This is a genomic window from Micromonospora haikouensis (genome assembly GCF_000876225.1).
GTDB classification, from domain to species: Bacteria; Actinomycetota; Actinomycetes; order Mycobacteriales; family Micromonosporaceae; genus Micromonospora; species Micromonospora haikouensis.
The window spans coordinates 977,593-1,035,263 of the sequence record NZ_JXSX01000003.1; the positions used below are offsets into that span (position 1 = coordinate 977,593).

Genomic DNA, 57,671 nt, shown 5'->3' on the forward strand with positions numbered 1-57,671 from the left:
GTCGGGATCGTACAGCGCGTCGAGGTCCCAGCCCCGGTCGGTCGGGAACTCGGTGATCGCGTCGCGGCCGTCGGCCACCAGCTGCCACAGGTCCTCCGGGGACCGGACGCCACCGGGGTAGCGGCAGCCCATCCCGACGATCACGATCGGCTCGTCGTCCACCGGCTTCGCCGACAGCGGTACGGCCGTGACGTCCTGCGTGCCGAGCAGTTCGGACCGCAGGTGCGCGGCCATGGCGGTGGCGGTCGGGTAGTCGAACAGCAGCGTCGCGGGCAGCGTGAGCTGCGTCGCCTCCTGCAGGCGGTTGCGCAGTCCGACCGCGGTGAGCGAGTCGAAGCCCAGCTCCTGCAGCGGCCGGGTGGGGGCGATCGAGCCCGGGTTCTCGTGGCCGAGAACGGCGGCGATCTGGGTCAGGACCAGGTCGAGGACGATCCGCGTCTGCTCCGGCTCCGGCCTGCCGCGCAGCTGGCGGCCCAGCGCGGGGCCGCCGACGCCGGTGGGGGCGGCCGGGGCCGGTACGAGGTCCCGAAACACCGTCGGCAGAGTCATCGACCGGGCATGTCGGCGCAGCTCGGCCTGGTCGAGGGCGACGGGGAGCAGCCCGGCGTGCCGGCTGTCCGTCAGGCCGAGCTCCACCACGGCGAGCAGGTGTGCGACGGGCACCGCCCGGAGGCCGTGGCGGGACTCGCGTACCGGATCGGTGTCGTCGGGTCCGCGCCACGGTCCCCAGCCGATGCTGAGCGCGGCGAGCCCACGGGCGCGCCGGTGCCGGGCGAGGGCCTCGAGGAACGCGCCGGTGGCCGCCCGGTCGCCGCCGCCGGGCGTGCCGAGGATCCCCCCGGCGGGGCCGAGGAGCACGAACGCGCGCAGGTCGGTGCCCTCGGCGAGGTCGTGCAGGTGCCAGGCGAGGGCGGGCTGGAGGTGCGAGGCCGCCCCGGCGCGGTCCGCAGCGCCGCCGGCCGGCGGGCCGTCGCCCGCGTCGCCGATGAACACCACGGCGGTCGGCGGGTGCTCCGGCGCGACGGCGGCGAGCAGGGCCGCGACTCCGGCCCGGTCGCTGATCTCATCCGGTACGACCGTCACGGTCACGCCCGAGGCGGTCAGCTCGGCGGTGTCCGGGGCGGCGACACCCGGGGCCCGGCCCAGCACGAGCCGACGGATCCCGTGGCCGGCGGTGAGCTGTTGGACGATGGGGCCGGCGGGACCGTCGCCGCCGACCAGGACGACCACCGAGCCCGCGGGGTCGAGCGGCGGCCCGGCCGGGGACCCAGCGGTGTCGACCGGCACCCGGGAGAGCCGGGCGGCGAACAGCGTGCTGCCCCGGACGGCGAGCTGGTCCTCCCTGGCGGCGAGCGCGGCCCGTAGCGAGCTGACGGTGAGTTCGTCCTCGGTGTCGACCAGCGCCAGCCGTCCCGGGTGCTCGCCCTGCAGCGAACGGAGCATCCCCCACAGGGCGGCCTGCCCGAGGTCACCGACGTCCTCCCCGTCGGTCGTGGCGACCGCGCCCCGGGTCACGACGACCAGCCGGGACGCGCCGAACCGTTCCTCGGCCAGCCAGCGCCGCGCGCTGTCGGCGAGCGCGGTGACCTGCCCGCCCACGCTCGGGTACGGTTCCGGCCCGCCCTGCGGCGCCGCGACGACCACCGCCCCGGGGACCACGACCTCCTCGCCGACGGCGCGCGTCCACGCGGCGAGGTCCGGGTGCCGGTCACCCGGCAGCCCATCGAGCGCGTCGTCGTCGCCGACGAGCGCCCACCGGGTCTCGTCCGTCGCCGGGGCCGCCGCCAGCGACACCCAGCCGAGCCGGTACGCGACGTCGGCCGGGCGCAGCTCGTCGGCCGTCAGCGGGCGGAGGACGACCGCGCCGATCGTGGACACCACCGCGCCGGAGGCGTCGCTGACCAGCACCGAGGCCCTGTCCGGCGCGGTGCGGGTGAGCGCGACCCGAAGCTCGCGTACCCCGGGCCGGACGACGGTGACGTCCTCCCAGCCGGCGGCCGTCCACAGCTGCTCCGCCGGCTCACCGGCCGCGACCAGGGCGACCTGCATGAGCCGGGGGTCGAGCAGATAGCCGCCCGGGGCGTCGTCGGGCAGGCGTACCTCGGCGTATCCGGTGTCGCCGGACCGCCACGCCGCGACCAGGCCGGCGAGGAACCCGTCGCCGTCGCGCCCGAGGCCGGTGAGCCGGTCCGCCAGGTCGCCGACGTCCACGGGGGTCGCGTCGGCCGGCGGCCACGGGGTCGCCGTACCCGGATCCGCGTCGGCCCCGACGGCCAGGACCGCCGTGGCGCACCGGGTCCAGGGCTGGTCGGCATGGTCGCCGACGCGGGAATGGACGGTGACCCGGGCGCGCGCCGGGTCCTCGTGCGGGGCCACCGTGACGTGCAGCCGGGTGGGCGCGTCGCCGGGCAGCGGGAGCAGCCGCTCGACGGTGAGCTGCTCGATCCGGTCGAAGCCGGCTTCCGCGCCCGCCGCCAGCACCAGATCCGGGAAGGCCGTGTCGGGCAGCACGGTGACGTCGTGCACGCGGTGCGCGGCGAGCCAGGGATGGGCGGCGGCCGTGATCTCACCGGTGACGATGCGGCCGGCGTCGTCCGGCAGCTCCATGGCGTTGCCGACGAGCGGATGCCGGCGGTGGTCACCGCGTGCGCCCGAGCCGCCGACGGGGTGCAGCCAGTACGTCCGGCGCTGGAACGGATAGGTGGGCAGCTCGACCCGCCGGGCGGGCCCGAAGAACGCCGCCCAGTCGACCCGCACCCCGTGGCTGTGCAGCCGCCCGAGGCCGGTGACCAGCTCGGTGACCTCCGGCCGGTCCCGGCGCATCAGCGGTACGAACGCGGCGTCGGCCGTGGTTTCCGGCCCCGCCGTGGACAGCACCGCGTCGGGTCCCAGCTCGACGAACGTGGTGACCCCACGGGTACGCAGGGCGCGTACCGCGTCCGCGAAGCGCACCGTCGCCATGACGTGGCCCACCCAGTACTCCGCCGTTGCCCAGTCCGTGGACGGCTCCCCGGTGACGGTGGAGACGACCGGGATGGTGGGCGCGCCGTACGAGAGCCCCTCGGCCACCGCGCGGAACCGGTCCAGCATGGGCTCCATCAGGGGCGAGTGGAACGCGTGCGACACGCGCAGCCCGGTGGTCCTGCGCCCGAGCGCGGAGAAGTGCGCGACGACGGCGGCGACGGCGTCGTGGTCCCCGGACACCACCACCGACTGCGGGCCGTTGACCGCGGCGAGCCCCACGGCCCCGGACAGCACGGGCCGCACCTCGTCGGGGGTGGCCCGCACGGCGGCCATCGCGCCGCCCTCGGGCAGGGCCTGCATCAGCTGCCCCCGGGCGGCCACCAGTGCCGCCGCGTCGGCCAGGGAGAACACCCCGGCGACGTGGGCGGCCGCGATCTCGCCGACGGAGTGCCCGGCCACGAAGTCCGGCCGGACGCCCCACGACTCGGCCAGGCGGAACAGCGCCACCTCGATCGCGAAGAGCAGGGCCTGCGCGTGCTCGGTGCGCTGCACCGCGTCCGCGTCGGAGCCCCACACGACGTCCCGCAGCGGGACGTCGTAGTGGCCGTCCAGCTCGGCGAGGACGGCGTCGAGACACCGGGCGAAGGACGGGAAACGCTCGTACAGCTCACGGCCCATGCCGAGCCGCTGGGCACCCTGCCCGGTGAACAGGAACGCGACCTTGCCCTCGACGGCGCGTACGGGTGGCGTCGCGGCGCTCGCCACCGCCTCCAGAGCGGCGGCGAGTTCGGCGCGCTCACCGCCGACGACGACGGCCCGGTAGGTCAGCGCGGCGCGGTCGGTCGCCAGCGCCCGCCCGGCGGCGGCGAGGTCCCCGTCCGGCAGCGTGTCGAGAAGGGCCCGCAGCGCGGCGGCGTGTGCGTGCAGCGCCTCCGGGCTGCGACCGGACAGCGCCCATGGCACCGGCGTCGTGGCCCCGTCGCCGGCAGGGGCTTCCTCGGTTACGGCGGGTGCCTGTTCGAGGATGACGTGGGCGTTGGTGCCGCTGATGCCGAAGGAGGAGATGGCGGCGCGGCGGGGCCGCCCCTGGTCGGGCCATTGCTGGGGTTCGGTGAGGAGTTGGATGTTGCCGGTGGTCCAGTCGACGTGGGGGGTGGGTGCGTCGACGTGGAGGGTCTTCGGCAGGACCCCGTGGTGCATGGCCTGGATCATCTTGATGATGCCGGCGACGCCGGCGGCGGCTTGGGTGTGGCCGATGTTGGATTTGATGCTGCCGAGCCAGAGGGGTTGTTTCCGGTCCTGGCCGTAGGTGGCCAGGAGTGCCTCGGCCTCGATCGGGTCGCCCAGCGTCGTGCCGGTGCCGTGCGCCTCCATGACGTCGACGTCCGCCGGGGCGAGGCGGGCCTCGGCCAACACCTGGCGGATCAGCCGCTCCTGGGACGGGCCGTTGGGCGCGGTGAGGCCGTTCGAGGCGCCGTCCTGGTTCACGGCGGAGCCGCGGACGACGGCGAGGATGCGGTGGCCGTTGCGTTGGGCGTCGGAGAGCCGTTCGACAAGCAGCAGTCCCACGCCCTCGCTCCACGCCGCACCGTCGGCGCTCGCGGCGAACGACTTCGACCGCCCGTCGGGGGCCAGGCCGCGCTGGCGGCTGAACTCGGTGAAGGCGGCCGGGGTGGCCATGACGGTGACGCCGCCGGCCAGGGCGAGGTCGCATTCGCCGTTGCGCAGGGCCTGGACGGCCAGGTGCAACGCCACCAGCGACGACGAGCACGCCGTGTCGACCGAGATGGCCGGGCCCTCGAACCCGAACGCGTAGGACACCCGGCCCGAGGCGAGGCTGCCCGCGCTGCCGGTGCCCAGATACCCCTCGAAGCCGTCGGGCGAGGTCTCCGCCAGGCGGTTGCCGTAGTCGTCGTACATGACGCCGGTGAAGACGCCGGTGTGGGTGCCGCGCAGGGTGGTGGGGTCGATGCCGGCGTGTTCGAGGGTTTCCCAGGTGGTTTCGAGGAGGAGGCGTTGTTGGGGGTCGGTGGCGAGGGCTTCGCGGGGGCTCATGCCGAAGAAGTCGGGGTCGAAGTCGGCGGCGTCGTAGAGGAAGCCGCCGTGGCGGGTGTAGCTGGTGCCGGGGTGGTCGGGGTCGGGGTGGTAGAGGGTGTCGAGGTTCCAGCCGCGGTCGGTGGGGAACTCGCCGATGGCGTCGGTGCCGTTGAGGACGAGTTGCCACAGGTCGTGGGGGGAGCGGATGCCGCCGGGGTAGCGGCAGCCCATCCCCACGATCGCCACCGGCTCGCTGCCCCGGGACTCCAGCTCCTGCAGACGGGCCCGCGTCGTCTGAAGGTCTGCGGTCACGCGCTTGAGGTACTCCCGCAGCTTCTCTTCGATGTTCATCGCATCCGATCCCATGTCAGGCCGTGCCCAGCTGGTTGTCGATCAGGTCGAAGATCTCGTCGTCGGTCGCCGAGGCGATCTGGGCGTGCGCGCCCGTGCCGCCGTGCGCGGTGAGCAGCCGGCGCAACCGGGCGGTGATCTCCTCCCGGGCCTCCTCCGGCGACGTGCGCAGCGCCTCCTCGATCCGGTCGAGCTCGTCGTGCACGGTGGCGTCCGCCGGTTCCTGCGGCTCGGCCCGGTCCGGCTCGCTCTCCGACATGCGTTCACCGAGATAGCCCGTGAGCGCCCGGAGGCTGGGATAGTTGAACGCCAGCGTCGCCGGCAGGCGGAGCCCGATGGCCGCGCCGAGGCGGTTGCGGAACTCGACGGCGATCAGCGAGTCGAACCCCAGGTCCTTGAGCGCGCCGTCCGGGTCGATCTCCCCGGGCGCCTCGTGCCGCAACGCCGCCGCCGCGTGGGTGCGGACCAGGTCGAGCAGCAGGGTGTCACGCTCGTGCGCCGGGGCCGCGGCGAAGCGGCTCCGCCAGTCGTACGCGCCGTCCGCGGCCGCCCGGGGCGGCGCCCCCGGGACGAGCTCGCGGAACAGGGGCGGCAGATCGCCCTGCACGGCACGCCGGCGCAGCGCCGCCCGGTCCACCGGAGCGAGCACGAGGTGGGCGTGGCCGGTGTCGTGCAGGGCGGCGTCGAAGAGGGCCAGCGCCTCCTGCGTGGACATCGGCTGGAAGCCGCTGGTGTGCAGCCGGTCGAGGTCTGCCGCGGCGAGGCCGCTGGTGAGCTCGCTCGTGTCGGTCCACAACCCCCACCCGAGGCTCGCGGCGGGGAGGCCACGCGTACGCCGGTGGTGGGCGAGAGCGTCGAGGAAGCCGTTCGCGGCGGCGTAGTTGGCCTGTCCCGGTGCGCCGACCGTCGCCGCGGCAGAGGAGAACAGCACGAACGCGGCGAGGTCGAGCCCGGTGGTCAGCTCGTGCAGGTGCCACGCGGCGTCGACCTTGGCGGCCAGCACGGTGCCGAGCTGCTCCCCGGTCAGCTGGGTGACGGTGGCGTCCGCGAGGACGCCGGCGGTGTGCACCACGGCCGTGAGCGGATGCCCGGCGGGAACGGTCCCCAGGGTGGCGACGAGGCCGGCGCGGTCGGTGACGTCGCAGGCCGCGATGTCGATCTCGGCGCCGAGGCCGGTCAACTCCTGACGCAGTTGCTCCGCACCCGGGGCGTCGATACCACGGCGGCTGACCAGCAGCAGCCGGCGCGCGCCGTGGTGGGTGACCAGCCGACGGGCGACGTGGGCGCCGAGGGTGCCGGTGCCCCCCGTGATCAGGACGGTCCCGTCCGGATCGAGGGCGGTGCCGGAGCCGGAGGACGAGCCGGGCGCGAGCCGGGGCGTCAGCCGTCGGCCGTCCCGGAGGGCGAGCTGCGGCTCCCCGGTGGCGGCGGCGTCGAGGTCCTCCCGACCGGGACGGGCGTCGTCGTGGTCGACGAGCACGAAGCGGTCGGGATGCTCGGTCTGTGCGGAGCGCACGAAGCCCCAGACGGCGGCGCCGGGCAGATCGGTGACCGGGTCATCGGGCCCGGTGGAGACGGCGCCCCGGGTCAGGAAGATCAGCCGCGTGTCGGCCAGCCGGTCGGCTTCGAGCCACCGTCGCACCAGTACGCGGGCACGCTCGACCAGCCCGTGGGCCGACGGCACCGGATCGTCGCCCTCGGCGGAGCCGAAGCTCACCACCGCCCAGCCCGGAACGTCGGCGGCCGGCGTGCGCGCCAGCTCGTCGACCCCCGAGGCGGCCGGCAGTGACAGCGCCTCGGCGAGGTCTCCGGCCTCGCCGAGCACGACTGCGGGCGCTGCGGCGGCGACGTCCGCCTCGGCGCGGGGCTGCTCGGCCCAGCGCACCGTCAGCATCGCGGCACCGTGCCCCGTCAGCTTCCCGGCGTCGACCGGGCGGGTGGCCATCGCGTCGACGGTGAGCACCGGCCGGCCTTCGAGGTCGGCCACGGCCACGGCGATCGTCGAGTCGTCCACGGGCGTCACCCGGGCGCGGAGCGTCCGCGCGCCCGAGGCGTGCAGGCTGATGCCGGACCAGGAGAACGGCAGCCGCAGGTCGCCGGGGTCACCGGCGGAGTCCTCGCCGAGCCCGGCGAGAAGGCGCACGTGGAGCACGGCGTCGAGCAGCGCGGGATGGATGCCGAAGCCGGCCTCGTGGAGCTCGCCCGCCAGTTCCACCTCCGCGTACAGCGCGTCGCCGTCGCGCCACGCGCCTCGCAGCCCCTGGAAGGCCGGGCCGTAGTCGTATCCCTGCTCGGCGAGCCGCCGGTACAGGTCCGTGACGGGCAGCGCGGCAGCCGTGGCCGGCACCGCCAGCGGGCCGGGTACGGCCGCGGCCTCCGGCGAGAGGAGGCCGGTCGCGTTGCGGACCCAGTCCTCGTCGTGCCGGGAGTGGATCGTGAAGGCCCGCCGGCCGGCGTCGTCGGGCGCGTTCACCTGGATCTGCACGTCGACCGCGCGGTTCGCGGGCAGCAGGAGCGGCTGGTCCAGGACCAGGTCCTCGGCCCGGGCGCAGTCCACCTCCGCCCCGGCGCGCAGGGCCATGTCGAGCAGGCCCGTGGCGGGCAGCAGGACGGTGCCGAAGACGGCGTGGTCGGCAAGCCACGGCTGGGCGTTGACCGAGATCTGCCCGGTCAGCAGCGTGGCGTCGCTGCCGGGGAGGTCGAGAGCGCCGCCGAGCAACGGATGCCCGGTGGCCGCGCGGCCGAAGCCGGTGGTGTCGGGTGTCGGGTGCAGCCAGTAGTGGTGGTGTTGGAAGGGGTAGGTGGGGAGGTGGGGGGTGGTGTGTGGGGTGGGGGTGGGTTGGTGGGGGGTGAGTCCGGTGGTGTGGGCGTGGGCGAGGGCGTGTGCGAGTTGGGTGGGGGCGGGTTGGTTGCGGTGGAGGGTTGCGATGGTGGTGGCTTTGGTGGTGGTGGTGTCGATGGTGTGTTGGATGGGTGTGGTGAGGACGGGGTGGGGGCTGGTTTCGATGTAGTGGGTGTGTCCGGTGTTTAGGAGGTGGGTGATGGTGGTGTGGAGTTGGACGGGTTGGCGGAGGTTGTCGTACCAGTAGTGGTTGTTGAGGGTGGGTGTGGTGTGGGGGTGGGTGGTGGAGTGGAAGGGGATGGTGGGGGTGGTGGGGGTGATGTCGGCGAGTGTGGTGAGGAGGTGGTTGCGGAGTTGTTCGGTGTGGGGGTGGTGGGAGGCGTAGGTGACGGGGAGTTTGCGGGCGTTGATGTTGTGTTGTTGGTAGTGGTTGATGATGGTGTCGATGGTGGTGGGTGTGGCGCTGATGATGGTGTGGTGGGGGCTGTTGTGGGCGGCGATGTGGAGGTCGGGGTGGTGGGGGTGGTCGGTGGTGACGGTGTCGGGGGGTAGGGGGATGGCGGCCATGGCGCCGGTGCCGGTGAGGGTGTGGAGGGCTTTGCTGCGGATGGCGATGATTTTTGCGGCGTCATCAAGGGTGAGTGCGCCGGCGATGTGGGCGGCGGCGATTTCGCCTTGGGAGTGGCCGATGACGGCGTCGGGGTGGATGCCGTGGTGTTGCCAGGTGCGGGCGAGGGCGGTCATGAGGGCGAAGAGGGTGGGTTGGACGACGTCGACGCGGTCGAGTGGTGGGGCGTCGGGTGTCTGGTGGAGGACGTCGAGGAGGGACCAGCCGGTGTGGGGTTGGAGTGCGGTGTCGCAGGCGTGGAGGTGGTGGGCGAAGGTGGGGTTGGTGGTGTAGAGGTCGAGGCCCATGTGGGGGTATTGGCTGCCTTGGCCGGGGAAGACGAAGACGGTTTTGCCGGTGAGGGGGGTGCCTTGGATGAGTCGGTGGTGAGGGGTGCCGGTGGTGAGGGCGGTGAGGGCGTCGGTGAGTTCTTCGCGGGTGGTGCCGACGATGGCGGCGCGGTGCGGCAGGAGAGCGCGGGTGGTCAGGGTGGCTGCGACGTCCGGCGGGGTGAGTTCGGGGTGGGTGGTGAGGTGGTGGAGGAGTTGTCGGGCGTGGGTGCGTAGGGCGGTGGGGGTTTTCGCGGAGAGCATCCAGGTGACGGGCTGGTCGGTGGGGGTGCTCTGTTCCGGTTCGGTGGCTGGTGGTGCTTGTTCGAGGATGATGTGGGCGTTGGTGCCGCTGATGCCGAAGGAGGAGACGGCGGCGCGGCGGGGTCGGTCGTGGTCGGGCCAGGGTTGGGTGTCGGTGAGTAGCGACACGTTGCCGGTGGTCCAGTCGACGTGGGGTGTGGGGGCGTCGACGTGGAGGGTCTTCGGCAGCATGCCGTACCGGATGGCTTGGATCATTTTGATGATGCCGGCGGCTCCGGCGGCGGCTTGGGTGTGGCCGATGTTGGATTTGATGCTGCCGAGCCAGAGGGGTTGGTCGCGGTTCTGGCCGTAGGTGGCGAGCAGTGCTTGGGCCTCGATGGGGTCGCCGAGTTTCGTGCCGGTGCCATGCGCTTCGACCGCGTCGACGTCGGCCGGTGTCAGGCGGGCCTCGGCCAGCGCCCGGCGGATCAGCCGCTCCTGGGAGGGCCCGTTGGGTGCGGTGAGCCCGTTGGAGGCACCATCCTGGTTGACCGCGCTGGCGCGGACGACGGCGAGGACGCGGTGGCCGTGGCGTTGGGCGTCGGAGAGCCGCTCGACCAGCAGCAGACCCACGCCCTCGGACCAGGACGTGCCGTCGGCGGCGGCGGCGAACGACTTGACCCGGGCGTCCGGCGCGAGACCACGCTGACGGCTGAACTCCACGAACGACGCCGGGGTGGCCATGACGGTGACGCCGCCGGCCAGCGCGAGGTCGCATTCGCCGTTGCGTAGGGCCTGGACGGCCAGGTGCAACGCCACCAGTGACGAGGAGCAGGCGGTGTCGATGGTGACGGCGGGGCCCTCCAGGCCGTAGGTGTAGGAGACCCGGCCCGACGCCACGCTGCCCGCGCTCCCGGTGACGAGCTGCCCGTCGAAGCCCGCCGGCTGATGGTGCAGGAAGCGGGAGCCGTAGTCGTCGTACATGACGCCGGTGAAGACGCCGGTGCGGCTGCCGCGCAGCGACTCCGGGTCGATCCCGGCGTTCTCGAACGTCTCCCAACTGGTCTCCAGCAGCAGCCGCTGCTGCGGATCCATCGCCAGCGCCTCACGCGGGCTGATCCCGAAGAAGGCCGCGTCGAACTCCGCCGCGTCCGTCAGGAAACCACCCTCACGCACGTACGACTTCCCCGGCGCGTCCGGATCCGGATCGAACAACCGCTCCACGTCCCACCCACGATCCTCCGGGAACGGCGAGACGGCGTCGATGCCCTCCACCGTCATGCGCCAGAGGTCCTCCGGGGACCGCACGTCACCGGGATAGCGGCACGCCATGCCGACGATCACGACCGGATCCCCGTCCACGGCGGTCGGCGCGGCCGGGGTGGACGGTGCCACCTCCGTCGTCGCGGGCAGCAACTCGCCCCTCAGGTACCGGGCGAGGGCTGCGGCGGTCGGATGGTCGAAGACCAGGGTGGCGGGCAGGCGCAGGCTGGTGGCGGATCCCAGCCGGTTGCGCAGTTCGAGGCCGGTGAGCGAGTCGAACCCGAGCTCGTGGAACGTCCGGTCCGGGTCCACAGCCGACGCCGCCGGCAGCCCGAGCACCGTCGCGATCTGGCGGCTGACGACGTCGCGGAGCGCGTCCTCCTGCTCCTTCTCGGGCAGGGTCCGCAGTCTCTCGGTCAGCGTGGCGCTGCCGGATGCCGGCTCGGCCGGGGTACGCCGTGGTCTGGTACGCACCAGCCCGCTCAGGATCGGCGGCAGAGCACCGGCGGCGGCGTTCGCGTGTAGCGCCGGTAGGTCCCATTCGGCCGTCACGAGCACCGGCTCCGTGGACGCCAGCGCGGCGTCGAAGAGTTCCAGGGCGCGTTCGGCGGCCATGGGCCGGAAGCCCTGTCGCTGCAGCCGCTCCCGGTCGACCTCCGTGAGTTTGTTGGTCATTTTGCTGGTGTGGGCCCAGAGGCCCCAGGCGAGGCTGGTGGCGGGTTGGCCTTGGGTGTGGCGGTGGTGGGCGAGGGCGTCGAGGTAGGTGTTGGCGGCGGCGTAGTTGGCTTGTCCGGGTGTGCCGAGGGTGCCGGCGGCGCTGGAGAAGAGGATGAAGTGGGTGAGGGGGTGGTCGGTGGTGAGGTGGTGGAGGTGCCAGGCGGTGTCGATTTTGGGTTGGAGGACGGTGTGGAGTTGGTGGGGGGTGAGGTTGGTGGTGGTGGCGTCGTCTAGTACGCCGGCGGTGTGGATGATGGCGGTGAGGGGGTGGTTGGGGGGGATGTTGTTGATGGTGGTGGTGAGTTGGTGGGGGTTGGTGGTGTCGCAGGTGGTGATGGTGGGGTGGGCGCCGAGGTTGGTGAGGTGTTGGTGGAGTTGTTGGGCGTGGGGGGTGTGGGGTCCGGTGCGGGTGAGGAGGAGGAGGTGTTTGATGCCGTGGTGGGTGATGAGGTGTTGGGCGATGTGGGTGGCGAGGGTGCCGGTGCCGCCGGTGATGAGGATGGTGCCGTTGGGGTCGAGGGTGGGGTGAGGTTTGCCGGTGGTGGTGGCAGTGGTTGTGGTGGTGGTGGTGGGGGTGAGTTGGGGGGTGTGGAGGTGGTTGTTGCGGATGGCGAGTTGGGGGTGGCCGGTGGTGAGGGCGGTGGTGATGGTGTGGTTGGTGGTGGGGTGGTGGTCGTGGTCGATGAGGGTGATGCGGCCGGGGTTTTCGGTTTGGGTGGTGCGGATGAGTCCCCAGGTGGTGGTGGTGGGGAGGTTGATGGGTTGGTGGGGGGTGGTGGGGATGGCGTGTTGGGTGAGGATGACGAGGTGGGTGTGGGTGAGGTGGGGGTTGGTGAGCCATTGTTGGAGTTGGTGCAGGGTGCGTTCCGCCACCGCATGAGCCGCCGCCAGCGAGTCGTCGTCGTCCCCGTCCGATCCACAGTGGAGGAAGATGATGTCTACCGATGCGTCGTCGGGAATCGCATCCGTGGCGGTGAGACCCTCGAAGCGTTCGCACAACCCCAACGGGTCCGCCCCCACCACGACGCCCTTACGCCAGGGCTGCGCCGGCTGAGCGCTCGGCATCGCCAGGACCGGCCAGTCCACCCGCAGCGGTGAGACGCCACCCCGCAGGCGCGTGACGTCGACCGCGCGCAGAGTCAGCGCGTCGACGGTGGCGACGGGTGCGCCCGAGGCATCGGTCATGGCCACGGTCACGCCGTTCGGTCCGGCGGGGGCCAGCCGGACCCGTACGCTGCTCGCCTCGACCGCGTGCAGGGACACCTCGCTCCAGGTGAAGGGCAGCGCGCCGGCGGCGTGCTCACCGACGAGACCCAGGGCGACGGGGTGCAGCGCGGCGTCGAGCAGCGCGGGATGCAGGCAGAACCGGTGGGCGCCGGGCTGCTCCGACTCGGGCAGGCTCACCTCGGCGAACACCTCGTCGCCCGATCGCCACGCCGCCCGGAGCCCGCGGAAGGCCGGGCCGTAGTCGTATCCCCTGGCGCTGAGCCGCTCGTAGGAGTCCGTGAGGTCGATCGGGGTCGCGCCGGCGGGAGGCCAGGCGATGGCCTGGTCCAGGGCAGCGGGCGCGGGAGCGGCCGAGGCGAGCGCACCGTCCGCGTGTCGCGTCCAGGGGGTCTCGGCGTCGGCGCCGGTGGGCCGGGAGTACACCGCGAAGGTGCGCCGGCCGCTGTCGTCCGGATCGTCGACCACGACCTGCAACTGGACGGCGGCATCCTCCTCGATCGGAAGAGGGGCGTGCAGCGTCAGTTCCTCGACGTGCTCGCAACCGACCTCGACGCCGGCGCGGAACACCATGTCCAGCATCGCGGCGCCGGGCAGCAGGACGGTGCCGAAGACCGCGTGGTCGGCCAGCCACGGATGCGTGCTGGTGGAGACCTGACCGGTGAGGACGTGTCCCCGCTCGTCGGCCAGCTCGATGACGGAGGCGACCAGGGGATGGCCCGTGCTGCTCTGGCCGGAGCCCGACGAGGAGCCGGTCGCCGGGTGCAGCCAGTAGTGGTGGTGTTGGAAGGGGTAGGTGGGGAGGTGGGGGGTGGTGTGTGGGGTGGGGGTGGGGTGGGGGGGGGTGAGTCCGGTGGTGTGGGCGTGGGCGAGGGCGTGTGCGAGTTGGGTGGGGGCGGGTTGGTTGCGGTGGAGGGTTGCGATGGTGGTGGCTTTGGTGGTGGTGGTGTCGATGGTGTGTTGGATGGGTGTGGTGAGGACGGGGTGGGGGCTGGTTTCGATGTAGTGGGTGTGTCCGGTGTTTAGGAGGTGGGTGATGGTGGTGTGGAGTTGGACGGGTTGGCGGAGGTTGTCGTACCAGTAGTGGTTGTTGAGGGTGGGTGTGGTGTGGGGGTGGGTGGTGGAGTGGAAGGGGATGGTGGGGGTGGTGGGGGTGATGTCGGCGAGTGTGGTGAGGAGGTGGTTGCGGAGTTGGTCGATGTGGGGGCTGTGGGAGGCGTATCCGATGGGGATGGGGCGGGCTTGGATGCCTTGTTGGTGGTAGTGGGTGATGAGTGTGTGGAGGGTTTCGAGGTCGCCGGTGATGACGGTGTTGTGGGGGCTGTTGTGGGCGGCGATGGTGAGGGTGGGGTGGTGTTGGAGGTGGGTGGTGACGGTGTCGGGGGGTAGGGGGATGGCGGCCATGCCGCCGGTGCCGGTGAGGGTGTGGGCGGTGAGGCCGCGGTGGGTGATGATTTTGGCGGCTTGGTGGAGGGTGAGTGCGCCGGCGATGTGGGCGGCGGCGATTTCGCCTTGGGAGTGGCCGATGACGGCGTCGGGGTGGATGCCGTGGTGTTGCCAGGTGCGGGCGAGGGCGACGGTGATGGCGAAGATGGCGGGTTGGACGACGTCGACGCGGTCGAGGTCGGGTGCGTGGGGTTTTTGGTGGAGGACGTCGAGGAGTGACCAGCCGGTGTGGGGTTGGAGTGCGGTGTCGCAGGCGTGGAGGTGGTGGGCGAAGGTGGGGTTGGTGGTGTAGAGGTCGAGGCCCATGCGGGGGTATTGGGTGCCGTGACCCGGAAACACGAAAACCGTCTTCCCGGTGATCTCGGTCCCCTCGACTAGGCGGCGGTGGGAATCGCCGGTGGACAGGGCGGTGAGGGCCTCGGTGAGCTCCTCCCGGGTGTCGCCGACCACGGCGGCGCGGTGCGGCAGGGCGGCGCGGGTGGTCAACGCCGCCGCGACGTCCGACGCGCTCAACTCCGGGTGGGTGGCGAGGTGACGCAGCAGCCGCTGGGCGTGCTGGCGTAGCGCCGCGGGGGTCTTCGCGGACAGGGCCCACGTCAGCGGGCCGGACCCGTCGGCGGGCCTGCCCTGTTCCGGCTCGGTGGCGGGTGGTGCCTGTTCGAGGATGACGTGGGCGTTGGTGCCGCTGATGCCGAAGGAGGAGACGGCGGCGCGGCGGGGCCGCCCCTGGTCGGGCCAGGGTTGGGGTTCGGTGAGCAGCGCCACGTCCCCGGTGGTCCAGTCGACGTGGGGGGTGGGGGCATCGACGTGGAGGGTCTTCGGCAGGACCCCGTGGTGCATGGCCTGGATCATCTTGATGATGCCGGCGACGCCGGCGGCGGCTTGGGTGTGGCCGATGTTGGATTTGATGCTGCCGAGCCAGAGGGGTTGGTCGCGGTCCTGGCCGTAGGTGGCCAGCAGTGCCTCGGCCTCGATGGGGTCGCCGAGCGTCGTGCCGGTGCCGTGCGCCTCGACGGCGTCGACGTCGGCGGCGGACAGACCTGCGGTGGCCAGCGCCTGCCGGATCACCCGGCGTTGCGCCGGGGCGCTGGGTGCGGTGAGGCCGTTCGAGGCGCCGTCCTGGTTCACGGCGGAGCCGCGGACGACGGCGAGGATGCGGTGGCCGTTGCGTTGGGCGTCGGAGAGCCGTTCGACAAGCAGCAGTCCCACGCCCTCGCTCCACGCGACACCGTCGGCGCTCGCCGCGAACGACTTCGACCGCCCGTCGGAGGCAAGGCCGCGCTGGCGGCTGAACTCCACGAACGACGCCGGGGTGGCCATGACGGTGACGCCACCGGCCAGGGCCAGGTCGCACTCGCCGTTGCGCAGGGCCTGGACGGCCAGGTGCAACGCCACCAGCGACGACGAGCACGCCGTGTCCACGGTCAGCGCCGGTCCGGCCAGGTCCAGCGCGTAGGCCACCCGGCCGGACGCCACACTCGTCTGGTTCCCGGACAGCAGGAAACCCTCGTACCCGTCGGGCGACGCCTGCATGAGGCGGTTGCCGTAGTCGTCGTACATGACGCCGGTGAAGACGCCGGTGTGGGTGCCGCGCAGGGTGGTGGGGTCGATGCCGGCGTGTTCGAGGGTTTCCCAGGTGGTTTCGAGGAGGAGGCGTTGTTGGGGGTCGGTGGCGAGGGCTTCGCGGGGGCTCATGCCGAAGAAGTCGGGGTCGAAGTCGGCGGCGTCGTAGAGGAAGCCGCCGTGGCGGGTGTAGCTGGTGCCGGGGTGGTCGGGGTCGGGGTGGTAGAGGGTGTCGAGGTTCCAGCCGCGGTCGGTGGGGAACTCGCCGATGGCGTCGGTGCCGTTGAGGACGAGTTGCCACAGGTCGTGGGGGGAGCGGATGCCGCCGGGGTAGCGGCAGCCCATCCCCACGATCGCCACCGGCTCGTCGCTGTCGACCCGGAGCGCCTTCACCTCGTCGACCTGCTGCGTCCCGGTGAGCCGTTCGGCGAGGTACCGGGCCAGCGCGGTCACCGTCGGATGCTCGAACACCACCGTGGCCGGCAGCGGCATCCCGACGGCGGCGCTCATCCGGTTGCGCAGCTCCACCGTGGTCAGGGAGTCCAGGCCCTGTTCCCGCAGGGCCCGGTCCGGCTCGATCGTGTGCGCCCCGTCGTGCCCGAGCACCTCCGCCGCCTTCACCCGGACCAGGGCGGTCAGCGTCTCCTCCCGCTCCTGCGGGGACAGGCCGGCGAGTTGCCGGGCCAGCACGGCCGACGCGGGAGCGGCGGCACGGGTGCCGGACGCGCCCGCCCGGGGCAGGAGTCGGCGGAACAGCGCCGGGACCGCTCCGTGCTCGTGCTCCGCGCGCACCGAGGCGAGATCGAGCTTGGCCGGGACCACGACGGCCCGGTCGGTGGCCAGCGCGGCGTCCAGCAGGGCGAGCGCCTCGCCGCTCGTCATGGCCGCCACGCCGCTGCGGCGCAGGCGCGCCCGGTCGGCCTCGGAGAGCCCGCCGGCCATGCCGTCCGCGTCGCCCCACAGACCCCAGGCGAGGGACACGGCGGGCAGGCCGGCGGCGCGCCGGTGCCCGGCCAGGGCGTCCAGGAAGGCGTTCGCCGCCGCGTAGTTCGCCTGCCCCGCCCCGCCCACCGTGGCGATCACCGACGAGAACAGCACGAACGCGGCGAGCGGCAGGTCGCGGGTCAGCTCGTGCAGGTGCCACGCGCTGTCGGCCTTGGACCTCAGCACCGTGCCGATCCGCTCGGGGGTCAGGGAGACCACGGCGCCGTCGTCGAGGGCGCCGGCGAGGTGCACGACCGCGCGGAGCGGCCGGTCCGCCGGTACGGCCGCGAGGACGCCCGCCAGCGACGCCCGGTCGGCCGCGTCGGCGGCCGCGAACGTCACCTCCGCCCCGAGGGCCCGCAGCTCCGCTTCCAGCGCCTCCGCGCCCGGGGACGCGCCGCCGCGCCGGCTGAGCAGAAGGAGGTGGCGCACCCCGTGGACGCCGACGAGGTGCCGGGCGACCAGGCCACCGAGCCCGCCGGTGCCGCCGGTGACGAGGACCGTGCCGCCGGTGGCGGGACCGGTGCCGTCGAGCCCCGGGACCGTGCCGTCGAGCCCGGGGACCGGCGGGGCGGCCTCCGCGGCGACCGGGACCAGCCGCGGCCGGCGCACCTCGCCCGCGCGTACGGCCAGCTGCGGTTCGCCGCTGGTGGCCGCGGCGGCGACCGACCGCGCGGACGTCTCGTCGTCGTCCAAGTCTAGCAGGACCAGCCGGTCGGGATGTTCGGTCTGCGCCGACCGCAACAGTCCCCACACCGTCGCGGAGGCCGGTGACGGATCGTCCGCGGCACCCACGGCCATCGCCCGCCGGGTGAGGACGACCAGCCGCGCACCCGTGAGGTGCTCGTCGGCGAGCCAGTCCTGCACGAGGGCGAGGACCCGCCCGGCGAACAGGTGCGCCGAGGCGTCCGGGGCGCCGTCGTCGCCCTCGCCGACGGCGTCGGCCACCGGGTCCACGAGAACCAGGTCCGGCCGCGGGTCACCGCCGGCCACCGCCGTGGACAGGGCGGCCAGATCGGGGTACGCCGCGGCGGTCACGCCACCGGCGCGGACCACGCCGAGGGCCGCGTCACCGAGCACCGCCCACCTGGCGCTCTCCGGGACGCCCGTCGGGAGGGGCTCCCAGTCGACCCGGTACAGGTGCCGCACCTGCCGCACCGGCAGCAGCCGGTCGGTGGCCACGGGCCGCAGCGTCAGCGAGCCCGTGGCGAGGACCAGCGCGCCGGTGTCGTCGGTGACCGTGAGGTCGACGCCGCCGGAACCGGCCGGGACGAGCCGCACCCGCACCCGCTCGGCGACGCCCGCATCGCCGGGAAGCCCGGTGACCGTGAAACCGGTCCACCCGAACGGCAGCAGGATCCGCCCGTCGTCCTCGCCGAGCAGCCCGGTCGCCACGAGCGGGTGCAGCGCGGCGTCGAGCAGCGCGGGATGGAAGACGAAGCGACTGCCCTCGGCGAGCAGCTCCGCCGGGACCGCCACCTCGGCGAAGAGGTCGTCGCCGGCCCGCCAGGCCGCCTGGACCTGCCGGAACGACGGACCGTACTGGTAGCCGTGCTCGTCGAGCGCGTCGTACAGCGCCGCGACGTCGAGTGCGGTCGCCCGCCGCGGCGGCCACTGCACGGCGGCCGGCGCGGGCCCCTGGTCCGGAGCCGCCGCCGAGAGGAAGCCGCTGGCGTGGCGGGTCCAGCCGGTCTCGTCGCCGCGGCTGAATAGCCGCAGCGGCCGGCGCCCCGACGCGTCGGCGGCGTCCACGACGATCTGCAGCTGGACCTCGCCGTCCTCGGGCACGGGCAGCGGCGACTCCAGGGTGAGCTCCTCGGCGGACGCGCAGCCCAGCTCGCGCCCGGCGCGCACGGCCAGCTCCAGCAACGCCGTGCCGGGCAGCAGCACGGTGCCCTGTATCGCGTGGTCACCCAGCCAGGGGTGGGCGGCCCGGGACAGCGTGCCGGAGAGCACGTGCCCGTCGCCGACGGCGAGCTCGGTGACGGTGCCGAGGAACGGGTGCCCGAGCGTGTTCGCCCCGCGCCGCCCGGACTCGATCCAGTACCGCTGCCGGCGGAACGCCGAGGTCGGCAGGTCGACGGGCCGCGCCGGCCGGCCGGCGAAGGCGGCGGACCAGTCCACCGGCACCCCGTGGACGTGGGCGCGGCCGAGGGACGACGCGAAGCGGGCCCAGCCGCCGTCGTCGCGGCGCAGCGACTCCGCCACGATGGCGTGCCCGGCGCCCTCGGCCTCCAGGGTCTGCTCCACCGCGGTGGTCAGCACCGGGTGCGGGCTCACCTCGATGAACGTCCCGAACCCCTCGGCCACCAGCTCCCGGATCGTCGGCTCGAACTCGACCCGGTTGCGCATGTTGTGGTACCAGTACTCGGCGTCGGTCCGCAACGGCCCGCCCCGGACGCCCTCCACGGTGGAGCGGAACGGGATCCGCGGCTCGTGCGGCGTGACCGGCGCGAGCACCTCGGCCAGCTCGTCGCGCAGCGGGTCCACGTGCGCCGAGTGCGACGCGTAGTCGATCGGCACCCGCCGCGCCCACACCCCGGCCGCGGCGCACTCCGCGAGCAGCTCGTCGAGGGCGTCGAGGTCCCCGGCGACGATCGTGGAGACGGGGCTGTTCAGCGCGGCGACCGACAGCCGGCCGGGCCAGCGTCCGATCAGCTCGTCCACGTCGGCGCGGGACCGGGCCACCGACACCAGGCCGCCCGTGTGCGCCACCGACAGCAGCGCCCTGCCGCGCAGGGCCACCACCCGGGCGGCGTCCGGCAGGGTCAACGCACCGGCGACGTACGCCGCGGCGATCTCGCCCTGGGAGTGGCCCATGACGGCGTCCGGCTCCACCCCCATCGACCGCCACAGCGCCGCGAGCGCGGCCACCACCGCGAACGTCGCGCACTGCACCACGTCGGAGCGGTCCAGCCGGGGCGCGCCCTCGCGGCCGGTCAGCACGTCGCGCAGGGACCAGTCCAGGTACGGCTGGAGCGCGTCGGCGCAGGCGAGCAGTTCCTCCCGGAACACCGTCGAGGTCCGCATCAGCTCGGCGGCCATCCCGGCCCACTGCGAGCCCTGCCCGGGGAAGACGAACACGATCTTCCCCCGCTCCCGCGCCGTGCCGACCTGGACGTGGGCGGCCGGTTCGCCCTGCGCCAGCGCGTCGAGGCCGGCGCGCAGGGCGGCACGGTCGACGCCGGAGACGACGGCCCGGCGGGCGAACGCGGGCCGGGTGGTGGCCAGCGCCCGGCCCACGTCGGCGATCAGGTCGTCGGGGACGGTGTCCAGGAACCGGCTGAGGCGGTCGGCCTGGGCCCGTAGCCCCTGCTCGTCGTGGCCGGAGACCAGCCAGGGCAGGCCGACCGGCTGGTCGTCGCCCGTCCCGGCCGGCTCCGCAGGGGCGGGGGCCTGTTCGAGCACCAGGTGCGCGTTGGTGCCGCTGATGCCGAACGACGACACCGCCGCCCGCCGCACGGTGGTCCGTGGCCAGGGCCGCTCCTCGGTCAGCAGCCGTACCGTGCCGGCGGACCAGTCGACCTGGCGGGTGGGCCGGTCCACGTGCAGCGTGCGGGGCAGCGACTCGTGCCGCAGCGCCAGCACCATCTTGATCAGGCCGCCGACGCCGGCCGCGGCCTGGGCGTGCCCGATGTTCGACTTGAGCGAGCCCAGCCACAGCGGCGCGTCGTCGGGTCGGCCCTGGCCGTAGGTGTCGAGGATCGCCTGCGCCTCGATCGGGTCGCCGAGCCTCGTGCCGGTGCCGTGCGCCTCCACGACGTCCACGTCGACCGGCCGCAGGCCCGCGTCGGCGAGCGCCTGGCGGATCACCTGCTGCTGCGAGGCGCCGTTGGGCGCGGTCAGCCCGTTGCTCGTCCCGTCGGAGTTGACGGCGGAGCCGCGGACGAGCGCGAGCACCCGGTGGCCGTTGCGGCGCGCGTCCGACAGCCGTTCGAGCACCACCATGCCGGCGCCCTCCGACCAGGCGGTGCCGTCCGCCGCGTCGGCGAACGCCCGGCACCTGCCGGTCGGCGACAGCCCCTGCTGGCGGCTGAACTCGACGAAGATGCCGGGCGCGGACATCACCGTCACCCCGCCGGCGATCGCCAGCCCGCAGTCGCCCGCGCGCAGGGCGCGCGCGGCGAGGTGCAGCGCCACCAACGACGACGAGCAGGCGGTGTCCACCGTCAGCGTGGGGCCCTGCAGGCCGAGCGTGTACGCGATGCGGCCGGACGCGACACTCGCCGTCGTGCCGGTGAGCAGGAATCCCTCCAGCTCCCCGGCGCCCTCGGCCAGGCGCGGGCCGTACTCCTGGGACATGGCGCCGACGAACACGCCGGTCCGGCTGTTGCGCAGCGACAGCGGGTCGAGACCCGCCCGCTCCAGCGCCTCCCAGGACACCTCCAGCAGCACCCGTTGCTGCGGATCCATCGCCTGTGCCTCGCGGGGACTGATGCCGAAGAAGGCCGGGTCGAACAGGTCCGCGTCGAGCAGGAAGCCACCACGGCGCACCGAGGACGTGCCGCTGGCCGCCTCCGGGTCGAACAGCGTGTCGAGGTCCCACCCGCGGTTGTCCGGGAAGTCGGAGATCGCGTCCGTGCCGGTCTCCACCAGCCGCCACAGGTGCTCCGGGGACCGCACCCCGCCGGGGAAGCGGCAGGCCATGCCGACGATCGCGATCGGGTCGTCGATGGCGTCGTCGTCGGCCCGGGTGTCCGTCGCCGCCGTCGCGGCCGATGCGGACGACGCGGCGAGCCGGTCGCACAGGTGCTCGGCGAGGGCCTCCGGGGTCGGGTGGCTGAACAGCGCCGCCACCGGGAGCGTCAGCCCCGTCGAGGCGACCACCCGGTCGCGCAGCTCCACCATGAGCGGGGAGTCGAAGCCCAGATCCTTGAACGGCCTGCTCACGTCGAGGTCCGCCGCGCTGGAGTGGCCGAGGACGACGGCGACGTCGGCGCGTACCCGCTCCAGGACCGCGCGCCTGCGCGCGGCCGGCGAGGCGGAGTCCGGCACGCCCGCCGCGGCCGGTGACGCCGGAGGCTCTGGGGTCTGCGGGCCGGCGGCCTCGGGCCCGGGGAGCTGCCGCTGCGGCGTCCCGGACGCCAGCCAGTGGCGGCTCCGCTGGAACCGGTAGGTCGGCAGCGGCACCCGGCGCGGCTGCTGGTCCGCGAAGATCGGCGCCCAGTCGACGCTCCCGCCGTCGGCGTGCACGGCGGCGAGGTTTGCGAGGAATGACGACCAGCCGGGCCGGTTGCGGTGGAGGGTGGGGATGGTGGTGGCTTTGGTGGTGGTGGTGGTGTCGATGGTGTGTTGGATGGGTGTGGTGAGGACGGGGTGGGGGCTGGTTTCGATGTAGTGGGTGTGTCCGGTGTTTAGGAGGTGGGTGATGGTGGTGTGGAGTTGGACGGGTTGGCGGAGGTTGTCGTACCAGTAGTGGTTGTTGAGGGTGGGTGTGGTGTGGGGGTGGGTGGTGGAGTGGAAGGGGATGGTGGGGGTGGTGGGGGTGATGTCGGCGAGTGTGGTGAGGAGGTGGTTGCGGAGTTGGTCGATGTGGGGGCTGTGGGAGGCGTATCCGATGGGGATGGGGCGGGCTTGGATGCCTTGTTGGTGGTAGTGGGTGATGAGTGTGTGGAGGGTTTCGAGGTCGCCGGTGATGACGGTGTTGTGGGGGCTGTTGTGGGCGGCGATGGTGAGGGTGGGGTGGTGTTGGAGGTGGGTGGTGACGGTGTCGGGGGGTAGGGGGATGGCGGCCATGCCGCCGGTGCCGGTGAGGGTGTGGGCGGTGATGCCGCGGTGGGTGATGATTTTGGCGGCGTCGTTGAGGGTGAGGGCGCCGGCGATGTGGGCGGCGGCGATTTCGCCTTGGGAGTGGCCGATGACGGCGTCGGGTGTGATGCCGTGGTGTTGCCAGGTGCGGGCGAGGGCGACGGTGATGGCGAAGATGGCGGGTTGGACGACGTCGACGCGGTCGAGGTCGGGTGCGTGGGGTTTTTGGTGGAGGACGTCGAGGAGTGACCAGCCGGTGTGGGGTTGGAGTGCGGTGTCGCAGGCGTGGAGGTGGTGGGCGAAGGTGGGGTTGGTGGTGTAGAGGTCGAGGCCCATGCGGGGGTATTGGGTGCCGTGACCCGGAAACACGAAAACCGTCTTGCCCCGCGCCGCGGCGACCCGGCCGGTGACCACCCCGGGCCCGCCTTCGCCCCCGGCGACCTTGGCCAGGCCGCGCAGTAGCCCCTCGCGGTCGCTCGCGAGGACGACGGCGCGATCGGCGAACGCGGATCTCGTGGTGAGCAGCGACCAGCCGACGTCCACCGGGTCGAGGTCCGGCTGCTCCTCGACGCCGGCCAGCAGCGCCGCCGCCTGCGCGCGCAGCGCCGCCCCGCCCCGGCCGGACACCACCCAGGGCACGACCGGGGGAGCGGCCGGAACCGCCGGGGCGGCGCGGTCGGGGGCGGCCGGGGGCTCGGAGACCACCACGTGACAGTTCGTGCCGCCCATGCCGAACGAGTTGACCCCGGCGACGAGCGGTTCGTCGGCTCGCGGCCAGGGGCGCAGCGTCGTGTTGACCTCGAGGTTGAGGGCGGCGGTGTCGATGTCCGGGTTCGGCTCCGCGAAGTTCAGGCTCGCCGGGAGCAGCCGGTGCTTGACGCTGAGGGCGGCCTTGAGGAGACCGACGATGCCGGCGGCGCCCTCCAGGTGGCCGACGTTGGTCTTGGCGGAACCGACGAGCAGGGGCGAGCCGGCGCGGGTCGCGCCGAGAGCCGCCCCGACGGAGGCGGCCTCGACGGGGTCGCCGACCCTCGTCCCGGTGCCGTGCAGTTCGACGTACTGGACCGCGCCGGGCGTCAGGCCGGTGCGCTCGTGGGCCCGGAGCATCACCTCGCGCTGGGCGTCGACGCTGGGCACGGTGAGCCCGGCCGTGGCGCCGTCGTTGTTCACCGCGGTGCCGCGGACGAGGCAGTAGATCTCGTCGCCGTCGGCCAGCGCGGTCGTCAGTCGCTTGAGGACGACGAATCCGCCGCCCTCGCCCCGCACGTAGCCGTTCGCGCGGGAGTCGAAGGTGTAGCAGCGGCCGTCCGGGGAGAGCGCGCCGAAGCGCTCCGTCTCCACGGCCGACGCCGTCGCCACGTTCAGGTTGACGCCCCCGGCCAGGGCGAGGGTGGACTCGCCGGACCGGATGCTCTCGGCCGCCAGGTGCACGGCCACCAGGGCCGACGCCTGCGCGGCGTCGACCGTGAGGCTCGGGCCGCGCAACCCCAGCGTGTACGAGATCCGGTTGGCGATGATGCCCCGCCGGGTGCCGGTCAGCGTGTGCTGGTCGACGGCGTCCGGGCCGCTGCGCTGCAGCAGGGCCGCGTAGTCGTCGCCGATGGCCCCGACGAAGACGCCCACCGGGCCGCCGGCCAGGCTCGCGGGGACGATCATCGCGTCTTCGAGCGCCTCCCACGCCAGTTCGAGCATCAGCCGCTGCTGCGGGTCCATCCCCGCGGCCTCGCGGGGTGAGATGCCGAAGAAGGCCGGGTCGAACCGGTCGACGTCGTCCAGGAAGCCGCCGTGCCGCAGGCCCGGGTTGTCTGCCCCGGCGTCCGGCCACCGGTCCGGCGGCGTGGCCGTGACGGCGCTGCGCCCCTCGGCCAGCAGCCGCCAGAACGCGGCCGGGTTCGGTGCCTGAGGCAGCCGGCAGGACAGTCCGACGACGGCTATCGCGTCGTCCGGCTCCGGGAGCGGGCGCGCAGGGACGGTGGCGTGATCGTTCATCAGGTCCTGGTCGCTTTCCTCGCGCAGCTGAAGGCGGTCGACTGAAACGGGAACCGGCCGCGCGGGACGACACACCGCCGCGGCACCGGCACAACCGTTCTCAGTCCTCCATGTAAATGGTGGCCTCACAGATCGTGGTGTGCTCGTCGGGCCGCTCGACGAATTTGAAGGTGCGCGTCCCGGTCTTTCCGGCGTAGCGCCCGCTGACGCCGATCGCCGGGAAACTGTTGACCACGAATTCGGTTCCGTTGGGGTCTTCCTGCCGCACCGTGCCGGTCCAGCTGATGGTGCCGTCGGCCAGTTTCTCGGTGGCTGTCATGAGCTGCATCAGGCTGCCGTCCGCCGGGTCGCCGTAGACCACCGCCATGCCTTCGGAGGTGGAGACGAGGTTGCCGTCGACGTCGTAGAGCTCCTCCGTGAAGGTGAGGTGGTGCCCCACACCCGGACGGCTCTCCCGGTGCACATTCGTGTGGCAGACCTCTCTGAGCTTGTCGAGATACATGATTTCCGTCCCTGATTCCTCGAAACGCCGCGGGCCCGGCGGGCACCGTGGGCGCGGCCGGGAAAGGGGTCTTGCGGCCCCGGAAGAAATCATGGCCACCGGCTCTTAATTGAGCCTAATGCGCGCGTCGTTCTGACGGTCGGCGACCGGAGTGCAACCGCGCACGAGCGGGCCGGACGGGGCGCGTCCCGTCCGGCCCGGTCATGCGCGGATCACGGGGTCAGCGGATGTGCACCTCCGGCACGTACAGGATCCACCGCCCGCCGGCCTGGTGGAACTCCTGCTCCTTGGCCATGATCTCCTCGGCGTGGTTCCAGGCGAACAGGACGGCGTAGTCCGGGTACGGGTCGCTGAAGGCCGAGGCCGGCCGCACCGGGATGTGCGCGCCGGGGGTGAGCCGGCCCTGCTTGTCCGGTGTCGTGTCGTACACGGAGTGCACCAGGTCGGGGCCGATCCCGCAGAAGTTCGTCACCGTGGCGCTCTTCGCGGTGGCGCCGTACCCCACCACGCTGCGCCCCTCGGCGCGCAGGCGGGTCAGCAGGGCGGTCAGCTCGTCCCGGATCCTGAGCACGTTCCCGGCGAACGCCCGCAGCGTCGCCATGTCGCTGAGCCCCTGCTCCCGCTCGGCGGCCAGCAGCTGCGCCACCGCCGCCGACGGGGTGCGGCTGCCCTGCCGGGCCAGGGTGTAGCGGACCTCGCCGCCGTGCACGGGCAGCCGCTGCACGTCCACCAGCTCGAAGCCGCACCGCTGCGCCATGCCCTGCACCGACGTGGCCGAGAAGAGGAAGAAGTGCTCGTCGTAGATCTGGTCGAAGGACGTCTTGGCGACGATGTCACCGAGGTAGGGGTCCTCGAAGACGAAGACGCCGTCCGGCGCCAGCAGCGCGTCCACGCCCTCGAGGACCGACTGGACGTACGGGATGTGGCACAGGGTGTTCGCGGCGTAGATGACGTTCGCGGGCCCCTCGGTCCGACGGACGTCGTCGGCCGTGGCCTTCTCGAAGAAGTCGGTCCGGACCCGCACCCCCTTCTCCTGCGCCTTCGCGGCCACGCCGCTCGACGGCTCGAACCCCAGGTGCCGTACGCCCGCCTCCTGGATCGTCCGCAGCATGATCCCGTCGTTGCAGCCGATCTCCACGATGAACGGGTCGGGCCCGGTCAGCTCCGTGGCGAGGAAGTCGCGGGCGAGCATGGCGAAGTGCTCGCGCATGACGGAGGAGCCCGACGAGTGGTACGGGTACACCTCGTGGAACATGAGGTCGCGGGGGACCTCCTCGGTCAGCTGCACCATCTCGCACGAGTCGCACCGCCCGACGGCGAGCCGGTAGGTGAACTCGTCGTCCAGCTCGTCGGGCTTGCGGAACCGGTCGGACAGCGGCTGCCGGCCCAGGTCGAGAAACTCCTGCACACCGCCCCCGCAGACGCGGCAGGCGGTCGGCGGGGAGACGTCGGCCAGGTTGGACATCATCGAGCTCCTTCAGGTGGGTCACAGATCAGTCAGAACCTCGCGCAGCGCACTGATCACCTTGTCCTGCAGGTCCTGGGACAGTGACGGGTACATGGGCAGCGAGAAGATCTCCTTGGCCAGCCGCTCGGTGACGGGCAGCGAGCCCTCGGCGTACCGGAGCTTGGCGAAGCCCCGCATCGTGTGCACCGGCCACGGATAGCTGATGTTCAGCAGGATGCCGTACTGCTTGAGCCGTTCGATGATCTCGTCACGGCGGGGATGGCGCACGACGTACACGTAGTAGACGTGCTCGTTGCCGTCGGCGACCGACGGCAGGATCAGCCCGTGCGAGTCGGCGAGGTCGCCGAGTTCCTCCTGGTACCGGCGTGCCACCGCCTGCCGGCGGGTGATGTAGGAGTCGAGCCGGGGCAGCTTGGTGCGCAGGATCTCGGCCTGCACCTCGTCGAGCCGGCAGTTGTGCCCCGGGGTCTCGACGACGTAGTACACCTGGTCCATGCCGTAGTACCGCAGCTGGCGCAGCCGCTTGTCGATGTGCGGGTCGTCGGTGACGACCGCGCCGCCGTCGCCGTAGGCGCCCAGCACCTTCGTGGGATAGAAGGAGAAGGCGGCGGCGTCGCCCATCGTGCCCGCGAGCCGGCCGTGGTGGCGGGCGCCGTGCGCCTGCGCGCAGTCCTCCAGCACGAGCAGGCCGTGCTCGGCCGCCAGCCGCTGCAGCGGGGCCATGTCGACGCACTGGCCGTACAGGTGGACGGGCAGCAGCGCCTTGGTCCGCGGGGTTATCGCGGCGGCGACCAGGTCGGTGTCCATCAGGAAGTCGTCCTCGCGCACGTCGACGAAGACCGGGACGGCGCCCGCGTTGTCGATGGCGAGGACGGTGGGCGCCGCCGTGTTGGACACGGTGATCACCTCGTCGCCCGGGCCGATCCCCAGGGCCTCCAGCCCCAGCGTGACGGCGTTGGTGCCGTTGTCGACGCCGACACAGTGCGCCGCACCGAGGTATGCGGCGAACTCCGACTCGAAGCCGTGCACGCTGTTGCCGAGAATCAGCTGGCCGGACCCGAAGACCGTCTCGACGGCCCGGAGCAGGTCCGCCCTTTCCTGCCGGTACTCCGGCAGGTAGTCCCATACGCGCGTCGTCATGTTCCTCACCGTGACAGAAGCTTGGAGGGGGATTCGGCCGTGGCGCTGCCCTGACTGCGGGCGCGGATCGCCCAGTGGCTCATGTAGTTGTTGTCCCGATCTATCCCGAACGCCTGCGAGCTGAGGAAGTCCACCGCGTCGACATAGGTGTACGGCTGCATGAACCCGCCGGCCCGCACGTCGCGGTAGCAGCGGGCGAGCGGGTGCCCGGCGGTGAACGCCGCGCCGCCGACGAGCGTCAGGCAGTCGCTGACGATCGAGGGGGCGAGCTGGTTGACCATCATCTTGGCGTGCTGGAACGGTCGCATCATCTGCCGGCCGCGCTCGCCGGGGTCCATCGACGTGTCGGTGTTGAGCACGTCGATGGTGGTCAGCGCGGTGCTGGCGGTGGCGCGCAGCGCGTACAGGCGGGACCCGGCGTCCGCCACGAGGGTCTGCGCCGCGGCCTGCGGCGGCTCGGGCCGGCGGGCGAGCGCCGCCACGGTCAGGTCGTAGGCGGCCTGCGCGACGCCGACGTAGATCGCCAGCATGGCGATGGAGCTGACCGTCTGCCCCGCGAGCGCCGCGTCGTTGCGGGCACCCACCGGGTCGCGCATCAGGACGTCCGAGGCCGGGATGGGGCAGTTGTCGAAGACGATGTCGACGGTCCCCGAGGCCCGCATCCCGAGGCCGTCCCAGTTGTCCAACACCGAGAGCCCGGGGTTGTCGCGGGTGACGACCGGCGACGCCAGCCGGGGCGGCTCGCCGGTGCCGTCGGTCTGCGCGTTGATGACGAAGTGCGTGCCGACCGGCCCGGCGCTGACCAGCGTCTTGCGGCCGGACAGCAGCCATCCGCCCGACCCGTCGGGCGACAGCGTCGTGACCGCCGAGTGGTGGTCCTTGATGCCGGAGCAGACCACGGCGTCACCGGCGACCATCGCCCGGAGCAGGCGTTCGGCCAGGGCCCGCGCGGCGGGACCGCCGTGGCGCCACTCGTAGCCCAGGGTGAGACCTCGGCTGAACTGCATGTGCAGGGCGAGGGCCGTCGACGCGTCGGCCTGCGCGACCGCCAGGATCGCGACCGCCACGTCGTAGAGCCGGTCCAGGCCCATGCCGCCCAGCTCGGTGGGGACCGTGGCGCCCAGCATGCCCTCCTTGCGGAAGGTGTCGAAGGTGCCGGTGGGGAAGGTGCCGGCGCGGTCGTGCTCGGCGGCGGTGGACCGGATCAGCGGCAGGTAACCGCGGAGCCGGTCGAGCACGGCGTGACCCGCCGGGGTGACCGGCTCGTAGAGTCCCGCGATCGGCTCCTGGCGTGCTGGCCTTAAGGACATGGGCTGCTCCGTACTGTTCGCGCCGCCGGTCGTCTGCGTGATCTCGGCGGTCTGGGAAGCGGAATCACACGGCCGCGCCGGTCTTGCGGAGTGGTTCCCACCAGTCCCGGTTCTCGACGTACCACCGGACCGTCTCGGTGAGGCCGGTCTCCAGGCCGATGCGGGGTTCGTAGCCGAGCTCGTTCTTGATCTTTCGCCAGTCGACCGAGTAGCGCCGGTCGTGTCCCGGCCGGTCCGGTACGGGCCGCACCGACGACCAGTCCGCCCCGAGCTCCGCCAGCAACCGCGCGGTGAGGTCGTGGTTGCTGAGCTCGGTGCCGCCGCCGACGTTGTAGACCTCGCCCGGCCTGCCGCCCTCCACCACCAGCTGGATGGCCCGGCAGTGGTCGTCGACGTGCAGCCAGTCGCGCACGTTCAGGCCGTCGCCGTACAGCGGCACCGGCCGGCCGTCGAGGAGATTGGTGATGAAGAGCGGAATGATCTTCTCGGGGTACTGGTGCGGCCCGTAGTTGTTCGAACAGCGGGTCAGGCACACCGGCAGGCCGTAGGTCCGGAAGTACGACCGCGCGATCAGGTCACCGCACGCCTTCGAGGCGGAGTACGGCGAGTTCGGTTCGAGCGGATGGCTCTCCGGCCACGAGCCGGTCGCGATCGAGCCGTACACCTCGTCGGTGGACACCTGCACCACCCGTCCGACGCCGGCGTCCAGGCAGGCCTGCAACACGGTGTACGTGCCCTGGACGTTGGTGTGCATGAAGTCGGCGGCACCGACGATGGAACGGTCCACGTGCGACTCGGCGGCGAAGTGGACGACGACGTCTGCGCCCGGGAGCAGCCCGGCGAGCAGCTGCGCGTCGCAGATGTCGCCGACCACCAGCTCGAAGCGCTCGTCACCGGAGACGGCGGCGAGGTTGTCGAGGTTGCCGGCGTAGGTCAGCTTGTCCAGGACGACGACGCTGGCGTCGGCGAACGCCGGATAGGCGCCGCCGATCAGCTGCCGGACGTAGTGCGAGCCGATGAACCCCGCGCCCCCGGTGACGACCACGCGCTTGCCCGTCGTCATGCACCCACACCCGCCTCGACCGCCCCACGGGAGATGTCCATGAGGTACCGGCCGTAGCCGGAGTTCTGCCGTCTGCTGCCGAGCCGGTACAGGGCGTCCGCGTCGATGTAGCCCATGCGGAACGCGATCTCCTCGGGGCAGGCGATCCGGATGCCCCGGCGCTGCTCGGACCGCACGAACGCGGCGGCGTCGAGCAGCCCGTCGTAGGTGCCGGCGTCCAGCCACGTGCTGTCCGGCCCGAGCGAGTGCAGCCGGGCCCGGCCCTGCGCGAGGTAGTGGCGGTTGACGTCGGTGATCTCGAGTTCGCCGCGTGCCGACGGGCGGATCTGGTGCGCCAGCTCGACCACGTCGGGGGAGTAGACGTACAGGCCGGTCACGATCTCGGAGCTGCGGGGGTGAGCTGGCTTCTCCTCGATGCCGACCAGGCGTCCCTCGGCGTCCTTCTCCACCACTCCGTAGGGGCGCGGGTCGGCGACGGTGTGGCCGAACAGCGTGCAGCCGTCGGCGTCCGCCATGCCACGGGCGAGCAGGCCCGGCAACTGGGGGCTGTGGAAGATGTTGTCGCCCAGGATGAGCGACACGGGGTCCGAGCCGACGAAGTCGGCGCCGATCCGGAAGGCCTCGGCGATGCCGGCGGGCCGCTGCTGCTCGGCGTAGCTGATCCGCAGACCCAGCTCCGCGCCGGTGCCGAGCAGCTTGCGGAACAGCGGCAGGTCCGCCGGCGTGGAGATGATCAGGAATTCCCGCACGCCGCCCAGCATGAGCGTCGAGAGCGGATAGTAGATCATGGGCTTGTCGTAGAGCGGGAGCAATTGCTTGGAGAAGGCCACGGTCAGGGGGTGCAGGCGTGTGCCCGACCCTCCGGCCAGAACGATTCCCTTCACGAGCGCACCTCTGCAACCTGAGGACGGGTTCGGTCTGGTACGGGTGTCTCAGGAGACGGTGGTCTCCACGGCCGGACGCTTCCGTCTGGCCCGCGCGAAGCGCCGCATCATCGGCCGCTCCACGGCGACGTACAGCAGCCATCCGCCGACCAGCGTGATCGCGAACATCAGCAGGATCCAGCCGATCCCCTGCGTCGTGTTCAGGAAGTGCCGGTACCCCACCTGCTGGCGTCCGTAGAGGATCACCATCATGTGCACCATGTAGAACGCGAACGAGATCTCGCCCAGCCAGATCATCGGCCGGCTGGCCAGGAACGTCGGCCGGCCCGCGGTCTCGGCGCTCGCCACGGCGGGGATGACCAGCGCCACCCCGACGATGGTGACGGCGTTCAGGGAGTAGAGGAACGGCACGAAGCTCGCCAGGACGTAGCACGCCACCACCACGGCCAGCGCCGGCAGCGGCCGGAGGTTGATCCACCGCCCGGCGAGCACGATCCGCGCCATCAGGATGCCCAGGACGAAGTCGAGCAGCCGGACCGGCGGGAAGATGTAGACGAACCAGTACTGCAGGATCGGCTCGGAGAAGCTCTGGTTGTCGGTCAGCAGCAGCATCATCCGCGGCTCGGTGGGCAGCAGCTTCGCGAACAGCGGCACGACGAAGATCGCCGCCAGGACCCCGCCCGCCGCCCACCAGAGCCGCCGGACCGGGATGCGCTGGGCCAGCTTGTACAACAGGGGGAAGGCCGCGTAGAACAGCAGCTCGCACGACAGCGACCAGGTCACGTGGTTGAAGCTGATGAAGTACGGCATCTTGGGGACCCAGGCGTGCAGCAGCGTGATGTTGAGCAGCGCCGGCAGGAGCGCGCCGGCCAGGGTGGCGTAGACCACCAACGACAGCAGGAACGTCACGATGTGATTCGGGAAGATCTTGAAGAAGCGCCGTCGGTAGAATTCCCGAGCCGTGTCGTACTTGCGCGCCGACCAGGTCAGGATGAATCCGCTGAGCACGAAGAAGAACGAGACCGCCATCGTGCCGGACGTCGCCGAAATGGTCAGGAAGAAGTCGCTGTCCGGGCCGGTGGGCTGGAAGATCCGAATGCTCGCGGCATGAAAGATGAACACCGAGGCAGCGGCGATGAACCGGGCGCCGGTCAGTGAGTCGAGTCTGCTCACTTTACTTTCGTCCACCATGTGGCACGCCTTTCCTTTTCGGCCTGTAGGCAGTGACGACCGTCCGAGGTGGCCCGGTTGCGGGATGTCCTGCTGATGGGGATTCCGGGTTGTTGCGGGCTGCGCCGTACGCGGTCAGAGCCGCGCCTCGACCGCCGCCAGCACCTGCTGCGCGATCATGTCGACCTCGTCGTCGAGCAGCGACTGGTGCGCGGGCAGCAGCAGCGACGTGTCCGACACCGCGTCGGTCACGGGCAGCACGGTGTCCGTGGCGCCGTAGCGCCGGACGCGGTGCAGGGGGTAATAGCGGTAGGACGTGTAGATGCCGTTCGCCAGCAGGTCCTCGCTCACGCCGTCCCGGATGGCCTGCGAGTCGAACCGCACGCAGTAGAAGTAGTGGGTGGAGCGGTGGCCCTCGGGCAGCGGGGGAGGGAGCCGGATGCCGGAGAAACCACCCAGCGCCTTGTCGTACCGCTGGCCGATCGCCCGGCGGCGCTCGACGAACCCGGCGAGCTTGCCCAGCTGCACCGTGCCGATCGCCGCGGTGATGTCGTTGCCGACCAGGCGGCGGCCGATGTCCTCGATCTGGAAGCTCCACCACACGTGCTGCGACTTCGTGGCGGTGGTGAACGAACTCCGGTCGTCCAACCCGTGGTACGACAGCCGGCGCGCCCGCTGGGCCACCGCCGGGTCCCGCGCGTACAGCACCCCGCCGTCGCCGGTGGTGATCACCTTGCGCGAGTCGAGGCTCCAGATGCCGAGGTCACCGAAGGTGCCGCACATCTGGCCGCGCACGCTGGAGGCGATGGAGACCGCCGCGTCCTCGATCAGCGCGATGCCCCGTTCGGCGCACAGCGCGGCGATCTTGTCCACGTCGCCCGGGTAACCGCCGTAGTGCAGCACCATGACCGCCCGGGTGCGCGGGGTGAGCGCCGCGAGGACGTCCGCCACCGACGGATTGAGATGGTGCTCGTCGATGTCGCAGAACACCGGGCGGCCACCGGCGGCCACCACGGCGCTGGCGTTGGCGACGAAGCCGTTCGACGGCATGACCACGTCGTCGCCCGGCCCGATGCCGAGCAGCTCGACGGCGAGGAAGAGCGCGGACGTCGCCGAGTTGAGGAACAGCACGTTCTCGGCCGGCACCCCCAGGTGCCGGGCGAACAGGCCCTCGAACTCCTCCGTACGGGGGCCGCTGCCGAGCCACTTGCTGTCAAAAACTGCAGTGATCGCGGCGAGTTCCTCTGCCCCGATACTGGGCTGGGTCACATTAATCATGCACGCGTCTCCCGGTCATGGTGACACTGCAGGTCGAAATGATTGGGCACTCGCCTGCGCCACGGGTCGATGCAGATTATTGTGACTTTCCCTAAATCCTGCCTAAACCTGCCGGGGCTCCAGGTTTAGCATAGCTTCAGGGCGCATGGATAGTCGTTGCAGGGCCGGTCGCCCGGTGGCCAGACACTTCATCCTCGTCCCGGAGGTAGCACCGTGGGCAACGCTATCGAGAACGCGCTCTTCGACGAACGCCTCGCCCAATTCCAACAATGGCAGAAGACGCCCTGGGGCCGGTTGCGCTACTCGGTGGTCGAGGCCAACGTCGCCCGGCATCTCGGCGACCGCCCGCTGCGCGTGCTCGACGTTGCCGGCGGCAACGGCCGGGACGCCGTCCCGATCGCCGCGCGCGGCCACCACGTCACCGTCCTGGACTCGGCACCCGTCTCCCTCGCCATGGCGCAGCGGCTGGCGGCCGACGAGGGGGTCGCGGAGCGCATCGAGATCCGGGAGGGCGACGCGCACGACGTGCCGGAGCTCTTCGCCGGCCAGGAGTTCGACCTGCTGCTGTGCCACAACCTCCTGCAGTACGTCGCCGACCCGGCGGTGGTGATCCGCGGCCTGGTCAAGGTCCTCAAGCCGGGCGGGTCGTTGTCGGTCGTCGGCCCGAACGCCTACGCCGTGCCGTTGGAGGCGGCGGTGCGCGAGTTCGACCTGGACGCGGCCCTGCGGGCGGTGACCGCGAGGACCAAGCAGGTCCCGGTGTACGGCAGGGACGTGGCCGTGCTCACCGCCGACCAGATCGGCGCCGACCTGCGGGACAGCGGCCTGGAGATCGTCGGCCACTACGGGGTGATCAATATCTGCAACGTCATCGCCGACAACGACGTCAAGTCCGATCCGGAGTTCTTCGCCCGGCTGGAGAAGCTCGAACTCGCCCTGGCCGACCGGATGCCCTATCCGCTCACCGCGCGGAACTTCCACCTGGTCGGGCAGCGCCCCGGCTGACCGGCCGCCGTGCGACATCCGGCGGGGCGGCGGCACGACGGCCGCTGCGCCGTCGGCGGGTGCCGCGGCGGCGCCCGCCGAATCCGCGAGTTCGTGCCGGGCTCGCGCAGAACCGACGTCGGCCCGCGCGGCCGAACCCGAATGCGAGGAGAAATCTGATGCGGGTCCTGTTCACCTCGGCCACCTTCCGGTCGCATCTGTTCCCGCTCGTTCCGCTGGCCTGGGCGCTCCGCGCGGCGGGCCACGACGTGCGGGTCGCGGTCCAACCTCCCCTGGTGCGTGACGTGCTGGGCGCCGGCCTGCCCGCGATCGAGGCCGGTGCCGGCCCCGACTTCATGATCGAGCTGAAGAAGGCCCTCGCCGGTGGCCTGGAGGGGCCGGGCGGCACCACACCGAGCATCGAGCAGATCGTCGTGCCGCACGTCCGGATCGCCGAGGCGTTCGCGGCCGACCTCGTGCCGTTCGCGCGGCGCTGGTCACCGGACCTGGTGGTGGCCGATCCCGCCGCGTTCGTCGCCCCGGTGGTCGCCAGGGCCGTCGGGGCGCCGCTGGTCCTGCACACCTGGGGTCCGATGCCCGACCAGCTGTGGGCGGACCTCGTCACCGAGAGCGAGGTGCGGCAGAACTGGCCGAAGGAGCTGCTGGCCTTCCTCGACAGGTGGGACGTGCCCCTGGGCCCCGACTACGCCGACCTCGTGATCGACCCCTGCCCGGACGAGCTCCTCGCCATCCGGATGGCCAGCCGGCACGCGACCCGCTACGTGCCGTACAACGGCTCCGCCCTCACCCCCTCCTGGCTGGACGAACCGGCGGGCCGGCCGCGCGTCTGCATCAGCTGGGGAACCACGAGCGACTTCATGGGCAGCGAGGTGCTGCGGACCCCGCTGCGCATCGTCGAGGCGCTGGCGGACATGGACGTGGAGGTCGTGGCGGCGCTGGGGAAGATCGACCGCGGGCTGCTCGGGGCACCCCGGGACAACGTGCGGGTGGTGGACTGGCTTCCGCTGTCGATGCTGCTGCCGACGTGTGACGCGCTCATCAACCAGGGCGGTCCCGGCACGGTGCTGGCCGCCGTCGCGTCCGGTGTGCCGCAGCTCGTCGTGCCGCAGATCAGCGCGCAGCCCCTCGGGGCCGAGCTGCTGACGGCGAGCGGAGCGGGCCTGTCCCTTACGCCGGACGAGGTCACCGCCGAGTCCATCGAGAAAACGGTGTCGGAGCTGCTCGACGGGAGCAGCGTCCGGGCGGCGGCGCAGGCGCTCGCGGAGCGCAACGCCGCCCGGCCGGACGCGACGCAGCTGGTTCCCGCGCTCCAGGCGCTGGCCGACTCGGCCCGATAGCGGGGCAGCCCCGCACCACGGCGTGCCCGTCGCCGACCCGGTCGGCGACGGGCACGCCGTTGGTGTCTGGGCGGCGGCCGGGTGCCGGTCCGCGGCCGGCCGGCGATCCCGGCCGCGCCGCCTGCGGACGGGGCGACGGCCCGGCCCGGTCACCGCCGACGGTTCCGGCGGTGACGGGGCCGGGCCGCGAAGCGCCGCGCCGGGCGCCGGGTCAGGACCACGCCTCCGGCGGGCTACGAGAACGGGAACTTGAGCGCGCCGGCGATGACGGCGTCGACCAGGGACGCGTGCGCGAGGGATCCCTCGGTCCACTCCGGCGGGGCGCTCCCGGCGAGGACGGCCTGCGCGAAAGCCCGGACGATCTTGGCGAACTGGTCGTCGGCGGGCAGGACGAACTGTTCGAAGTGGTCCTGACGCTCGATGTAGATGACCGGCTGGTGCGTGGCCGGGGGAGTGAACACCCGGTTCAGCCAGAGCCGGCCGGTGCTTCCCCGGAACTCGTACGTGTTGGTGTACGAGTGCTCCATACCGAACGTGAGTTGCGCGGTCACCCCCTGGTCGGTGGCCAGCAGGGTGCTGCCGCCGACCACCACGTCGCGGAACCGCTCGTGGCGGAACACGGCGCCGGCGACCTGCAGGTCGGGTCCGAGGAACCGGCCCGCGGCCCGGATGGGGTAGACGCCGATGTCGAGCAGCGCGCCGCCGCCCACGTCGGCCTGGTAGCGGATGTCCCCCTGCGGCTTCGGCGGGATCGTGAAGCTCGAGGCGAACGACCGGACCTCCCCGATGACCCCGTCGGCGAGCATGTCGGCGACCCGCTGGTGCTGGTGGTGGTGGAGGAACATGAAGTTCTCCACCAGCACGCGCCGGTGTTCGGCCGCCACCCGGAACAGGTGCTCCGCCTGCTTGCGGTCGGTCGTGAGGGGCTTCTCGGCCAGCACGTGCTTACCCGCGCGCAGTGCCCGCTCGATCCACTCGGCGTGCAGCACGGCCGGTAGCGGCACGTACACCGCATCGATGTCGTCCTGCTCCAGCAGCGCCTCGTAGCCCTCGACAGGCACGCCCCCGAACCGTTCGGTGAAGTGGGCCGCCCTGTCCCTGTGTCGGCTCGCGATGGCCGTGAGCGTGATGAGAGGCTCGTTCTCCATCGCCGGCAGAGTTCGTCGCCACGCGATGTCGGCGCATCCGATCACCCCCATGCGGATCGGCCTGGTGTTCCCCATGTGCTCCATCGGCACTCCTTGGGCGAGGTTTCGGTCGGTGAACTGCCACCGGGGGAGATGGGCCTTCAGGCGGATCTGGTGGTCGCCAGCACCTGCTCGTAGGTGGGGAGCAGCCCTGACCCGGCGGCTTCGGCGAGGGTCGGTGCCGCCGCGTCCTTGTCGGACATGACCGGTGGACCGTCCAGCTTCCAGGGGATGCCCAGCGCCGGGTCCAGCGCCGCCACGTCGATCATGGTGCCCGGCACGTACTCCGCCCCGCACAGGTAACTCATGCAGGTGTCGTCCGTCAGGGCCAGGAAGGCGTGACCGATGCCCTCGGTGAGGTAGACGCCGATCCCGGACGTCGCGTCCTGGAACGTCACGTCGAACTTGCCGAAGGTCGGGGATCCGACGCGCAGGTCGACCGCGACGTCCATCGCCGCCCCCCGTACGCAGGTGACCAGCTTGCTCTGGCCGGGGGGAAGCGTGGTGCCGTGAATCCCGCGGAGGGTGTTCTTCCGGGAGACGGAGTAGTTCACCTGACGGATCTCGAATCGCTGCCCGACCTGCTGGAGCAGTTCGCTGAATCGCCACGCCTCGAAGAAGCTGCCACGGCGGTCCGAATGCTGAGTGACGGTGATCCGGTAAGCGCCCGGGATCGAGGTTTCGGTGAAGTCCATACTATCCACATCAGCTCCGTTTCATCCGGTATCGGCTCTCGCCGGGACCGCTCAAGATCAGACGGCGTACGGCTGTATGCGTTGCTCATGGCGAGCTCGCCTGAAGCTCAGCTCGTCGAGATTGTCCTTGAGGATGATCTCCTGTGTTTCCCGGAGAAACCGGCACGGTTCGAGGCCGAGTTCCTCGCGGATCTGCCGCCGCGCCGTCTGGTAGACCTCCAGGGCGTCCGCCCGGCGTCCGGACTGGCTGAGCGCCTCCATGAGGAACGCGTAGAGCTTCTCCCGGAGCGGAAACTCGGCGATCAGCCCGTACAGTATTCGCACGGCCTTGCTGCTCTGGTCCGACGCGAGCAGCGAGCGGGCCAGCAGCTCGGTGCACTCGACCCGCAGCTCCTCGGCCCAGTTGGCGAACTCCCGGATGATCGGTCCCTCGTAGGAGGAGGCCTGGACCGGCTCCCGCCAGTACCGCAGCGCCTCGGTCAGGGTCTCGACTGCCAGGTCGTGCCGGTGGACCGAGCGCTGCAACCGCGCCTTCTCGACCAGGGCCAGGAACAGTTCGAGGTCGAGTTCGTCGCCGCCGAGCTCCAGGATGTAGCCGGGGGCCCGCGTCGTTATCACGCCGGTGTTGCGCGAGAACCTGTTGAGCACCTTGCGGAGTTGGGACACGTACACGTGGATGGAGGCCCGGGCCCGTATGGGAGGTTTGTCGCCCCACAATTCCGTCGCTAGCTGATCAAGGGACAGGATGTGTCCGTTGCGGATCAGGAGCGTCCGCAGCAACACCTCCATCTTGTGCGTCCCCACCGATGGCGTGTCCTTGCCGGCCGTTATGCGAACGGGACCAAGAATCTCGTATCTCAAGCCGTGGCCTCCAAGTACTCCAATCGGAGCGGCGCGACGATAGCAAACCTCATTCCGGCGGAAATGGTTTCTTCTCGCGCTTAGGCGCAGATCGCCGCCCCCCGTCCGGCAGCCGTTCATTCGAACCGGACGAACTCTAACAAGCGGCTTGTTGGACAGCAAACGGCGAAGGTTGTGTGATCTGCGACACACCATGCTTGTGGGTCGAACCACCTGCGAGTTTATAGGGATTTTAGAGTCGGGCGGCACATCTTGTCGGACTACCGCAGTGTATGTCTGACATGCTGTTGGTGCTCGCCTTATCGTCGCTCAGAGTTATGTTAGCCATATTGCACAAGCGATGATCATTATCAATGGATTATTACACGCGTGTCAGATCTGGTGTCGGTGATCGCGGCGCGGCGACCCCCGCCGCAGGGTCGCCGCACCCTGCACGGGCGTTGATCGGCGCCCGGTGCTGCGGCTCGTGGCCCGTGCCGGGTGGCGTCGGTGCGGGCGCGGGGGTCCGCCTCCTCGTGGCCCCCTGGCCGGCGGCCGCGCCGGCAATCTCCCGGCGCACATCTACGGAAAGTGATGTTACGTGTTCCCGCAGTGGTGGTGGGCGGCGGTGGGGCGCCCGGTGCCGCGACCACGAATGTTCACCGTGTCGACGGCCTGCTCGGGTGGCGGATGGCCCGGGACGCCTCGGCGGCGCCGGGATCGCGTTGGTCCGGCGTCGCGTTCGGTCGTCGCGGAGGCGATGCCGATGTCCGTGCGGGTGCGGCGAGCCCGCGCCGTCGGGTCCTGGAACGCGCCGGGCTCGACCCCGGCAGCCCGCCGGCCGGTGACGGCTGTGGACCTGCCGGACCTCTGCCTCGGTCTTCTCGACCGGGGCGGACGGCAAGCGGCCCGACGGGGCGTGGGCGCGTGTTCCCCGGGCTGGGGCGAGCGCGACCGGCGCCGGTCGCGGGCGGGTCGAGTGACCAGCTGCTCCATCCGACCCTTGCGGCTGGCCAGGAGCTGGGTGGTCGCGTCGAGGGTGCGGCGGGCGCGTCGCCCCGGAGCGTGCGTCCCGGGAGGCGCGATCGCCCCGCTAGCTGGGAGGTGGGGGCGGCGGCTCGGCGCTGTCGGGCCCGTGCGGCGGTGCGGGGCGCGAGGCCGGCGATCCGGCCTGTGCCGTTGCCTCGGCCTGCTGGTGCAGGGTCGCGTTGATGGCTTCGGTGAGCAGGTCGTTGAGCAGGTCCGCCCGTCTGCTGTCGCCGCCGGCCATGTCCAGGCGCCATCGCAGGAGGGTCAGGATGGTGCGGATGTCGTGGAGTTCGGTGGGGGATTCACATTCGGGAAGGCCCAGGTGGAGTTCCGTGCGGGCCGATCTCACCGCCGCTGCGGTCACGTATGCCCCGAGCGAGAGGCCGGCTTTGTCGGCCGCCATTTGAACGATCCGCAACTCGTCGTCGTTGAAACGCAGCGGGCCGACCCGGTGGTCCCGTCGTTGTTTTGTTTTAGCCCGACGATTGGTTGCCGATCGAGTCATGGTGAGTCCTCGCCCCCGCTAGCGCTGCTCTGGTGCCATGTATCCACCGGTAAGAATACGCCCTGCGCGTGTCCGGGCGCAGCTTCGCCATTCGTGGGACGGTTCCGGAACGGGCTGGCCGTCTTGATGATCCGTGGCCGCGAGTCTTCGGAAGGTTTCGATCTCCCGGGGCGTAGATTCAACATGACCGATTTGCCCCTTCGGTTGTGCGGCGCTCGGCGCGGCGGATGATCGGTGGTGGGCCGCGCTGCGGCGGCCGGTGCCGACGGTGGGGCGGCCCGGCAGCTTTAACCCGGCTTTAGCTCCCGCGGCGAGGATTATCCCTGTGAGGTCCCGCACGCAGAACACCATCTGCCCGCTCCTGATCCGCTATCTCGCCGAGCTCGGCTACGCCTGCTGGACCATGTCCGGCGTCCCCTTGCCGCCGCTGGAGCGTTCGCAATTTCGGGACGAGGTCATCGAGGTGGGGCCGCCGCCCGGTCATCCCGAGCGGCTTTCGACGGCACCGCCGACCAGGGTGGAGCGCCGGCTGTGGCGGCAGCTCAGGAAGAATCGGACGGCCCGGAGCTGGTCGAGGTTCGCCTTCTTCCGGGGATAGCAGCCGGCGGTGACGCCGCCGGCCCCGGCCGTCACGCTCCGGGAAGCCGCGTCCACCTGCCGCGGTAGAACAGCAGCGGTTCGGTACGCGAGTCGTCGCCGGACCGGGCCAGGCGATGCACCCGGGCGACGACGATGACGTGGTCGCCGGCCGGGTGTTCGGCCTCGACCGCGCATTCCAGCCAGGCCAGGGCCCCGTCGAGGACGGGCAGCCCCGAGGGCGACGGCGACCAGGCCACGTCGCGGAACTTGTCGACCCCCCGCCCGGCCAGGCGCAGCCCCTGCTCCTGCTGGTCGGCGGCCAGGAAGCAGATGCAGTGACGTTCCCCCCTGCGCAGCCGCGACCAACTCCTGCTGGTGTGGGCGACGCAGAAGGCCACCAGGGGCGGGTCGAGCGACACCGATGTGAACGAGTTGACCAGCAACCCCACCGGGGCGCCCGCGTCGACCCCGGTCACCGCCGCGACCCCGGTCGCGAAGTGGCCCAGGACCCCGCGGAACTCCAGCGGGTCGATGCTCGCCGGAACGGGAGCGAGCAGCTCGCTGACCGGCTCCACCCGGCTCTCGACCATTCCGATCCTTCCGCGACGCATGGACACCCGGCCGGCGGTTGCCGTCTCGGCCGCCGTCGTTTCAGCATGAGCGGGACCGCTAAGCCGCGCCTTGCGTCGGCCTGGTGTCCCGTGCCCGGGATCGGTCTCCCGGGCCGCTAGCGCGTGGCGCCGATCTCGGCGGTCAGCAGGTCGGCGACCTGGTCCGGGGACGGCATGCTGCCGAGCTCGGCGGCGAGGAGCCGGGCCGCGCGCAGCGGCGGAGGCGAGTGCATCTCCTCGACCGCGGCGGCCAGCGCGCCGTCGCCAAGCTCGTCCCACCCCACCCGGCGGCCGGCGCCGATGGCCCGCATCCGCTCCGCGTTCCACTCCTGGTCGGCGTTGTACGGAAGAACGGTCACCGGCAGGCCGTGCACGACGGCGTGCAGGATGGAACCGAAGCCGCCGTGGCAGATCAGCGCGGTGCAGCTCGCGGCGAGCCGGCCGAGGTCGGCGAACGGCTGCACCTGCACGTGCGCGGGCGCGTGTGCGGCGATCTCCGCGGCCCGGTCACCGGCGGCGAGCACGCAGTCGACCGGGATGCGCGCCAGTTCGGCGAGGACCCGGGTGAGCAGCTCCTTCCGGTTGACCAGGGTGCCGAGGGTGACGAGCAGGCGGGGTGCGCGGGGAGCCGCATGCCCGGGGTCGGGGTCGACCGCCCGCATCGTGGTCAGCGCCTGCGGCACCTGCTCGAAACTGGGTGGGGTGGTCTGCACGTAGCGGCGACGGCTGAGCGCGTCCAGGTCGTCGGGGGTCGCCGGCAGCCCGGCCTCCGCGCGGAGCCGGAGCAGCAGGCTTCCGCCGTCGGCCATCAGCCGGTCACCGGTGCGGAGAAAACCGATTCCGACGGTGGTCACCGCAATTCCGGCCCGCTCGGCCGCGAAGGTGACACCGAACTCGGTCGGCTCGCGTAGCAGCAGGTCCGGCGACAGGTCGTCGAGTACGCCGGCCGCGGCCCGAAAACTGTCCCGGATCGCGGCCTCCGCGAACGAGTAATCCGTCGATTGTGCGGTGGGGCTCTCCCCGACCGTGAACGGCAGGGGTGCCCGCTGTGCCGCCAGCCATGGGCTGCCGACACCGCGGAAGGCGAACCCCCGACTCGCCACGAAACCGCCGAAGGCCGGTGAGGACAACACCGTGACCTGGTGTCCACGATCCCGCAGCGCCCGCAGGAGCCCCGTCATGAGCAGGAAATGGCCCGGGGCGGGCTGGGTGGCACACGCGACGATCACGCAGGTCTCCCGGGTCTTGGTGGGGCAGGCGCGGGCGGGCCGGGGCCGTCAGGCGGCCCGAGCAGGGACGATGCGGATCACTCCGCGATCTTCGTGCGCATCGTCCAGCGGAAGATGGGCGCGCCGGTCTGGGTGAACTCGTGGATCCGCTCGAAATGCTCCCAGCCGTTGTGGAACGGAACTTTCACCTTGCTGCCGTCTCTCGGAACTGTTGCGGTGCGCAAATGATCCGGCAGATGCGCGGGGCCGCCTTCCAGGCGGCATTCCTCGACCAGATTGTGGGGCATCAGGGGCACCTCCTCCGAGCGGGCGTATGCGCAGCTGATGTCGCTTCCGTGCCCGCGAGGTTTGACTCCCACAGTAGGTTCGGAAACGGGAGTGTGTCAAGGCTCACCGCTGCCCCGGCGGCGCTTTAGCCTTCCTAAAGGAAGGCCGGATAAAATGGTTTCCCTCACCCTCGATAAATGAGCCGTTCCATTGTGATGGCGCTGTGGGGGAAGGTCGCCAGGCCCGCAATGCTCCACGGCGATCCTTCCGACCAGGCAAGGATCCTGCCGCCCTGTAGCATGCCGCGCATGTATGCGCTCTACGCCTGGGGAAACTTCATCAGCGAGGTCGGACTCGACCGGCGGCCGGCCTGGCTCGACCCAGCGGTACTTCGCGGCGAACAACAGGTCGTCGACGAAAGCCTGATGATCGGCGACACCGACACGCTACTGGTCGACGGTCCTAACACCCTCTTCGAGATCGATGACGACGACAAGAATCTCGTGCCCGGTAGTGAACTCATCGGCCGCGACCTCAGCGGTGTCACGTGGCGGGTCTCCCGCATCCGGGCAGCCACCGACGGCACCCGCGAGGACGCCCTGCGCATCGTCGCGGCGGCCGAGGAGGACGGCGACTACTCCGAGGAAGACGAGCGGCACGAGTACAACTCGGTCCCGGTCGGCGAGATCGTCACCCTCTGGGAAGACGATCACGGCCAGTGGACGCTGGCCCTGGTCGAACTCTGAAACGGGGTGACCGCGGAGGCATACCGCATCAGCCGGCCGGGGAGATCCCCGCCACCCGGGCGGTTCCGCCCCGCGCGGCTGCTGGAGGTCCCCGATCCCCCGGCGATAGGGTGGGCCGACCGATCTCGACAACCCATGATCGACCCGGGGGGGCGCCACGCATGGGCGATTCGTTCGCGCATCTGCACGTGCACACCGAGTACTCGATGCTCGACGGTGCGGCCCGGCTGAAGGACCTCTTCGCCGAGGCCAACCGGCTCGGCATGCCGGCGGTCGCGATGACCGACCACGGCAACATGCACGGCGCGAACGACTTCTACAAGCAGGCCATGGCTGCCGGGATCACCCCGATCCTGGGCGTCGAGGCATACGTGGCGCCGGAGTCGCGCTACCACAAGGCGCGGGTGAAGTGGGGCCGGCCGGAGCAGAAGAGCGACGACGTCTCCGGTAACGGCGCGATCACCCACATGACGATGTGGGCGGCGAACAGGACCGGCCTGCACAACCTGTTCACCCTCAACTCGCGCGCCTCCATGGAGGGCCACTACGTCAAGTGGCCCCGGATGGACATGGAGCTGATCGCCGAGCACGCCGAGGGGATCATGGCCACCACGGGGTGCCCCTCCGGCGCGGTGCAGACCCGGCTGCGGCTGGGCCAGTTCGACGAGGCGATCAAGGTCGCGTCGGCATACCAGGACATCTTCGGCAAGGACAACTACTTCCTGGAGCTGATGGACCACGGCCTCGACATCGAGCGCCGGGTCCGCGAGGGGCTCACCGAGATCGGCAAGAAGCTCGGCATCCCGCCGGTGGTGACCAACGACTCGCACTACACCCACGAGGCGCAGGCCGAGGCGCACGACGTCCTGCTGTGCGTGCAGACCGGCAGCAACATCGCCGACCCCAACCGGTTCCGCTTCGAGGGCGGCGGCTACTTCATCAAGTCCGCCGACCAGATGCGCGCCGTCGACTCCTCCGAGCTGTGGCTCCAGGGCTGCCGCAACACGCTGCTGGTCGCCGAGAAGGTCGATCCGGCGGGGATGTTCGAGTTCCACAACCTGATGCCGCGCTTCCCGATCCCCGAGGGGGAGACGGAGGAGTCGTGGTTCCGCAAGGAGACCTTCAAGGGCCTCGCCCGGCGGTTCCCGGGCGGGATCCCCGAGGGCCACGTGGTGCAGGCGGAGTACGAGCTGGGCGTCATCATCCAGATGGGCTTCCCGTCGTACTTCCTCGTGGTCGCCGACTTCATCCAGTGGGCGAAGAGCCAGGGCATCGCGGTGGGCCCGGGCCGTGGGTCGGCGGCGGGTTCCCTGGTCGCGTACGCGTTGGGGATCACGGACCTGGACCCGATCCCGCACGGGCTGATCTTCGAGCGGTTCCTCAACCCCGAGCGGGTCTCGATGCCGGATGTCGACATCGACTTCGACGAGCGTCGGCGCGGTGAGGTGATCAAGTACGTCACCGACAAGTGGGGTGAGGACAAGGTCGCGCAGATCGCCACGTTCGGCACGATCAAGGCGAAGGCGGCGATCAAGGACTCGGCGCGGGTCCTGGGCTACCCGTATGCGGTGGGGGACCGGATCACCAAGGCGATGCCGCCGGCGGTGATGGGCAAGGACATCCCGCTGTCGGGCATCTTCGACCCGAAGCACCCGCGCTACGCGGAGGCGGGGGAGATCCGGGGCCTGTACGAGTCGGACCCGGACGTCAAGAAGGTCATCGACACGGCGAAGGGCATCGAGGGGCTGATCCGGCAGACCGGCGTCCACGCCGCCGGGGTGATCATGTCGGCGGAGCCGATCATCGAGCACATCCCGCTGATGCGGCGCGACTCCGACGGGGTGATCATCACCCAGTTCGACTACCCGACGTGCGAGTCGCTCGGGCTGTTGAAGATGGACTTCCTCGGCCTGCGCAACCTCACGATCATCGACGACGCGGTCAAGAACATCCAGCTCAACCACGGCAAGGACCTGGACCTGCTGGGCCTGGACCTGGACGACAAGGCCGCCTACGAGCTGCTGGCGCGCGGCGACACGCTCGGGGTGTTCCAGCTCGACGGCGGGCCGATGCGGTCGCTGCTGCGGCTGATGAAGCCGGACAACTTCGAGGACATCTCCGCCGTCCTCGCGCTGTACCGACCGGGCCCGATGGGCGTGGACTCGCACACCAACTACGCGCTGCGCAAGAACGGCCTCCAGGAGATCACGCCGATCCACCCGGAGCTGGAGGAGCCGCTGCGGGAGATCCTCGCCCCCACCCACGGCCTGATCGTCTACCAGGAGCAGGTGCAGCGCGCCGCGCAGATCCTCGCCGGCTACACGCTCGGCCAGGCGGACCTGCTGCGGCGGGCGATGGGCAAGAAGAAGAAGGAGATCCTCGACAAGGAGTTCGTGCCGTTCCGGGACGGCTGCCGCGAGCGCGGCTACTCCGACGAGGCGATCCAGGCCGTGTGGGACGTCCTCGTGCCGTTCGCCGGGTACGCGTTCAACAAGGCGCACTCGGCGGCGTACGGCCTGGTGTCGTACTGGACGGCGTACCTGAAGGCGCACTACCCGGCCGAGTACATGGCGGCGCTGCTGACCTCCGTCGGCGACGACAAGGACAAGATGGCGCTGTACCTGTCGGAGTGCCGGCGAATGGGCATCCAGGTCCTCCCGCCGGACGTGAACACCTCGGCCGGGCCGTTCACCCCGGTCGGCAAGGACATCCGGTTCGGTCTCGCGGCGATCCGCAACGTCGGGGCGAACGTGGTGACCTCGATCATGCGGTGCCGGCAGGAGAAGGGCGAGTACGCCGACTTCTACGACTTCCTGGCCAAGGTCGACGCGGTGGTGTGCAACAAGAAGACGATCGAATCGCTGATCAAGGCCGGCGCGTTCGACGTCATGGGCCACAGCCGCAAGGGGCTGCTCGCCGTGCACGCCGACGCGATCGACGCGTACGCCGACGTCAAGCGCAAGGAGGCCGTCGGCCAGTACGACCTGTTCGGCGCCGGCTTCGGCGACGCCGAGACCGTCGGCGGCAACACCACCGTCATGCCGACCATCGGCGAGGCCGAGTGGGACAAGCGCGACAAGCTCGCCTTCGAACGCGAGATGCTCGGCCTCTACGTCTCCGACCACCCCCTGTTCGGCCTCGAACACGTCCTCGGCGCGGCGGCCGACTGCACCATCGCCGCCCTCTCCGAGGAGGGCACCGTCCCCGACGGCGCGGTGGTCACCCTCGCCGGCATCCTCTCCGGCGTGCAGCGCCGCGTCACCAAGCAGGGCCGCGCGTGGGCGTCGGCCACGCTGGAGGACCTCGCCGGCGGCGTGGAGGCCCTGTTCTTCCCCAACACGTACGAGGTGATCGGCCAGTACATCGCCGAGGACGCGATCGTGGTGGTCAAGGGCCGGGTCGACCGCCGCGACGACACCCCCCGCATCATGGCGATGGACATGCAACTGCCCGACGTCACCAGCAACCCGGGCAGCAAACCGGTCACCCTCACCATTCCCGTGCACCGCTGCACCCCGCCGCTGGTCGAACGCCTCAAGGAGACCCTCGTCCTGCACCCCGGCGACACCGAGGTCCACGTCAAGCTCCTCAACGGCGGCAAGACCACCACCCTGCGGCTTGGCCCCTTCCGGGTCGCGGCCACCACCGCCCTCATGGGCGACCTCAAGAGCGTCCTCGGGCCGGCGAACGTGAGCTGACCCGGGCCGGGCCGGCGGGCGGACGCGGTCAGGCCGGGCGGTACTCCACCTCCGGGCGGCCCGGGGTGCCGTAGCGGGGCGCCCGCACCGCCCGCGCGGCGGCCACCAGATACTCCAGGTACCGCCGGGCGGTGACCCGGGAGATGCCGGCCAGCCCGCCACCTACCTGCTCGACGGCGTCGGACTGATCGTCGGCATCGACCGGTTCATGTCCGAGGCGCGGGCGCTGACCAACTTCGCCGGCAACGCCGTGGCCACCGTCCTGGTCGGCGCCTGGACCGGCGAGTTCGACCGCGCGCAGGCCCGCGACGTGCTCGCCGGCCGCCGCCCCTTCGACGAGGCCACCATGCTCGACGAGGACGACGACGACCCGCAACCGCCGGCCGAGCCGCAGCGCCCGGCGCTCAGCGGCGCACCCGCCTGACCGGGCCCCGCCGCCGCGCCGCCCCGTCCCCGGTCTCCTGTCCACCACCGCCCCCGCGTCGCCCGCCACCCCCCTCGGGTGGGCCGCGACCGGGGGCGGCGGCCACCATCGGTGAATTGGCGCTCACGGAGGTGACTGCGGCCGCACTACCGTCGGCGGCATGGAGTTGGAGCAGGCACGCAAGCTGTGGCAGCCGCAGCCCGGCTGGCTGAACACCGCCAGCTACGGGCTGCCGCCCGAGCCGGCCTGGGCGGCGGTGCAGGAGGCGCTGGCCGACTGGCGGACGGGACGTACCTCCTGGGAGGGGTGGGACGACGCCACCCGGCGCTCCCGGGCGGCCTTCGCCGGCCTGGTCGGAGTGGCGCCCACCGACGTGACGGTCGGCAGCACGGTGTCCGCGTTGTTCGCCCCCGTCGCGGCGGCCCTGCCGGCCGGTGCCACCGTCGTGGTCCCCGAGGTGGAGTTCACCTCCAACCTCTTTCCCTGGCTCGCCCAGGCCGAGCGGGGGGTGCGGGTGCGCACGGTCCCGCTCGACGGGCTCGTCGACGCGATCGACGCCGACACCGACCTGGTCGCGTTCAGCCTGGTGCAGTCCGCCGACGGGGCCGTCGCCGACTACCACCGGATCGTGGCCGCCGCCCGCGCCCACGGCGCGCTGGTGGCCGTGGACGCGACCCAGGCGTGCGGCTGGCTGCCGTTCGACGCCGGCCTGGCCGACGTCGTCGCCGTCGGGGCGTACAAGTGGCTGATGGGGCCGCGCGGGTCGGCCCTGGCCTACCTGGCGCCGGCGTTGCGCGAGCGGCTGCGACCCGACGGCGCCGGCTGGTACGCGGCCGAGGACCCGTTCTCCTCCTACTACGGCCCGCCGCTGCGGCTGGCCGCCGACGCCCGGCGGTTCGACCAGTCCCCGGCGTGGTTCAGTTGGATCGGCACCGCCCCCGCCCTGGAACTGCTCGCCGAGATCGGCGTGCCGGCCGTGCGCGAGCACGACGTGCGCCTGGCCAACCGGTTCCTCGCCGGGCTGGGCCGGCCACCCGGCGACAGCGCGATCGTCGCCGTCGAGGTGCCCGGCGCGCAGGAGAAACTGGAACGAGCGGGCATCCGGGCGGCGGTGCGCGCCGGCCGGGTCCGGGCGTCGTTCCACCTCTACACCACCGACGCCGACGTCGACCTGGCCCTCGACGCGCTGACCGGCTGACCCGCCGCGCGCGCCCCGGTCGCCGGCCGGCGCTGGTCGTAGGCCGGCGCTGGTCGCCGGCAGCCGCACCCGCGCCGCATCCGAATCGCGCCGCCCGGACGAACCCCTGGTAGTGACCGTCTACCCGGGGGTACGTCGTGCTGACCGACTCGATGCCGGCCGAGGCCGTCGAGACCGCGCGCAAGCGCCTCTCCGCAGCCGCCGAGGACCTCGACGCCAACGAGGTCGCCGCCCTGCTGCTGGCGCTGGCCGCCGACCACGGGGTGCTGGCGTCCTGGCAGCAGGTCTGCGTTCCGCTGCTCGCCGCGCTGCGGGGCCACACGGCGGCCGAGGTCGCCACCGAACACGCCCTCTCCGAGGGCGTGCGCATCGGCCTGGACGTGTTCCGTCGCGAGCCCGCCCGGCAACTGCCCACCGGCGGCGTACTGCTCGCCGGGGCCGAGCACGAAACCCACTGCCTCGGCCTGCACGCGCTCGCCGCCGCCCTGCGGGAGCGCGGGCGGGGCGCGCTGCTGCTCGGGCCCGCGCTGCCCTGGACGGCGTTGGCGTCCGCCGTGCGCCGGGCGCGTCCGCACACCGTGGTGGTCTGGTCGCAGACGCCGGTCACCGGCCGCGCGTACCGACTGGTCCGCTTCGGCCGCGACACCCCGGGCGTACGCGTGCACGCGGCCGGGCCGGGCTGGATCGAACCGCTGCCGCCCCCGTCGATCCGCCTGACGACCCTGGCGGCGGCCACCGCCGCCTGCTTGCAAGGAAGGGCCCCTTGTTAACGCTTTCGGTATAGGAGGGGCCCCTTCCTAACGCTCGGTTGCCCGGTGGCGCTATGCGATAGGTCAGCTGTTGTTCCAGTGCTGGGTGACGAGGTCGGCGGCCTGCTGCTCCCACTGCGCGTACGCGTCGGGGTAGGCGGAGACCTGGACGGTCTGGGCGGCGTCGGTCAGGGGCATGTCGTGCCAGCCGTCGACCTGTCGCAGGCCCTTGAGGAACGCGGTGGTGGCGTACTGCGGGTCGGTGATCTGCTCCGGCGAACCCCAGCCGCTGGAGGGGCGTTGCTGGAACAGGCCGAGGGAGTCGTGGTCGTTGCGGTCGCCGAGGTGGCCGAGGTTCTGCAGCTTCGACTCCTGCAGGGCGGTGCCGATGGAGATGACCGCGGCGCGTTCGTCGAGGCCGGTCTTCTTGGTGGCGGCGATGATGACCTTGGCGTTGGCGGTCTGTTCGGCGTCGAGGTCGATGCGCGACTGCGCGCCCTGCACACCGTGCGGGATCAGCTTGGCCGTGTCCACGCTGGCGGGCTTGTCGGCCTGCACGGCGGCGACGGGCCGCGCGTCGGTGTCGGTGGTGGTGTGGTGGTTCAGGGGGCCGGCGGCGAGGCCACCGGCGAACGCGAGTCCGGCGATGCCGAGGACGCTCTTACGCAGGATGGTCGTGTTCATGGGGGTGTCTCCTATCGGGGGGTCGGCACACCCGTGCCCGCCGGAGGGGGATGGCGGGGGGTGTGCGAGCACCACGTCGAGGCGCCCGAACAACGAACAAAGGGGGAAAGAAGAGGAAGGAGGGGTTCGGCTGCCGTGCGGCGCCGGGTCCGGGTGTAACGACCGGCGACCCGTCCCCATTCCCCGGGGCCTGATGCCGAGGCGGCCGGCACGCCGCGGGGCGGACCGGGCGTCGGTGGGGCAGGCGCGTCGGGTGAGCCAGCACGCGAGCGGCCCGGGGCCTGCCGGATCGGGGGATCCGGGGTGCTGCTGCGGTCGTCCGTCAGGTGTAACGCCCCCGCCCCGGCCAGGATTCCGGCCGCGGGGTGCCGCCGGTCACCCCGCCCCGCCCCCTCGCCGCCCCACCAGGGCGGACAATCCGCCCATTCCGGCGGAGGGGTGACGGGATGTCTGGCAGGTGGCGGTATCAACGGCGCGGGATACCCCCATCTGCCCGACATGAAGTCGATCAACCCGGCCACGTCCGCCCCCGCCCCCCCGGCCCCGGCCCGTCCTCCGGCCCCGGCCCGTCCTCCGGCCCCGGCCCGTCCTCCGGCCCCGGCCCGTCCTCCGGCCCCGGCCCGTCCTCCGGCTCCGGCCCCGGCTCCGGACCCGGACCCGGCCCCGCCTCGTCCACGCCGAGGCCGCCTCCACGTCGCCCCCGCCAGGGCCGGACAATCCACCCATTCCGGTGGAGGGTGACGGGATGTCGGGCAGGTGGGGGTGTCCCGGGGCGTTGATGCCGCCATGTCGCCGACATGGAGTCGATCAACAGGGGTGGGTGCCGGGTGATGCGTGACGTGGCGCACAAACGATACGATCCGGTTCCGTATCGTAAACGGTTCGCCTAGCCTCGTTGGAGTTACGAGCCTGCCCCGTATCGTATTTGCGGGGCGGGCGAACCGGGGGAGAGGACCGGCCCATGCAACCGCACGAGAACACCGGACATCCGAGGCGGTGGGCGATCCTCGGGGTGCTGGTGATCAGCCTCCTCGTCGTCGTCCTCGACAACACCATCCTCAACGTCGCCCTGCGCACCCTCGCCGACCCGGTGCACGGCCTCGGCGCGAGCCAGGGCGAGCTGGAGTGGGCGATCAACTCGTACACCCTGGTCTTCGCGGGTCTGCTCTTCACCTTCGGCGTGCTCGGCGACCGCGCCGGGCGCAAACGTTTCCTGCTGGTCGGGCTGGTCCTGTTCGGGCTGTCGTCGCTGCTGTCGGCGTACGCGCAGAGCCCGGCCCAGCTCATCGGCGCCCGCGCGCTGATGGGCGTCGGCGGGGCGGCGATCATGCCGGTGACCCTGTCGATCATCTCCAACGTCTTCGACCCCCGGGAGCGCGGCCGGGCGATCGGCGTGTGGGCCGGCGCGGTCGGCCTCGCCGTGGCGATCGGCCCGATCCTCGGCGGCGCGCTGCTGGAACACTACTGGTGGGGCTCGGTCTTCCTGATCAACGTGCCGGTGGTCGCGGTCGGCGTGGTCCTGGTCGCCCTGCTGGTGCCCGAGTCCCGCGACCCCGACCCGGGGCGGGTCGACGTCCCCGGCGTGCTGCTGTCGGTGGTGGGCCTGGTCGCCCTGACCTACGGCATCATCGACGGCGGCGAGCACGGCTTCGACCGGCCCCTGGTCTGGGTGTCGATCCTCGGCGGCCTGGCCGTGCTGACCTGGTTCGTGCTGTTGGAGCTGCGCAGCGACCACCCGTCGCTGGACGTCCGGCTGTTCCGGGTGCCCCGCTTCGCCGCCCCGGTGGCGCTGGTCGGGCTGGTCTTCTTCGCCGCCATGGGCGTGATGTTCTTCAGCTCGTTCTACCTGCAACTGGTCCGTGGCTACACCCCGCTGCAGACCGGCCTGCTCTTCCTGCCGTTCGCCGCCGCCCAGCTCGTCTTCGCCCCGCGCAGCGCGGCGATGGTCCGCCGGTACGGGGGCCGGGCCGTCGCGGCCGTCGGGCTGGCGCTGACCGCCGTGGCCCTCGCGGCGTTCGCGTTCATCGACGCGGGCACGCCGATCTGGGTGGTCCTGGTGGTCTTCCTCCTCCAGGGCATCGGCATGGCCAACATCATGCCGCCGGCCACCGAGTCGATCATGTCGGCGCTGCCCCGGGAGAAGGCCGGCGTCGGGTCGGCGGTCAGCAACACCGTGCGCCAGGTCGCCGGCGCCCTCGGCGTGGCCGTGCTCGGCTCGGTGCTGTCCGCGGTGTACCGGGACGACGTCGCCCCGGCCCTGCGGGGCCTGCCGGCGGGGGCGCACGAGGCGGCGAGCGAGTCGATCTCCGGCGCGTACGCGGCGGCCGGGCAGCTCGGTCCGACCGGGCCGGCCCTGGTCACGGCCGCCAACGACGCCTTCGTCTCGGCGATGCACTGGGCCGCGGCGCTCTCCGCGGCGGTCGCCGCGCTCGGCTTCGTGGTCGTGCTGCGCTGGATGCCCGGCCGCGCCCCCGACCGGGCGGCCGGTACGCCGGCAACGAGCCAACCCGAGTTGGCCGGAACAGCGTAGGTCCGGGAACAATGTCGGACATGACTTCCGCCGCCGAGGCTCCGCGGTCGCCCGGGCGACCGCGGAGCAGCCGCGCGGACGAGGCGATCGTGGAGGCCACCCTCGACCTGCTCGCCGAGGGCAGCACGATCGAGGCGCTCTCCATCGAGGCGATCGCGGCCCGCGCCGGCGTCGGCAAGGCCACCATCTACCGCCGCTGGCCGGGCAAGGACGCGCTGCTGCTGGACGCGCTGCGCCGGCTCAAGGGCGTGCTGCCGAATCCGGCGGGCCACTCCGTGCGGGACGACCTGGTGCTGCTGGTCGGCGCGGTCGGGCACAACATCGACCCGCGCGCCGCGAAGATCATGCCCTGCCTCGTGCCGGAGGTGAACCGCAGCCCCGACCACTTCCGGCTCTACCAGAACATCATCGCGCCCCGCCGGCAGCTGATGCGCGAGGTGCTCCGCCGGGGGGTACGCCTCGGCGAGCTGCGGGCCGACCTCGACATCGAGGTGGCGATGGCGCTGCTCACCGGGCCGATGCTGATGCAGCGGATGCTGCGCTGGCACCCCGAGCTGGACGACGTCCTGCTCCCGGACCGGATCGTCGACGGCGTCCTGGACGGCATCCGGGCCCGCTGACGCACCCCGCCCCGGTCGGCGAGCCGTCGCCCCGCGCCGGTCGGCGACGTGTCGCCCCGAACCGTCAGGGCGACGGCTCGCGGAGCCGGTGCAGGCGCAGCGCGAGCTGCACCTCCAGGGCCCGGCCGGGCTTCTGCCAGTCGGGGCCGAGCAGCTGGCCGACCCGTTCCAGCCGCTGGGTCACCGTGTTGACGTGCACGTGCAGCAGCTCGGCCGCCCGGGCCAGGCTGCCACCCACCCCGAAGTACGCCTCCAGGGTCTTCACCAGCGCGGTGCCCCGCCGGGCGTCGTAGTCCACCACCGGCCCGACGGTGGTGGCGATGAACCGGGCCACGTCCCCGTCGCCCCGGTCGCCCACCGCGCCCAGCAGCAGCCCGACGAAGCCCAGCTCGGCGGTGCTCGCCCCCTGCCCGGTGCGGCCCAGCGCGCCGAGTGCCGTCAGGCAGCGGTCCGCCTCCTGGAAGATCGCCGCCAGCGAGGCGGGGTCGGTCGACGGGCCGCTCGCCCCGGCGGTCACCGGCCGGCCAGTCACCCGGGACAGGTCCCGGGACACCGCGCGGGCCGCGCCGCCCGCGTCCCGGCCGGGCAGCATCAGCACCACCCGGCCGTCGCGTGCCGCCGCCAGGCCGCCGCGCGTCGAGGCGTACGTGGTGGCCCAGGAGAGCGCCCGCTGCCGGGCGGAACCCGTCGCGGCGATCGCGTCGTCGCCGACCGCCACCAGCACGTGCGGGGCGTCCAGGTCGACACCGAGGCGGCGGGCCCGGGTGCGCAGGGCGTCGGTGTCGGCCAGCGGCCGGGCGATCAGGTCGTCGAGCAGCTCGCCCCGCACCCGCCCCTCCGCCTCGGCCACGGTGCGGCGGAACAGCAGCAGCAGCGCGGTCACCAGCGCCGCCCGCTCCAGGATGCGCTGGTCGGCGTCGACCAGTTCGCCGTCGGGGCGCAGCACCAGCGCGCCCAGGTTCTCCGTGCCGGCGACCACGGCCGCGTACCAGAAGGGCCCCCGGCGGACGCTGCGCCCCTCGGTCCGCGACGCCGCCACCGCCTCCACCAGGTCCGCCCGGTCCGGCTCGTCGATCTGACCGACCCGGGCCAGCCGCCGCCCGTGGGCGTCGAGCGCCAGCAGCGCCCCGCCGAGCACGTCGGTGACGGCGGACGCCACGTCCTCGACCCCGCCGCCGCGCAGCACCAGCGCCGTCATCCGGTCGTGCGCCGCCGCCGCCCGCTCGACGGAGCTGCTGTGCGCCCGGATGGTGGTGTTGGCCGCCGACAGCTCCGCCAGCGCGGCCTGGGTCTCGGCCAGCAGCCGCGCCGTGTCGATCGCGACCGCCGCGTGCGCCGCGAGGGAGACCAGCAGCGACACCTCCTCCCGGGCGAACGGCCGGGCGGAGCGGTTGGCGGCGTACAGCACGCCGATGGAGGTGGAGCCGAGCCGCAGCGGCACGCCGAGGATCGCCACCAGGCCCTCCTCGCCCACCCCGGCGTCGATCTCCCCGGTGTGGTGGAACCGCTCGTCCTCGGGGTAGTTCGCGGTGACGTACGGGGTGCCGGACTGGGCCACCAGGCCGCCCAGGCCCGCGCCCATCGGCAGCCGCAGCCGCTGGAACCGCGCCGAGATCGACCCGTCGGTGACCCGCATGTACGTGTCGCCGCGCTCGTCGTCGTCGAGCGTCATGTACGCCACGTCCGCGCCGAGCAGGTGGCGGGCCCGGTGCACGATCGCCCGCAGCACGGCGTCGAGGTCGCGCAGTCCGGCCAGGTCGCTCGCGGTGTCGTACAGGCCGGACAGCTCGCTCTCCCGGCGGCGTCGGCGCTCCAGCAGGGCCCGGACCCGCAGCGCGACCACCTTCGCCTGCTCCAGCTCGGCGAGCCGGTCGGGGGGCGCGCCGGCCGCGCGGGCCGCCACCAGCGGGCCCTCGAACTCCACCGCGGCGGCCTCCCGGGCGAGTAGTTCCAGGAACTCCACCGGCGACGACATGACCGACATTGTGCGCGAGGCCACTAGTTCGCCGTCCAGCCCCCGTCGAGGGCGATGGACGCGCCGGTGATGAACGCGGCCGGCGGCGCGCACAGGTACGCCAGCAGCTCCGCGACCTCCTCCGGCTCGATGAGCCGCTTGATCGCCGCCCGGGCCAGCATGATCTTCTCCACCACCTCGGTCTCGCCGATGCCGTGGGTGGCGGCCTGGTCGGCGATCTGGTCCTGCACCAGCGCCGTGCGCACGTACGCCGGGTTGATGCAGTTGGCGGTGACCCCGTGCGCCGCGCCCTCCAGCGCGACCACCTTCGACAGCCCCTCCAGGGCGTGCTTCGCCGACACGTACGCCGACTTGTACGGCGAGGCCCGCAGCCCGTGCACGGAGGAGATGTTGACGACCCGCCCCCAGCCCCGGGCGTACATGTGCGGCAGGGCCCGGCGCACGATCCGGAACGGCGCCTCCACCATCACCCGGTGGATGTAGGCGAACCGCTCGGGCGGGAAGTCCTGCACCGGCGCGACGTGCTGCAGGCCGGCGTTGTTGACGACGATGTCCACGTCGGCGTCGAGCCGGTCCACCGCCGCCGGGTCGGCCAGGTCCACCCGCACGGCCCGGCCGCCGGCCAGCGCCGCGATCTCCTCGGCCGCGTCCGCGTCGCGGTCGAGGACCAGCACGCGGGCCCCGGCCGCCGCGAGCCGCAGGGCGCAGGCCCGGCCGATGCCGCCGCCACCGCCGGTCACCAGCGCGGTCCTACCGGCCAGGTCGACGTGTACGACGTGGGGGCCCGCCACGGGTTCTGCCGTCATGGCGCACAAAGCTACGAGCTGGGTGGCCGGGGGCACATGGGGCGATGGCACATACTCGACGCCCCGGCTGTGTGCTGCCGCGACCCCCGGCCCCTCGACGGCCCGACCCCTGCTCTTCGGCGGCGTGTCCCCGCAGCCGGCTGTCGGGGCCGCAAAGTAGGGTGTCGAACACACGTACTGCCGACGTGGTGGGGAGGAGGCGGCGTGCGCGTGCTCGGCGTCGACCCGGGGCTGACCCGGTGCGGGGTCGGCGTGGTCGAGGGCGTGCCGGGCCGGCCCTGCACCCTGGTCGCCTACTACGTCGTCTACACCGACCCGGGCGACGAACTGCCGCTGCGCCTGCTGCACCTGGACCGCTCGCTCACCGACCTCGTCGCCGAGCACCGGCCGGACGCCGTCGCCGTCGAGCGGGTGTTCAGCCAGCACAACGTGCGCACCGTGATGGGCACCGCCCAGGCCAGCGGGATCGCCGTGCTGGCCGGCGCGCGCGCCGGGCTGCCCGTGCAGACCTACACCCCGAGCGAGGTCAAGGCCGCCATCACCGGCTCCGGCCAGGCCGACAAGGCGCAGATGACGACCATGGTGACCCGGCTGCTGCGGCTGCCCGAGCCGCCGAAGCCGGCCGACGCCGCCGACGCCCTGGCCCTGGCCATCTGCCACGTCTGGCGCGGCGGCACCCGCTCGAAGCTGGCCGAGGCGGCCGACCGGGCACGACGAGGAGGAGCACGATGATCGCCAGTGTGCGCGGGACGGTGACCGCGACCGGCCCGGACCACGCGGTGGTGGAGGTCGGCGGGGTGGGCCTGGCGGTGCACTGCGCCCCCGGCACGCTCGCCGACCTGCGGGTCGGCCAGCCGGCCCGGCTGGCCACCAGCCTGGTGGTGCGGGAGGACTCGCTCACCCTCTACGGCTTCGCCGACGACGACGCCAAGCAGCTGTTCGAGCTGCTCCAGACCGCGAGCGGGGTGGGGCCCCGGCTGGCCCAGGCGGTGCTCGCCGTGCACACCCCCGACGCGGTGCGCAAGGCCATCGCCAACGCCGACACCGCCGCGCTGACCCGGGTGCCGGGCATCGGCAAGAAGGGTGCCGAGCGCCTGGTGCTGGAGCTGCGCGACCGGATCGGCCCGGTGCCGGTGGGCGCCGACGGGGCGGCCGGGGTGACCGGGGGCGCCTGGCCCGAGCAGGTCCGCCAGGCCCTGGTGGGTCTCGGCTGGACGGCGGGCCAGGCCGACCAGGCGGTGGCCGCGGTCGCGGAGACCGTCGACGGTCCGCCGCCGCCCGTGCCGGTCCTGCTCAAGCAGGCCATCCGCCTGCTCGGCCGCACCCGATGACGGGGCCCGACGGCAACCTCGTCTCCGCGTACGTCAACGACGCGGAGCGCGACGCCGAGGCCAGCGTCCGGCCGAAGCGGCTGGAGGAGTTCATCGCCCAGCACCGGGTCCGCGAGCAGCTCGACCTGCTGCTGCGCAGCGCGATGCGGCGCGGCTCCCCGCCCGACCACATCCTGTTGTCGGGGCCGCCTGGCTTGGGTAAGACGACGTTGGCCAACATCGTGGCGGCCGAGCTGGGCTCCGGCATCCGGGTGACCAGCGGCCCGGCCATCGAGCGCTCCGGCGACCTCGCGGCGATCCTGACCAGCCTCACCGAGGGTGACGTGCTGTTCATCGACGAGATCCACCGGATCGCCAAGCCGGCGGAGGAGCTGCTCTACAGCGCGATGGAGGACTTCCGGGTCGACGTGATCGTCGGCAAGGGGCCGGGGGCGACCGCCATCCCGCTGGACGTCGAGCCGTTCACCCTGGTCGGGGCGACCACCCGGTCGGGCCTGCTGACCG

Annotated in this window: 33 protein-coding genes (2 of these 33 only partly in view); 13 read left to right on the plus strand and 20 right to left on the minus strand. The window is 72.2% G+C overall.

Going from position 1 to position 57,671, the window contains the following annotated elements; genetic code table 11:
* From TK50_RS34545 to TK50_RS25765, 10 genes are all read right to left on the minus strand, one after another.
* Positions 1-5,346, minus strand: partial view of an SDR family NAD(P)-dependent oxidoreductase gene (locus TK50_RS34545; protein ID WP_479682687.1) — the 5' end (the start) only. 15,666 nt of this gene lie to the left of the window's left edge; the window shows 5,346 of its 21,012 coding nt (coding positions 1-5,346); its start codon is at positions 5,344-5,346; its stop codon lies off the left edge, out of view.
* A 22-nt stretch (positions 5,347-5,368) separates the two neighbouring features.
* Positions 5,369-24,307 carry a type I polyketide synthase gene (locus tag TK50_RS35495; RefSeq protein WP_043967837.1) on the minus strand — a complete coding sequence of 6,313 codons (18,939 nt, stop codon included), beginning with the start codon at positions 24,305-24,307 and terminating at the stop codon, positions 5,369-5,371.
* Positions 24,308-24,407: 100 nt separating this feature from the next.
* Complete coding sequence (locus TK50_RS25730) at positions 24,408-24,809, minus strand: allene oxide cyclase barrel-like domain-containing protein (RefSeq protein ID WP_144082752.1); 402 nt, start codon at positions 24,807-24,809, stop codon at positions 24,408-24,410.
* 220 nt (positions 24,810-25,029) lie between these two features.
* Entirely contained in the window at positions 25,030-26,274 is a 1,245-nt protein-coding gene (locus TK50_RS25735; protein ID WP_043969377.1) for a class I SAM-dependent methyltransferase, read from the minus strand.
* Positions 26,275-26,295: 21 nt separating this feature from the next.
* On the minus strand, positions 26,296-27,417 hold the full coding sequence (locus TK50_RS25740; RefSeq protein WP_043967839.1) for a DegT/DnrJ/EryC1/StrS family aminotransferase: 1,122 nt from the start codon (positions 27,415-27,417) through the stop codon (positions 26,296-26,298).
* 5 nt (positions 27,418-27,422) lie between these two features.
* A complete protein-coding gene (locus TK50_RS25745) occupies positions 27,423-28,727 on the minus strand; it encodes an acyl-CoA dehydrogenase family protein (RefSeq protein WP_043967841.1) in 1,305 nt (434 codons plus the stop codon).
* Between the two features lie 64 nt (positions 28,728-28,791).
* Positions 28,792-29,790 (minus strand): dTDP-glucose 4,6-dehydratase, encoded by a 999-nt coding sequence (rfbB, locus tag TK50_RS25750; RefSeq protein WP_043967844.1) that lies wholly within the window; start codon positions 29,788-29,790, stop codon positions 28,792-28,794.
* Positions 29,787-30,674 (minus strand): glucose-1-phosphate thymidylyltransferase RfbA, encoded by an 888-nt coding sequence (rfbA, locus tag TK50_RS25755; protein WP_043967845.1) that lies wholly within the window; start codon positions 30,672-30,674, stop codon positions 29,787-29,789. The genes rfbB and rfbA overlap by 4 nt, the downstream gene beginning before the upstream one ends.
* Positions 30,675-30,722: 48 nt before the next feature.
* Positions 30,723-31,847 (minus strand): acyltransferase family protein, encoded by a 1,125-nt coding sequence (locus TK50_RS25760; protein WP_052503925.1) that lies wholly within the window; start codon positions 31,845-31,847, stop codon positions 30,723-30,725.
* 132 nt (positions 31,848-31,979) lie between these two features.
* Positions 31,980-33,122, minus strand: coding sequence for a DegT/DnrJ/EryC1/StrS family aminotransferase (locus TK50_RS25765; RefSeq protein ID WP_043967847.1), 1,143 nt, complete (start codon positions 33,120-33,122; stop codon positions 31,980-31,982).
* Positions 33,123-33,335: 213 nt separating this feature from the next.
* Between TK50_RS25765 and TK50_RS25770 the strand changes: the two genes are divergently transcribed.
* Together TK50_RS25770 and TK50_RS25775 are read left to right on the plus strand one after the other, a co-directional pair.
* The gene (locus TK50_RS25770) at positions 33,336-34,127 is read left to right on the plus strand and encodes a class I SAM-dependent methyltransferase (RefSeq protein ID WP_052503926.1); all 792 of its coding nucleotides are present in this window, start codon (positions 33,336-33,338) and stop codon (positions 34,125-34,127) included.
* 158 nt (positions 34,128-34,285) lie between these two features.
* A complete protein-coding gene (locus TK50_RS25775; RefSeq protein ID WP_043967849.1) occupies positions 34,286-35,464 on the plus strand; it encodes a nucleotide disphospho-sugar-binding domain-containing protein in 1,179 nt (392 codons plus the stop codon).
* A 233-nt stretch (positions 35,465-35,697) separates the two neighbouring features.
* Here the strand turns inward: TK50_RS25775 and TK50_RS25780 are convergent, their stop codons facing one another.
* From TK50_RS25780 to TK50_RS33920, 4 genes are all read right to left on the minus strand, one after another.
* Positions 35,698-36,696 (minus strand): Gfo/Idh/MocA family protein, encoded by a 999-nt coding sequence (locus TK50_RS25780; RefSeq protein WP_043967851.1) that lies wholly within the window; start codon positions 36,694-36,696, stop codon positions 35,698-35,700.
* Positions 36,697-36,752: 56 nt separating this feature from the next.
* Positions 36,753-37,346: a dTDP-4-dehydrorhamnose 3,5-epimerase family protein gene (locus TK50_RS25785; RefSeq protein WP_043967853.1), complete on the minus strand. Its 594-nt coding sequence runs from the start codon at positions 37,344-37,346 to the stop codon at positions 36,753-36,755.
* Positions 37,347-37,403: 57 nt separating this feature from the next.
* Positions 37,404-38,402 carry a BTAD domain-containing putative transcriptional regulator gene (locus tag TK50_RS25790; RefSeq protein ID WP_082106602.1) on the minus strand — a complete coding sequence of 333 codons (999 nt, stop codon included), beginning with the start codon at positions 38,400-38,402 and terminating at the stop codon, positions 37,404-37,406.
* 877 nt (positions 38,403-39,279) lie between these two features.
* Positions 39,280-39,720 (minus strand): hypothetical protein, encoded by a 441-nt coding sequence (locus TK50_RS33920; protein WP_144420392.1) that lies wholly within the window; start codon positions 39,718-39,720, stop codon positions 39,280-39,282.
* 325 nt (positions 39,721-40,045) lie between these two features.
* Here TK50_RS33920 and TK50_RS25800 point away from each other — a divergent pair, with 325 nt between their 5' ends.
* Positions 40,046-40,318, plus strand: a complete 273-nt coding sequence (locus tag TK50_RS25800) for a DUF6059 family protein (RefSeq protein ID WP_043967858.1) — start codon at positions 40,046-40,048, stop codon at positions 40,316-40,318.
* A gap of 31 nt (positions 40,319-40,349) precedes the next feature.
* Here the strand turns inward: TK50_RS25800 and TK50_RS25805 are convergent, their stop codons facing one another.
* The 3 genes from TK50_RS25805 to TK50_RS25815 all read right to left on the minus strand — a co-directional run bounded on the left by TK50_RS25805 (position 40,350) and on the right by TK50_RS25815 (position 42,426).
* Positions 40,350-40,889 (minus strand): flavin reductase family protein, encoded by a 540-nt coding sequence (locus TK50_RS25805; protein WP_199486141.1) that lies wholly within the window; start codon positions 40,887-40,889, stop codon positions 40,350-40,352.
* Positions 40,890-41,026: 137 nt separating this feature from the next.
* The gene (locus TK50_RS33925) at positions 41,027-42,139 is read right to left on the minus strand and encodes a glycosyltransferase (RefSeq protein ID WP_144420393.1); all 1,113 of its coding nucleotides are present in this window, start codon (positions 42,137-42,139) and stop codon (positions 41,027-41,029) included.
* Between the two features lie 77 nt (positions 42,140-42,216).
* The gene (locus tag TK50_RS25815; protein WP_043967860.1) at positions 42,217-42,426 is read right to left on the minus strand and encodes a DUF5988 family protein; all 210 of its coding nucleotides are present in this window, start codon (positions 42,424-42,426) and stop codon (positions 42,217-42,219) included.
* Positions 42,427-42,603: 177 nt separating this feature from the next.
* On the opposite strand from TK50_RS25815, the gene TK50_RS25820 reads away from it, so the two are divergent.
* The 5 genes from TK50_RS25820 (at position 42,604) to TK50_RS25840 (ending at position 49,242) form a co-directional block, all read left to right on the plus strand.
* Positions 42,604-43,152 (plus strand): hypothetical protein, encoded by a 549-nt coding sequence (locus tag TK50_RS25820; RefSeq protein ID WP_144420394.1) that lies wholly within the window; start codon positions 42,604-42,606, stop codon positions 43,150-43,152.
* 161 nt (positions 43,153-43,313) lie between these two features.
* On the plus strand, positions 43,314-46,850 hold the full coding sequence (gene dnaE / locus TK50_RS25825) for a DNA polymerase III subunit alpha (RefSeq protein WP_043967865.1): 3,537 nt from the start codon (positions 43,314-43,316) through the stop codon (positions 46,848-46,850).
* Between the two features lie 208 nt (positions 46,851-47,058).
* Positions 47,059-47,274: a hypothetical protein gene (locus TK50_RS25830; RefSeq protein WP_043967868.1), complete on the plus strand. Its 216-nt coding sequence runs from the start codon at positions 47,059-47,061 to the stop codon at positions 47,272-47,274.
* A gap of 160 nt (positions 47,275-47,434) precedes the next feature.
* Entirely contained in the window at positions 47,435-48,472 is a 1,038-nt protein-coding gene (locus TK50_RS25835; protein WP_043967870.1) for an aminotransferase class V-fold PLP-dependent enzyme, read from the plus strand.
* A 137-nt stretch (positions 48,473-48,609) separates the two neighbouring features.
* Complete coding sequence (locus TK50_RS25840) at positions 48,610-49,242, plus strand: transcriptional regulator (RefSeq protein WP_229406743.1); 633 nt, start codon at positions 48,610-48,612, stop codon at positions 49,240-49,242.
* A 63-nt stretch (positions 49,243-49,305) separates the two neighbouring features.
* Here the strand turns inward: TK50_RS25840 and TK50_RS25845 are convergent, their stop codons facing one another.
* A complete protein-coding gene (locus TK50_RS25845; protein WP_043967872.1) occupies positions 49,306-49,905 on the minus strand; it encodes a hypothetical protein in 600 nt (199 codons plus the stop codon).
* Positions 49,906-50,866: 961 nt separating this feature from the next.
* On the opposite strand from TK50_RS25845, the gene TK50_RS25850 reads away from it, so the two are divergent.
* Entirely contained in the window at positions 50,867-52,435 is a 1,569-nt protein-coding gene (locus TK50_RS25850) for an MFS transporter (protein ID WP_043967874.1), read from the plus strand.
* An 11-nt stretch (positions 52,436-52,446) separates the two neighbouring features.
* Entirely contained in the window at positions 52,447-53,055 is a 609-nt protein-coding gene (locus TK50_RS25855; RefSeq protein ID WP_043967877.1) for a TetR/AcrR family transcriptional regulator, read from the plus strand.
* Positions 53,056-53,119: 64 nt separating this feature from the next.
* On the opposite strand, the gene TK50_RS25860 is transcribed toward TK50_RS25855, so the two are convergent.
* Entirely contained in the window at positions 53,120-55,039 is a 1,920-nt protein-coding gene (locus TK50_RS25860; protein WP_043967879.1) for a helix-turn-helix domain-containing protein, read from the minus strand.
* A 14-nt stretch (positions 55,040-55,053) separates the two neighbouring features.
* The gene (locus TK50_RS25865; RefSeq protein WP_043967881.1) at positions 55,054-55,836 is read right to left on the minus strand and encodes a 3-hydroxybutyrate dehydrogenase; all 783 of its coding nucleotides are present in this window, start codon (positions 55,834-55,836) and stop codon (positions 55,054-55,056) included.
* A 204-nt stretch (positions 55,837-56,040) separates the two neighbouring features.
* On the opposite strand from TK50_RS25865, the gene ruvC reads away from it, so the two are divergent.
* The 3 genes in view from ruvC to ruvB are tightly spaced (each overlapping or abutting the next) and all read left to right on the plus strand, a layout consistent with a single transcriptional unit that may run on beyond the window.
* On the plus strand, positions 56,041-56,568 hold the full coding sequence (ruvC, locus tag TK50_RS25870; RefSeq protein ID WP_043967883.1) for a crossover junction endodeoxyribonuclease RuvC: 528 nt from the start codon (positions 56,041-56,043) through the stop codon (positions 56,566-56,568).
* Positions 56,565-57,167 carry a Holliday junction branch migration protein RuvA gene (gene ruvA / locus TK50_RS25875; protein ID WP_043967885.1) on the plus strand — a complete coding sequence of 201 codons (603 nt, stop codon included), beginning with the start codon at positions 56,565-56,567 and terminating at the stop codon, positions 57,165-57,167. Before ruvC ends, ruvA begins: the two co-directional genes overlap by 4 nt.
* Positions 57,164-57,671: the start of a Holliday junction branch migration DNA helicase RuvB gene (gene ruvB, locus TK50_RS25880; protein ID WP_043967887.1), read on the plus strand. It continues 563 nt past the right edge of the window; 508 of the gene's 1,071 nt are visible here — the first part of the coding sequence; the start codon lies at positions 57,164-57,166; its stop codon lies off the right edge, out of view. Before ruvA ends, ruvB begins: the two co-directional genes overlap by 4 nt.

Bases quoted from the DNA above. Each gene is read 5' to 3' on its own strand.
- TK50_RS35495 (WP_043967837.1), bottom strand. From the start codon at position 24,307: ATGAACGATCACGCCACCGTCCCTGCGCGCCCGCTCCCGGAGCCGGAC.
- TK50_RS25730 (WP_144082752.1), bottom strand. From the start codon at position 24,809: ATGTATCTCGACAAGCTCAGAGAGGTCTGCCACACGAATGTGCACCGG.
- TK50_RS25735 (WP_043969377.1), bottom strand. From the start codon at position 26,274: ATGTCCAACCTGGCCGACGTCTCCCCGCCGACCGCCTGCCGCGTCTGC.
- TK50_RS25740 (WP_043967839.1), bottom strand. From the start codon at position 27,417: ATGACGACGCGCGTATGGGACTACCTGCCGGAGTACCGGCAGGAAAGG.
- TK50_RS25745 (WP_043967841.1), bottom strand. From the start codon at position 28,727: ATGTCCTTAAGGCCAGCACGCCAGGAGCCGATCGCGGGACTCTACGAG.
- rfbB (WP_043967844.1), bottom strand. From the start codon at position 29,790: ATGACGACGGGCAAGCGCGTGGTCGTCACCGGGGGCGCGGGGTTCATC.
- TK50_RS25765 (WP_043967847.1), bottom strand. From the start codon at position 33,122: ATGATTAATGTGACCCAGCCCAGTATCGGGGCAGAGGAACTCGCCGCG.
- TK50_RS25775 (WP_043967849.1), top strand. From the start codon at position 34,286: ATGCGGGTCCTGTTCACCTCGGCCACCTTCCGGTCGCATCTGTTCCCG.
- TK50_RS25780 (WP_043967851.1), bottom strand. From the start codon at position 36,696: ATGGAGCACATGGGGAACACCAGGCCGATCCGCATGGGGGTGATCGGA.
- TK50_RS25785 (WP_043967853.1), bottom strand. From the start codon at position 37,346: ATGGACTTCACCGAAACCTCGATCCCGGGCGCTTACCGGATCACCGTC.
- TK50_RS25790 (WP_082106602.1), bottom strand. From the start codon at position 38,402: ATGGTGTGTCGCAGATCACACAACCTTCGCCGTTTGCTGTCCAACAAG.
- TK50_RS33920 (WP_144420392.1), bottom strand. From the start codon at position 39,720: ATGACTCGATCGGCAACCAATCGTCGGGCTAAAACAAAACAACGACGG.
- TK50_RS25805 (WP_199486141.1), bottom strand. From the start codon at position 40,889: ATGGTCGAGAGCCGGGTGGAGCCGGTCAGCGAGCTGCTCGCTCCCGTT.
- TK50_RS25815 (WP_043967860.1), bottom strand. From the start codon at position 42,426: ATGCCCCACAATCTGGTCGAGGAATGCCGCCTGGAAGGCGGCCCCGCG.
- TK50_RS25820 (WP_144420394.1), top strand. From the start codon at position 42,604: ATGAGCCGTTCCATTGTGATGGCGCTGTGGGGGAAGGTCGCCAGGCCC.
- dnaE (WP_043967865.1), top strand. From the start codon at position 43,314: ATGGGCGATTCGTTCGCGCATCTGCACGTGCACACCGAGTACTCGATG.
- TK50_RS25830 (WP_043967868.1), top strand. From the start codon at position 47,059: ATGTCCGAGGCGCGGGCGCTGACCAACTTCGCCGGCAACGCCGTGGCC.
- TK50_RS25835 (WP_043967870.1), top strand. From the start codon at position 47,435: ATGGAGTTGGAGCAGGCACGCAAGCTGTGGCAGCCGCAGCCCGGCTGG.
- TK50_RS25845 (WP_043967872.1), bottom strand. From the start codon at position 49,905: ATGAACACGACCATCCTGCGTAAGAGCGTCCTCGGCATCGCCGGACTC.
- TK50_RS25850 (WP_043967874.1), top strand. From the start codon at position 50,867: ATGCAACCGCACGAGAACACCGGACATCCGAGGCGGTGGGCGATCCTC.
- TK50_RS25855 (WP_043967877.1), top strand. From the start codon at position 52,447: ATGTCGGACATGACTTCCGCCGCCGAGGCTCCGCGGTCGCCCGGGCGA.
- TK50_RS25860 (WP_043967879.1), bottom strand. From the start codon at position 55,039: ATGTCGGTCATGTCGTCGCCGGTGGAGTTCCTGGAACTACTCGCCCGG.
- TK50_RS25865 (WP_043967881.1), bottom strand. From the start codon at position 55,836: ATGACGGCAGAACCCGTGGCGGGCCCCCACGTCGTACACGTCGACCTG.
- ruvA (WP_043967885.1), top strand. From the start codon at position 56,565: ATGATCGCCAGTGTGCGCGGGACGGTGACCGCGACCGGCCCGGACCAC.